Annotated in this window: 42 protein-coding genes; 16 read left to right on the forward strand and 26 right to left on the reverse strand. The window is 64.1% G+C overall.

What is annotated here, in order from left to right:
* Together KF886_24975 and KF886_24980 are read right to left on the reverse strand one after the other, a co-directional pair.
* Nucleotides 1-2,086, reverse strand: a 2,086-nt coding sequence (locus KF886_24975; protein ID MBX3180612.1) for a DUF4382 domain-containing protein, incomplete at its 3' end; no start/stop codon positions are given.
* A 125-nt stretch (nucleotides 2,087-2,211) separates the two neighbouring features.
* The gene (locus KF886_24980) at nucleotides 2,212-2,532 is read right to left on the reverse strand and encodes a hypothetical protein (protein ID MBX3180613.1); all 321 of its coding nucleotides are present in this window, start codon (nucleotides 2,530-2,532) and stop codon (nucleotides 2,212-2,214) included.
* Nucleotides 2,533-2,677: 145 nt separating this feature from the next.
* Here KF886_24980 and KF886_24985 point away from each other — a divergent pair, with 145 nt between their 5' ends.
* The 3 genes from KF886_24985 (at nucleotide 2,678) to KF886_24995 (ending at nucleotide 3,621) form a co-directional block, all read left to right on the forward strand.
* Nucleotides 2,678-2,869, forward strand: a complete 192-nt coding sequence (locus tag KF886_24985) for a transposase (protein ID MBX3180614.1) — start codon at nucleotides 2,678-2,680, stop codon at nucleotides 2,867-2,869.
* Between the two features lie 70 nt (nucleotides 2,870-2,939).
* Nucleotides 2,940-3,422: a type II toxin-antitoxin system VapC family toxin gene (locus KF886_24990; GenBank protein MBX3180615.1), complete on the forward strand. Its 483-nt coding sequence runs from the start codon at nucleotides 2,940-2,942 to the stop codon at nucleotides 3,420-3,422.
* On the forward strand, nucleotides 3,415-3,621 hold the full coding sequence (locus KF886_24995) for a hypothetical protein (protein MBX3180616.1): 207 nt from the start codon (nucleotides 3,415-3,417) through the stop codon (nucleotides 3,619-3,621). The genes KF886_24990 and KF886_24995 overlap by 8 nt, the downstream gene beginning before the upstream one ends.
* Here KF886_24995 and KF886_25000 read toward each other — a convergent pair.
* The 5 genes from KF886_25000 to KF886_25020 all read right to left on the reverse strand — a co-directional run bounded on the left by KF886_25000 (nucleotide 3,603) and on the right by KF886_25020 (nucleotide 8,524).
* A complete protein-coding gene (locus KF886_25000) occupies nucleotides 3,603-4,970 on the reverse strand; it encodes a DUF1446 domain-containing protein (GenBank protein ID MBX3180617.1) in 1,368 nt (455 codons plus the stop codon). The two genes, KF886_24995 and KF886_25000, sit on opposite strands and share 19 nt — an antisense overlap.
* 304 nt (nucleotides 4,971-5,274) lie before the next feature.
* A complete protein-coding gene (locus tag KF886_25005) occupies nucleotides 5,275-5,949 on the reverse strand; it encodes a hypothetical protein (GenBank protein MBX3180618.1) in 675 nt (224 codons plus the stop codon).
* Between the two features lie 13 nt (nucleotides 5,950-5,962).
* A complete protein-coding gene (locus KF886_25010; protein MBX3180619.1) occupies nucleotides 5,963-6,754 on the reverse strand; it encodes a TPM domain-containing protein in 792 nt (263 codons plus the stop codon).
* 115 nt (nucleotides 6,755-6,869) lie between these two features.
* The gene (locus tag KF886_25015; protein MBX3180620.1) at nucleotides 6,870-7,679 is read right to left on the reverse strand and encodes a TPM domain-containing protein; all 810 of its coding nucleotides are present in this window, start codon (nucleotides 7,677-7,679) and stop codon (nucleotides 6,870-6,872) included.
* A gap of 23 nt (nucleotides 7,680-7,702) precedes the next feature.
* Entirely contained in the window at nucleotides 7,703-8,524 is an 822-nt protein-coding gene (locus tag KF886_25020; GenBank protein ID MBX3180621.1) for a TPM domain-containing protein, read from the reverse strand.
* A 207-nt stretch (nucleotides 8,525-8,731) separates the two neighbouring features.
* Here KF886_25020 and KF886_25025 point away from each other — a divergent pair, with 207 nt between their 5' ends.
* A complete protein-coding gene (locus KF886_25025; protein ID MBX3180622.1) occupies nucleotides 8,732-9,865 on the forward strand; it encodes a hypothetical protein in 1,134 nt (377 codons plus the stop codon).
* Between the two features lie 4 nt (nucleotides 9,866-9,869).
* Nucleotides 9,870-10,430 (forward strand): hypothetical protein, encoded by a 561-nt coding sequence (locus KF886_25030; protein ID MBX3180623.1) that lies wholly within the window; start codon nucleotides 9,870-9,872, stop codon nucleotides 10,428-10,430.
* On the opposite strand, the gene KF886_25035 is transcribed toward KF886_25030, so the two are convergent.
* From KF886_25035 to cobA, 3 genes are all read right to left on the reverse strand, one after another.
* Complete coding sequence (locus KF886_25035; GenBank protein ID MBX3180624.1) at nucleotides 10,366-11,112, reverse strand: phosphoadenylyl-sulfate reductase; 747 nt, start codon at nucleotides 11,110-11,112, stop codon at nucleotides 10,366-10,368. The genes KF886_25030 and KF886_25035 overlap by 65 nt on opposite strands.
* A gap of 11 nt (nucleotides 11,113-11,123) precedes the next feature.
* Nucleotides 11,124-12,890 carry an NADPH-dependent assimilatory sulfite reductase hemoprotein subunit gene (locus KF886_25040; protein ID MBX3180625.1) on the reverse strand — a complete coding sequence of 589 codons (1,767 nt, stop codon included), beginning with the start codon at nucleotides 12,888-12,890 and terminating at the stop codon, nucleotides 11,124-11,126.
* A 595-nt stretch (nucleotides 12,891-13,485) separates the two neighbouring features.
* Nucleotides 13,486-14,997, reverse strand: a complete 1,512-nt coding sequence (cobA, locus tag KF886_25045) for a uroporphyrinogen-III C-methyltransferase (protein ID MBX3180626.1) — start codon at nucleotides 14,995-14,997, stop codon at nucleotides 13,486-13,488.
* A gap of 209 nt (nucleotides 14,998-15,206) precedes the next feature.
* Here cobA and KF886_25050 point away from each other — a divergent pair, with 209 nt between their 5' ends.
* Complete coding sequence (locus KF886_25050) at nucleotides 15,207-18,515, forward strand: carboxypeptidase regulatory-like domain-containing protein (GenBank protein MBX3180627.1); 3,309 nt, start codon at nucleotides 15,207-15,209, stop codon at nucleotides 18,513-18,515.
* A gap of 33 nt (nucleotides 18,516-18,548) precedes the next feature.
* Here KF886_25050 and KF886_25055 read toward each other — a convergent pair whose 3' ends face one another.
* Complete coding sequence (locus KF886_25055) at nucleotides 18,549-19,856, reverse strand: M48 family metallopeptidase (protein ID MBX3180628.1); 1,308 nt, start codon at nucleotides 19,854-19,856, stop codon at nucleotides 18,549-18,551.
* A 467-nt stretch (nucleotides 19,857-20,323) separates the two neighbouring features.
* Nucleotides 20,324-23,083 carry a hypothetical protein gene (locus KF886_25060; GenBank protein ID MBX3180629.1) on the reverse strand — a complete coding sequence of 920 codons (2,760 nt, stop codon included), beginning with the start codon at nucleotides 23,081-23,083 and terminating at the stop codon, nucleotides 20,324-20,326.
* A 187-nt stretch (nucleotides 23,084-23,270) separates the two neighbouring features.
* Here KF886_25060 and KF886_25065 point away from each other — a divergent pair, with 187 nt between their 5' ends.
* Nucleotides 23,271-23,972: a hypothetical protein gene (locus tag KF886_25065; protein ID MBX3180630.1), complete on the forward strand. Its 702-nt coding sequence runs from the start codon at nucleotides 23,271-23,273 to the stop codon at nucleotides 23,970-23,972.
* 579 nt (nucleotides 23,973-24,551) lie between these two features.
* Here KF886_25065 and KF886_25070 read toward each other — a convergent pair.
* The 8 genes from KF886_25070 to KF886_25105 form a co-directional block, all read right to left on the reverse strand.
* A complete protein-coding gene (locus KF886_25070; GenBank protein MBX3180631.1) occupies nucleotides 24,552-26,720 on the reverse strand; it encodes a hypothetical protein in 2,169 nt (722 codons plus the stop codon).
* 165 nt (nucleotides 26,721-26,885) lie between these two features.
* The gene (locus tag KF886_25075; protein MBX3180632.1) at nucleotides 26,886-27,614 is read right to left on the reverse strand and encodes a lysophospholipid acyltransferase family protein; all 729 of its coding nucleotides are present in this window, start codon (nucleotides 27,612-27,614) and stop codon (nucleotides 26,886-26,888) included.
* On the reverse strand, nucleotides 27,611-28,486 hold the full coding sequence (locus tag KF886_25080; GenBank protein ID MBX3180633.1) for a 2-dehydropantoate 2-reductase: 876 nt from the start codon (nucleotides 28,484-28,486) through the stop codon (nucleotides 27,611-27,613). The genes KF886_25075 and KF886_25080 overlap by 4 nt, the downstream gene beginning before the upstream one ends.
* A 75-nt stretch (nucleotides 28,487-28,561) precedes the next feature.
* On the reverse strand, nucleotides 28,562-29,482 hold the full coding sequence (locus KF886_25085) for an SPOR domain-containing protein (protein ID MBX3180634.1): 921 nt from the start codon (nucleotides 29,480-29,482) through the stop codon (nucleotides 28,562-28,564).
* Nucleotides 29,469-30,161 (reverse strand): hypothetical protein, encoded by a 693-nt coding sequence (locus KF886_25090; GenBank protein ID MBX3180635.1) that lies wholly within the window; start codon nucleotides 30,159-30,161, stop codon nucleotides 29,469-29,471. The genes KF886_25085 and KF886_25090 overlap by 14 nt, the downstream gene beginning before the upstream one ends.
* A 46-nt stretch (nucleotides 30,162-30,207) precedes the next feature.
* Nucleotides 30,208-33,258 carry a hypothetical protein gene (locus KF886_25095; GenBank protein MBX3180636.1) on the reverse strand — a complete coding sequence of 1,017 codons (3,051 nt, stop codon included), beginning with the start codon at nucleotides 33,256-33,258 and terminating at the stop codon, nucleotides 30,208-30,210.
* On the reverse strand, nucleotides 33,245-34,312 hold the full coding sequence (gene recA, locus KF886_25100) for a recombinase RecA (GenBank protein MBX3180637.1): 1,068 nt from the start codon (nucleotides 34,310-34,312) through the stop codon (nucleotides 33,245-33,247). The genes KF886_25095 and recA overlap by 14 nt, the downstream gene beginning before the upstream one ends.
* A gap of 193 nt (nucleotides 34,313-34,505) precedes the next feature.
* Nucleotides 34,506-35,798, reverse strand: coding sequence for a Gfo/Idh/MocA family oxidoreductase (locus tag KF886_25105; protein MBX3180638.1), 1,293 nt, complete (start codon nucleotides 35,796-35,798; stop codon nucleotides 34,506-34,508).
* Nucleotides 35,799-36,034: 236 nt separating this feature from the next.
* Here KF886_25105 and KF886_25110 point away from each other — a divergent pair, with 236 nt between their 5' ends.
* Both KF886_25110 and KF886_25115 read left to right on the forward strand, forming a co-directional pair.
* Nucleotides 36,035-37,153 (forward strand): hypothetical protein, encoded by a 1,119-nt coding sequence (locus KF886_25110; GenBank protein MBX3180639.1) that lies wholly within the window; start codon nucleotides 36,035-36,037, stop codon nucleotides 37,151-37,153.
* A 284-nt stretch (nucleotides 37,154-37,437) separates the two neighbouring features.
* Nucleotides 37,438-37,869 (forward strand): type II toxin-antitoxin system VapC family toxin, encoded by a 432-nt coding sequence (locus tag KF886_25115; protein ID MBX3180640.1) that lies wholly within the window; start codon nucleotides 37,438-37,440, stop codon nucleotides 37,867-37,869.
* Nucleotides 37,870-37,977: 108 nt separating this feature from the next.
* On the opposite strand, the gene KF886_25120 is transcribed toward KF886_25115, so the two are convergent.
* Both KF886_25120 and KF886_25125 read right to left on the reverse strand, forming a co-directional pair.
* Complete coding sequence (locus tag KF886_25120; GenBank protein MBX3180641.1) at nucleotides 37,978-40,713, reverse strand: hypothetical protein; 2,736 nt, start codon at nucleotides 40,711-40,713, stop codon at nucleotides 37,978-37,980.
* A gap of 117 nt (nucleotides 40,714-40,830) precedes the next feature.
* Entirely contained in the window at nucleotides 40,831-41,982 is a 1,152-nt protein-coding gene (locus tag KF886_25125; protein ID MBX3180642.1) for a class I SAM-dependent RNA methyltransferase, read from the reverse strand.
* 225 nt (nucleotides 41,983-42,207) lie between these two features.
* On the opposite strand from KF886_25125, the gene KF886_25130 reads away from it, so the two are divergent.
* The 5 genes from KF886_25130 to KF886_25150 all read left to right on the forward strand — a co-directional run bounded on the left by KF886_25130 (nucleotide 42,208) and on the right by KF886_25150 (nucleotide 48,276).
* The gene (locus KF886_25130; GenBank protein ID MBX3180643.1) at nucleotides 42,208-42,390 is read left to right on the forward strand and encodes a hypothetical protein; all 183 of its coding nucleotides are present in this window, start codon (nucleotides 42,208-42,210) and stop codon (nucleotides 42,388-42,390) included.
* Nucleotides 42,391-43,586: 1,196 nt separating this feature from the next.
* Nucleotides 43,587-44,768 (forward strand): peptidase M14, encoded by a 1,182-nt coding sequence (locus KF886_25135; protein ID MBX3180644.1) that lies wholly within the window; start codon nucleotides 43,587-43,589, stop codon nucleotides 44,766-44,768.
* Between the two features lie 593 nt (nucleotides 44,769-45,361).
* Nucleotides 45,362-47,548, forward strand: coding sequence for an acylase (locus KF886_25140; protein ID MBX3180645.1), 2,187 nt, complete (start codon nucleotides 45,362-45,364; stop codon nucleotides 47,546-47,548).
* A 99-nt stretch (nucleotides 47,549-47,647) separates the two neighbouring features.
* On the forward strand, nucleotides 47,648-47,884 hold the full coding sequence (locus KF886_25145) for a hypothetical protein (GenBank protein ID MBX3180646.1): 237 nt from the start codon (nucleotides 47,648-47,650) through the stop codon (nucleotides 47,882-47,884).
* Nucleotides 47,881-48,276 (forward strand): type II toxin-antitoxin system VapC family toxin, encoded by a 396-nt coding sequence (locus tag KF886_25150; GenBank protein MBX3180647.1) that lies wholly within the window; start codon nucleotides 47,881-47,883, stop codon nucleotides 48,274-48,276. The genes KF886_25145 and KF886_25150 overlap by 4 nt, the downstream gene beginning before the upstream one ends.
* A 23-nt stretch (nucleotides 48,277-48,299) precedes the next feature.
* Here the strand turns inward: KF886_25150 and KF886_25155 are convergent, their stop codons facing one another.
* Nucleotides 48,300-49,118, reverse strand: a complete 819-nt coding sequence (locus KF886_25155) for a M48 family metallopeptidase (GenBank protein ID MBX3180648.1) — start codon at nucleotides 49,116-49,118, stop codon at nucleotides 48,300-48,302.
* A 238-nt stretch (nucleotides 49,119-49,356) separates the two neighbouring features.
* Nucleotides 49,357-50,211, reverse strand: coding sequence for a formyltetrahydrofolate deformylase (gene purU, locus KF886_25160; protein ID MBX3180649.1), 855 nt, complete (start codon nucleotides 50,209-50,211; stop codon nucleotides 49,357-49,359).
* A gap of 457 nt (nucleotides 50,212-50,668) precedes the next feature.
* Between purU and KF886_25165 the strand changes: the two genes are divergently transcribed.
* Nucleotides 50,669-51,418, forward strand: a complete 750-nt coding sequence (locus tag KF886_25165) for a hypothetical protein (protein ID MBX3180650.1) — start codon at nucleotides 50,669-50,671, stop codon at nucleotides 51,416-51,418.
* A 187-nt stretch (nucleotides 51,419-51,605) separates the two neighbouring features.
* Entirely contained in the window at nucleotides 51,606-52,436 is an 831-nt protein-coding gene (locus tag KF886_25170) for an SDR family oxidoreductase (protein ID MBX3180651.1), read from the forward strand.
* Between the two features lie 54 nt (nucleotides 52,437-52,490).
* Here KF886_25170 and KF886_25175 read toward each other — a convergent pair whose 3' ends face one another.
* On the reverse strand, nucleotides 52,491-56,009 hold the full coding sequence (locus KF886_25175) for a c-type cytochrome (protein ID MBX3180652.1): 3,519 nt from the start codon (nucleotides 56,007-56,009) through the stop codon (nucleotides 52,491-52,493).
* 126 nt (nucleotides 56,010-56,135) lie between these two features.
* Nucleotides 56,136-57,314, reverse strand: a complete 1,179-nt coding sequence (locus KF886_25180; GenBank protein MBX3180653.1) for a hypothetical protein — start codon at nucleotides 57,312-57,314, stop codon at nucleotides 56,136-56,138.
* Nucleotides 57,315-57,671 lie beyond the last annotated feature (357 nt).

Genomic DNA, 57,671 nt, shown 5'->3' on the forward strand with positions numbered 1-57,671 from the left:
CACCTTCACCCTCGCCTTCGCCTTCGCCCTCGCCTTCGCCTTCGCCTTCGCCCTCGCCTTCACCCTCGCCCTCGCCACCCATATCGCTCAGTATCTGGATGGCCTGGGCGTCGACCGTTCCATCCACGGAGAGCAGGCCGAGAACCGAGATCATCTGCCCGACCATCAGGTCCGCTTCCGATCCCGTCGGCACCACGGGGTCGTCCGTCGGAAGCGCCACGGTCGTCTCATCGGTGTAGAAGACTTCGAGGCTGCCATCCTCCAACTGCATGAGCATCGCGTTGCTGTCGGTGTCCAGCGCCAGGATTGTGCCCAGGAATGTGACAAGCGCGTCGGAAATCGAGATATCAACACCCAACTGCGGGGTGAGCACAAAACCGCCGTTGCCCAGCTGGCGCAACGCGATGCCGCCGAGGTCGAGGACGATCAGACTCGTCTGCCCGCCCGGTATCTCAAATGTTTGTGAAACGAACAGGCGGCCATTCGCCGTGAGCTGCACGTCGGTAATGACCGTTTCCGGATCGCTCTTCAGCACGAGGCGCGGATTCTCTATGCTCAGACGAATCTTGGTGTACTCGCCGGCGGGAATCTCCATTTCCGAAAGGATTTCGGAAACTTCCAGCAGGTTGAGCAGATCGAGTTCCAAGCTTCCGGAGAATACGGTAATCTGCGCGCCCTTACCCTTCAACTCACCCTCGCCCTCACCCTCGCCCTCGCCTTCACCCTCACCCTCGCCCTCGCCTTCGCCTTCACCCTCTCCCTCGCCTTCACCCTCTCCCTCTCCTTCACCTTCGCCTTCACCCTCACCCTCGCCCTCGCCTTCGCCTTCACCCTCTCCTTCACCTTCACCTTCACCCTCACCTTCGCCTTCGCCTTCACCCTCACCCTCACCCTCGCCTTCACCCTCGGCGGGCAACATCCCGGAATAATCGAGCACGATTTCCGTTACGGTGATCTCCAGACGCTCGATCTCGCTGATATCCACGGGACCGCCGCCCTGTTTCACGATTTCACCCACGGTCAACAGGGTAAACGCCTTTGCCGTCAATTCACCCTCGCCTTCGCCTTCACCCTCACCCTCACCCTCACCCTCACCCTCACCCTCACCTTCACCTTCGCCTTCGCCTTCGCCTTCGCCCTCACCTTCTCCTTCTCCTTCTCCTTCTCCTTCGCCCTCACCTTCTCCTTCTCCTTCTCCTTCACCTTCACCCTCGCCTTCTCCTTCTCCTTCACCCGCGCTTGGCGGCATGATGAGTATCGCGTCGGCATGCAGCGAACCATCGACCGAGAGCAGGCCCATGATTGAGACCGTCAACCCGACCATCAAGTCGGATTCCATCCCGGTCGGCGCATCCAGCGGATCGCCGGGCAGGCCGATGGTGGTCTCATCGGTATACAAGACGTCGATGCTGCCTTCTTCCAGGGCGACGTTCATCTGATTGGCTTCGGTATCAAGCGTCGATATCGTGCCCATCAAGGTGGCGGCCGCGTCCGAAACGGAGATATCCACATCCAGTTGTGGCGTCAGCACAAATCCGCCGTTTCCAAGCCGCACCAGATGGATACCGCCCAGGTTCAGAATGATCAGATTGCTTTGATCAGCGGGAAGGTCGAATGTCTTTGAGACGAAAAGGCGGTTATTCGCGGTCAGTTGCACGTCCGTGATGACGGTTTCCGGGTCACTCGCGAGGACCAGGCGCGGGTTCGCGATACTCATCCGGATCTTCGTGTAGCGGCCCGCCGGGATCTCCGTCTCCGAAAGGATCTCGGAGACGTCAATGAGGTTCAGCAGGTCGACTTCCAACTCACCGGAGAAAACGGTAATCTTCTCCCCCTCAAAGTCCGCGTCTCCCCCACCCTCCCCGGAATTCCCAGCGTAATCGAGGCTGATTTCCGTGATGGTAAGTTCAAACCGCTCGATATCTCCGAGCGGCACCCCGCCGCCCCCCTGTTTGGCCCCATCCCCCACGGTAAACAGTGTGATGGCCTTGGTGCTCCCCGCGGGCGTGGGCCGCGGGCATCCCGTCTGGATGCTCAGTGCGGCAAGCACGGCGAGTGCGGAAACCGCGGTCAGGATTCTGGACATGGATCGTGTTCCTCGTTCGAACCCCTGGGTTGACGCTGCCCGCGCACACTGTCAACAGTATACCACACAAAAGCCGAATCACAAACCCAACTTTTCGAGTTTTTGGCGCGAACTATACGGACCGCCTACTCCGCAATCTCCAGCCGCATCTCCAGAAGCGCCTGCCCCAGCGCCTTCCCCTGCGCATCCACGCGAAGGCTCCGGCTACCCCCATCCCCCAGCACCGACGGCAACACAAAATTCAAAGCGTGCAGCTTCGGCAGCTCATAACGCTCCACCTCGCCCGGCTCCAGGGCCGCAAAAAAACGCGCCACGCGCTCCGCGGTAAGGTATTCGCGCAGGAACGCGTAGTCCGCCGCGCTATTCGCCAGCACGCCAATATTCGCGCCGCGCCCCTTGTCCCCCGACCGCGCCCGGGCAATGTCTCGCAGGTATCTTGTCGCCATCTTTGCTATCTCTCTTGGACAGGATGTACAGGATTAACGGGATTTCGACCGCGCGAATTCAATTCTAGTCGTTGGGACTGTTTTGTTCCAGTTGGAATCGGAGTCACGAGTCTGTAAGTCAGTCAAAACCTGCGGAGGATTCACAGTGAAACGGCAACGGAAACAGTTTAGCGGCGCGGAGAAAGTGACGGTACTTGGCCGTCACTTTTTGGAGGGGGTTGCGGTATCGGCGCTTTGCGGCGAGCTGGGCCTGGCGCCGGCGGTGCTCCACCGCTGGCGGAAGGAGTTTTTCGAGAACGGGGCGTTAAGAGCGGAAATCGACGCGTATAGTGATTAGAATACACGACCAACCATGCGTCAGCGATTGAGCGATGCAGGCGCATTCCGAAACAACCGAAGGGCCACCCATGAAACCCAAGGTATACCTGGAAACTTCGGTCATCAGCTATCTCGCCGCACGGCCCAGCCGGGATGTTATAATTGCAGGGAGACAGGCCGCGACCCTGGATTGGTGGGAGAACCACCGAAGTCGATTCGAAGTCTTCATTTCGGCACTCGTCGAGCTGGAGATTGATCGTGGCGATCCAGATCAGGCCCGAAGAAGACGGGAAATGGTCGAGAAAATCGAAAGCGTAGCGGTCTCCTCGACGGCGGCTGCCATCTCGGATTTGCTGCTCTCAAGTTCAGCTGTTCCGAGTCACTGCGAGGACGACGCGCTTCATATCGGCATTGCGACGGCGCAGGGCGCCGACTACCTGCTGACGTGGAATTTCAAACATATTAACAACCCCAGAAAAGTTGGGGAAATCACGCGGGTGGTTGAATCACTTGGGTACAGCGCACCGAAGATATGTACGCCGGACGGGCTGGGAGGCGACACAAATGATTGACGATCCCATCGTAGATGAGATACACCGCTTCCGAAAGGAACATGCGGCGAAGTACGGCAACGACCTGAAGAGGATCGTCGAGGCGCTGCAGGAATTTGAGCGCACCTCCGGGCGCGAATACGTCAATTTCGAGCCCAGGCGGATTCCGGTCCCGAAAGCGTCGGAATCAGAAGAACCGTATCAGGCGCGGGGTGACTGACGCGATAGGCATACATCGATTTCCAGCCTGTCCCGCGCTATGAGGCAGGGCCAGTAGGCGAAGACCGGCGTCGGTTTCGGGCGGCCACCGGCGTAGCCCGTCGTTCCCTGGGGGCCACTCGTCACCAGCGGCGCGATCTCGCGGGCGAACCGCTCCACGGCCGCCTTGTCCGGATGCGCGGCGCTCACGCGGAGCACGGTCTCCAGCAGTTCCGGCGCGGAGAGCACGTCGGGCGCGCACGCATTCGCGCCAAGGCACTCGATCTGCTTCCGGGGGTATTCATACCCCGCCTCGCGCAGGCGCTCGAAGATAATCTCCCCGCAGCGCCGGGCCTTCGCCACCGCGTCGCGACCGAAGATCGTCAGTGTGCCCGACGCCCGGTAACCGTCCCCATAGGTGGCGCTCACTTTGTAAAATTCCGTCGGGGCGGCGCCGCGCGCCCCGCTTACCCGAACGCGATCCCGGCCGATTTTCTCCACCGACAGCCCGCTGAAATCGGCCCGGCAATCGGGGCTGAGGTAGTTCTTCGGATCGCCGATCTCGTAGAGGAGTTGCTCCTTGACCGTCCACGTGCTGACCTCGCCCCCGGTCCCTGCGGGCTTGGTGACCACCAGGGACGCGTCGTCCCCCAGCTCGACGACGGGAAAGCCCATGTTCGCGGGGTCCGGCAGATCAAGCCAGTGCGTGGAGATACCGCCGCAGGCCTGCGTGCCGCATTCGAGGATGTGCCCCGCGACGGTGGCGGTGGCGAGCCGGTCGTAATCGGCGGCCTCCCAGCCGAATTCGTGCATGGCGATGCCCACGGCCAGGCTCGGGTCGGCCACCCGCCCGGTCACCACGATGTCCGCGCCCCGCGCGAGCGCCTCCGCGACGGGTCCCGCGCCGATGTAGGCGTTGGCCGTGACCAGGCGGTCCAGGACGCTGGGTAATGGCGCGCCGGTCTCCCCGTTCCGGAAGGTTTCGCAGTCCGGATCGGCCTGCAACAGGGGAAGCACATCGTCGCCCGTCACAATGCCAATGCGCTTCTCGACCCCCGCTTCGCGCAGCACCGCCGCGCACGTCGCCGCGCACCCCTCGGGATTCAGGCCGCCCGCGTTGCAGACCACGCGTGCCGGATGCCCCGCCCGCCACAACGGCGCCAACTGCCGCAAAACTTCCAGGAAATCCCGCGCATACCCCGCCTCCGGCTCCCGCGAACGCTGCAACGCCAGGATGCTCAGCGACACCTCCGCCAGATAGTCCAGCGTAAGGTAGTCCAGGTCCGGCTGTTGGCGCAACAACCGCGCCGGCGCATCCACACTATCCCCCCAGAACCCCTGGGCATTCCCAATACGAATCACGCGCGGCATATACGAGTCCTGGAGGCTGTAGGCTGTAGGCTGTAGATTGTAGGCTGTAGATTGTAGGCTGTAGATTGTAGGCTGGAGGCTGTAGGCTGGAGGCGTCACCGCCAGAGGTAACGCCGCGACGCCAACAACGGCAGAAGGCGTTGTCAACCATCAACTATCAACTGTCAACTGTCAACTGTCAACTGTCAACTGTCAACTGTCAACTGTCAACTGAGTTTTGCATTCCGTTCCGCTCAGCGGAACAACCCCCGCAAGCTCCAGCCAACCCTTCACCCTTTCCGCCTGCGGCGGACGCTCCGCGCCGTCAATCAATCAACACCACCGCATTCTCCAGCTCGTCCACGTCATCCTCTGCCCGCGGCAGCGGCCCGGACAAGATCTCCCCGAGCGATGCGATCGTCTCCACGAGCCCGTCCGCCGGGGCCGTCTTCATTTTCGCGGTCAACGCCGCGCAGAGCCGATCAACTTCGCCCTCGGGCAGCACCTTCATGACGGACGCATCCGCCAGAATACACACGGTGCGCTCGAAAAGCGACACATAGACGAGCACCCCCGTGGCGCCCGCCGTGTGGTGGATACGCTGGTCGAAGAAGGCCTCCCGCGCGCGGCGCCGCACCTCCTCCGTCATCTCGCGCTTCGGCGTGACGAGCCGGCGCAGCCAGCCAGTCCGCGACGCGATCACGGCGCCGCCCACGAAGCCCGCGATCAGCGCGACCAGCCAGAGGACATAGGCCAGGGGAAACAATCCTCCGCCCCAGTCACCCGGATCGCGCTCGGGCGCGGGCCAGATCTGCCACGCGACCACCATCAGCACGGCGCCCAGCCACAGCCCCACGAGATCCTCGGCGCGATCGTAGCGGCCGGACGCCGCCGCGATGACCGGCACGATCTCCACGGAGGTCTTTTTCTCCGCGTCCACCACCGCCGCCTCGACCCGCCCCAACGCCTCTTTGCTCAAATAGGTGCTTGCCTTCTGCATACCGTTCTCCTCCCTACCACGAACCCGTTGCGCCGCCGCCACCGCCAAAGCCGCCGCCAAAACTGCCGCCGCTGAAGCCGCCACCACCGCCGCTCGCGCTGGCCCGCAGGGCATTGATCAAGATAAAGCCGAGAATTCCGAAGATCACGGCCCACAGCAACCAGGCCCAGCCGCTCGCGCCGCTCCGGAAGAGCGAGACCGCGGTGAAGATCGCCAGCGCGACACCGCCGATCACCACGGGCCAGAACCAGGCCGGCCGCACCGGCGCGGGCAACGCCAGGCCGCGCGCCATCTTGTCCAGCGCCTCGACCCCCGCCAGGATACCCGTCGAGAACTGCCCCTGCTTGAAATTCGGGATAATCTGCCCGTCCATGATCTCCCGGCACGTCGCATCGTACTCCCCGGCCCAATCCGCGCCGAGTTCAATGCGCGCCTTCCGGTCGTCCCGCGACACCAGCAGCAGGATGCCCCGGTTCCACGGCTCGCCCTCGATGGTTTCGTATCCGATGCCCCACTGATCGAACAACACGCGCGCGAACGTCTCAATCCGCCAGTTCGCCCCACCGTGCTGCGCCATCGACTCGATCGTCACCACAATAATCGGGATGCGCATCTCCGTCAGAAGCGCGTCGCCAAGTTCACGGATCGCCAGCACATCATCCGGCGCCACCATTCGCGCCAGGTCCTGCACAAAGGCCCGCTCGCCCGGCGGTTCGATGTTGATTTGCTGCGCCGCCGCCGGCCAGGGCGCCCATAACGGTAACGCCACGATCAAAAGCGCGACCGCGCCATTCCTGTATCGCATGAATAAATTCTCCCTTCTCGTCGCCCCCAGTCTACCCCCTGGCGCCCTCAAATGCGAACCGCCGCAGCCTGTGCATTGCTACAGCGACGCCCCGCCGTTTATTCGTCCTGGCGCATCACCACGACCCCGTGGCGCCACCGCCGCCGCCAAAGCCCCCGCCGCCATGAGCCCCGTGTCTGTCAACAACGTCGCTTTTTCTTCCTCGGTGTTCGCGTCTTGCGGCGGCCTGGGTTCCTTGCAGCTGCGCTATCTTGCGCTCGGCATTGTCGACGGGATCGCGTCCCTTATCCAGCCATTTCTTGCCGTAAATGCCCACTACGACGATTGCGGGAAGTACGACCATGAACATAACAAGGGCCAGGAGGCTCTTCCAGAGGGGAATTGGCAATTCTACGCCCTGGCACATCCCCACCAGCCCCGCAACGCCCCTGTAAATACCGCTGGATAGGTGGTCCTCCTTAAACTCCGGGATCATGAACCGGTCCATGATGCGCTGGCATTGCTCGTCGTACCGCCCCTCCCAATCCGGGCCCAACTCGATGCGCGCCTTGCGGTCCCCGTTGGACACGACCAGCAAGATTCCCCGACGCCACGACGCCGAGTACGCAAAATCCGGCTCCCGCCCCCATTGTTCAAAGAGGGTTCTCGCGAAGGATTCAATGGAGCCCCGCGGCCAGCCCGAAGCGGCCATGGAATTGATGGTGACCACTACCAGCGGAATCTTCTTTTCCGCCCACAGGGTTTCACCCATTTCGCGGATGACTTGCTTATCCTTCTCCGTGATAAGTCCAGCGGAATCCTGGATGCAATCCCCCGGGGCCAGGGGCGAGAGGTGGATCCGGGCGGCGTTCGCCACATCAACCGTCGGCCCACCGAGAATACCGAGCATCAATATCAGCCCGAAAGTTGCCCGAAAACGTTTCATATGCTGCTCTCCCTGCCCACAGCCTACCACGATCCTGTGGCGCCACCGCCGCCGCCAAAGCCCCCGCCGCCGCCGCCGCCGCCGCCAAAACCGCCACCGACGTCGTAGTGGCCGGTCCAGCTCGTTCCGCCGCCGTACTCATTGGGACCCCAGTCGATGTGATCAAAACCGTCACCAATGTGCCGACGCTTCCGGGGGGGATTGAATCGCTCCAGCAGCCGCGCGATGCACCAGATGATAAGAAATGCGCCCGCAAGCCCGGCGCAAAAGAGCAGGATGAACTTCCAATCCTCCATGTCGCCGCTCTCCGGCGCCGCTCCACCCCGGGCCATGTCGTGCAGCGCCTCGACACCCGCCACGATGCCCGAGGAATATTCGCCATCCCGGAACGCCGGTACCATGATCTCGGACATGATCAGCTCAGAGTGGCCGTCGTAGGCGCCGCCCCAATCCGCGCCCAGTTCGATGCGGGCCTTTCGGTCGTTTCGCGAGACGACGATCAAGATTCCCTGCCGCCACAACGCCCGCGCGTCGAACGCGGGATGTTTCCCCCACTGCTCGAAAAGATTTCTGGCGAAGCCTTCGATCGAATCCCGCCGCCAGCCCACACCCGCCATGGACTCGATCGTCACCACGAAAATCGGGATGGGCGTCTCCGCCAGGAGCGCGTCGCCAATCTCCTGGATCGCCAGCGCATCATCCGGCGCCACCAGGTGCGCCAAGTCCACCACCACGGCCCGCCCGTCCGGCGGCGCGATGTTGATTTGCTGCGCTACCGCGATGCCGGAACACAGCACCGAAAGCGCCAGCCCCGCGCGGTATAGCGATGAGACTTTGATTCGCAAGAATCTCCCTCCGTACGGCGCCAGTGTAACAAAGCACGCTGCGGGCGCCAAACGCTATACAACCACCGTGCGGCGCCTATTCGATATGTCGAAGAAGTGCTGGGATGAAGGGGCCCGCGGCTATTACTTCGAGTCGCCGCAGTATGGTACGCTGCCATGGTAGACTGGTCGGGCGTTTCCGTTACCGGTCGCCATGAGGCATTTCACATGAATCACACATTTACGATCCGTTCACGTGTTTGGGCGCCGGAGGGGGCGTGGAATGGGGGGATAAGATTCTGCTGGCGACGGTGTTCGTGGAAAACGCATCTCATCCCCGTCGCGCTGTTGGCCCTACTGTTGGCGTTAACCGCCGCGACGGAAAACCTCGACCTGCCTTTTCCAGCGAATGTGCTGGCAATGACCTTTCCCGAGCCGCCCGCGTTGAGCCGGGAATTCCCGGAAAGCGGCCATCCCGATTTCCCGGAGTCGGACGCGAATGAAGTCACCCGTTTCTGGAAGCTGCTGCGGGACGATTTCAGCGCCATGTACCGAGCGGGTGACCCGGGCGCTTCCGTGGAACGGCTGGAGGGCTACCTTCAAGTGCGGGATGCCTGGCTCGAAAGCGGGAGCCTGACGAAGTGTATCCTGGCGGCAACGATTACCATGGCCATCGACGAGTATCTGACCATCCTCATCCAGCCAGGACGTGGACTTTCCGAGCCGGACTTCGACGCATTGAATTCTATCGCCACGCGAAATGACCTGCCGCCGGCAACCTTGCTCGCAGCCTTCGACGCCGCATGGCCGCCTGATGACGAAGACCGATTGAGCTTTGCGGATGTGTGCGCTCAGACCGGCGACAGGGACTTCTATATCTGTTGGGAGAAGTATTTGGAGGGGCTCGGGTATCAGTACCAGCTTCTGGATTGGTCGGAGGGTGTATCTGCGCGTTTCATTATTCGAAAGCCTGATCTTACGGATCGAGAGAGGGCAGGCAAGGCCATCATCGAGCAATTTGTGGCCGGCGGAATGAACGGATGGCGACCCGTGTACGCACTTCACTCGAACGACGACTTCTGGATGCTACTATTCTTGGCCTACGTGCTGGACGAGCAGCAAGTGAGGCAGTCGTTTTGGAGCGTCGCAGTGCCTGTTGTCGAAAAGGGTAGGATTTTGCGAATTGGGAATGAGAAGAGCGCTGTGGCGGCGTTCAACGAAACGGGGCGGCGGTGGCTCTCCATACAGAGTTTACATGATGAAACAAAAGATGACGGCCAGTATTTTAACCGACAGACGAATTACGAGTCGCGGCGGGGAGGTTTTTTCGACGCGAGCGATAGCGCGACCTTGAATCAGTAAGAGCGTGAGCCCGTTTCTGTCGTGGCTGGCGCCGGGGACCCTGATCGACGGGAGCGGGGAGCCGGAGGAGACGTTCACGGTGACGGGGGCGGTGACGGTAGCGGCGAACGAGAAGCCGGCGCTGGCGCTGTATATCCACGACGGGATCGGGACGCCGTCGGTGTTGGCCGCGCGGATGAACGAGCCGGTGATGCTCGCGGGGGGGGCGAGCTGGCAGGGGAACTGGGGGCCGGGGCTGGGCGGCGGAACGCACGAGACGCTGGCGTCGCCGGCGCGGGTGTGGCCGAGCCATTCGGGGCCGCTGCTCCGGGGCTCGGGCGCGGCCTATTTCCCGCAGGGGCGCCTGCGGCACGTGGACAGGTCGAGCGGGGGCGGGCACGTGGCGATGGGGCACGAATGTCCGCGATCCTTTTTGGGCACCCATTCAATCTCGTCGGCTACTGCCACTTTCACCCGCGTGTGCAGCCAGCATCAATGCCCTTTCGGGCCATTTCAGCCCGCTAGATCCCGCTACCGCCGATGTGGATCCCGCATTCCTTGTTCTCGCCATCCCCGAGCGCGTTGAACCAGCGCCAGCGGCCCGCGCGTTTATCCTCGTGCGGCAGGGTGGGGGTCGAGCAGATAATGCAGCCGATACTCGTGTAGCCCTGGTCGTACAGCGCGTTCTTCGGCACGTCGTTCTCTTCAAGATACGCGTCCACCTGCGCCTGGCTCCAGTCGGCGAGGGGCGCGATCTTCAGGATCTCGCGCCCGCCCCGGTCCACGAACTGGGCCTTTGGCGTGTCCACGCGGAACTCCGAATGATCCCGCCGCAGGCCAGTAAACCACACATCCACCGTCTCCAGCGCGCGCTGGTTCGGCTCGGTCTTGCGGATGGTGCAGCAGTACTCCTGCTTCGGCTTGCTGTCGAAAAACAGGTATTCGCCGTGCTGCGCGATCATCTTCTTCAGGCGCGCGGGATCCGGCGTGAACCGCTCGATCGCTCCGTAGCGCGCTTCCATCGCGTCCATGTGCGCGTAGGTCTCCGGGTGCAGCCGCAGCGTATCCACGGTAACGATCCGCATGCCCGGCGCGGCCTTCGCCATGATATCGATCATGGCGCAGCCCGTGTCCTGGAAACTGGTGATGATCGCCGCGCGATCCCCGTGCGTCTCCAGCGCCCACTGGAACAATTCCTCGGGCGGCATCGCGTTCAGCCGCGCCAGCAGCGCTTCCCGCGTTTCTTCCAGGACCGTCGAACTACCCATGCAATCACCTGTTACGCTTTCGCGCCCAGTTGCGTTTCCAGCATTTCGCGCAGTGAATCCACGCCCACCTTTTTGGACCAGTCGCCGAAGCGCTCGCCCTCGGCGCGCTGCGCCTTCCACAGGTCCAGCAGCCCGGCCAGGTTCGGGATCACGTCCTCCTCCTTCACCACGGGAAGGAGAATTTCATTGATCCGCGTGCCGTTGTAGCAGCCGCCCGTGTGAATCACGTAGCGGCCCGGGCCCTTGCCCACGAGCCCGATCTCGGAACTCGTCGATCGCGCGCAGCCGTTCGGGCAGCCGGTCATGCGGATGATCACGTCCGCGTCGCCGTGGCCCGCCGCTTCCAGGCCTTCCATGACCTTGGGGAAATACCGCTCCGCCTCCGAAAGCGCCAGCCCGCAGAGCGGCAGCGCCGGGCACGCCATCTCCAGCCGCCGCACCGTCGAGATGCCCTGGTCCGTCGGCAGCATGTACTCATCCAGCATCGCCTGCACCGCGTCCACGTCGGCATCCGGGATATTCGCCAGCACCAGGTTGTGGTGCGCCGTTACCCGGACCGCCGTCTTGAATCGCTCCACCACCGCGCGCAGCCCGGACTTGAACTGGAAGCTGCCGGGAAAATCCTTCACGCGCCCATTCTCCACCCAGACGCCCACGTAGTTCAGGCCGGGCTGGATCTGCTTGTGCCAGCCCAGATAGTCCGGCTGGTCCCAGGGCTTCACGTTGCGCGCCGGCGCAAAAGTCTTGCCAGCGTATTCGTATATCTTCTCGATGAACGCGTCCACCCCCATCCGGTCGATCGTGTACTTCAGGCGCGCCTGCTTCCGGTCCGTGCGGTCGCCGTAATCCCGCTGGACCTTCACGATCGCCAGCACAATGTCGAGCACCTCGTCCTGCGACACAAACGCCACGTGCGAGCCTGCGCGCGCGTAGGTGTTCGCCTTGGTGTGCGAATAGCCCAGGCCGCCGCCCGCCAGAATCTCGTAGCCGGCGATGCGCCCGTTTTCCGTGACGCCCATAATGCCTACGTCCTGCGTGTACAGGTCCGAGCTGTTGTCGAAGTCCACGCCGACGCCGATCTTGAACTTCCGCGGCAGGTACTGCTTGCCATAAAGCTCGTCCGGGACTTCCTCGCGCAGGTTCTCCACAAACTGCACCGTGCCGTCCGGCATCACCGTCGCCTTTTCATCGTTGAGCCACAGGTCGTAATACGCCTTGCTCTTTGGCAGCGTCGCCGTCGCAATGTCGTGCGCCATCTTGATCAGGTCCGCGCCGCAGTCCTTGTAGCGCAGGTCGATGTCCGCCACCGGATTCGCCATCGTATTGCGCACCACATCGCCGCATCCGCCGACCGTCGTGATCTTCGCCAGCTTGTTCAGATCGGCAATCAGCGGACGGAAATTCTTCTTGATCACCCCGTGGAACTGGAAGTCCTGGCGCGACGTCACGCGGAAGTCGTCCTGGCCATATTTCGCGGCCATGTCCAGGCAGAAGAGGAACTGCTCCGCCGTCAGGTCGCCCCCGGGAAACTTGGTGCGGAGCATCATGTAATACTCCTTATCCAAACCTTCCTTCTGCCGCGCCTTGCGCGTGTCCCGGTTGTCCTGCTGGTACGACCCATGGTGCTTGAGGATCTGCACGCTCTCTTCGGAAAAGTGGTCCGCGGGCGACGCCAGGTCCTCCGCAATGGGGCCGTACAGGCCGCCGCTGCGCGCCTTGAAGGTCTCGGTGCCGGACAATTGCTCCAGGTCGCCCTGGCTTTCGATAAGATTGGCCATTGGTCGGAAATTCCTCTACTACGGGGGGATCTGCGGGGGCCGCTGCACGGCCAGCCCGGAAATGGGCCGGTGGCGCGGGAGGCGGGATTGTACACCATTTCGCCCGCCGCACACGAATACAGCACGCCCGCGCGACGTCCACCACACCAATTATTACATACCTTATCAATTAAGTCAAGTATGCGCATCCTGCCCCCCACCATGCCGCCCGATCACCATCGGATGGCCGTCTACCCGGGCCGCCAGGCACACGCAATTCCGCCGAAGCGGAAGTGTTGCGTTACCACAGAGGACCGTGGTAAAGAGGCAATTTCACCCCCGGACTCGTTCCCACGGTCCCCCGTGGGAATGCAGATCCTGCCGCTCCCGCGGCAACGCCCAAGCCACGTAAACGAAGTGACAAAGCGTGATGGTCTCCCCGTATTCCCTTCCCCCTTCACCCTTCACCCTTCACCCTTCACCCCCGGACTCGTTCCCACGGTCCCCCGTGGGAATGCAGATTCCGCCGCTCCCGCAGCAACGCCCCAGCCGCGTAAACGAAGTGACAAAGAGCGACCGACTCCCCCTTCACCCTTCACCCTTCACCCTTCACCCTTCACCCTTCCTTCCCACTCCACCAACCACAAACCGCCTCGACCAAATGCGCCACATCATGCAGCCCCGGCTCCACCGCCACGCGGAACCCCGCCGCCTCCGCCGCGCGGCTCGTCACCGGCCCGATCGACGCCACCGCGGCCTCCCGCGTTAGCGCCGCCATCTCTTCCGCCGAAAGCAGCTCACTCAAATTCCGCACGGCCGCCGCGTTCGTAAAGACCACCAGTCCCGGCTTGAATTCCACCAGCCCCGACATCGCCCCCGCCGCGCCAGCCGGTAGCTCCATGTGGTACGCCACCGTCTCCGTCACCGCCGCGCCCCGGGCTTCCAGCGCGCCCGCCAGCGACGCCCGCGCGACGTCCGCCCGGGGAATCAGCACCCGCGACCCCGCCAGCGAGCCCAGCGCCTCCATCGCAGCCACTGCGGCTTCGGGCGTATAATTCCCGGGCGTCGCATCGGCCCGCAGATACCGCTGTTCCAATGCCGCGAGCGTCGAGGCCCCCACCGCGCAAATCTTCACCCCGCCAAGATATCGCGCGTCGCGCCCCGCCGCGTCCAGCGCCGCGAACACGCTCCGCGCGGCGTTCGCGCTCGCCAGCACGATCCAGTCATATCCCCCCAGTTCCTCGATCCCCTCGGGCCTCGACTCCTGCTGCACCTCCACCGTCGGACACACAAACACATCCGCCCCCAGCGCCCGCAGGCGCCCCTCCAGCGATTCGTTCCCGCGCGAGGAGTGCGTCACCGCCACGCGAAGCTCAAACAGCGGCCGCGACTCGAACCACGCGAGCTTTTCGCGCAGGCCCGCCACCGCCCCCGCGATAATCACAGCCGGCGCCTCGATCCCGGCCTCCGCGACCCGGCGCTCGATGTCCGCCAGTGTCCCGGAAACGGTGCGCTGCCGCGCGTACGTGCCCCACTCCACCACCGCGCAGGGCGTGTCATCCCGCCAGCCATTCGCCCGCAGCCCCTCGCGGATGCGCGGCAGCGCCGCCACGCCCATGTAAAAAACCAGTGTGTTTCCGGGACTCAGCCGCGCGAAATCAATATCCAGCGCCTTCTCCTCGCCGGACAGGTGGCCTGTAACCAGCGTCACGCCCGCCGCCAGCCCGCGATGGGTCACCGGAATGCCCGCATAGGCCGCCGCCGCCAGCCCCGCCGTGATGCCTGGAACCACTTCGAAGGGAATTCCCGCCGCCACCAAGGCCAGCGCCTCCTCCCCGCCCCGCCCGAACACAAACGGATCCCCGCCCTTCAGGCGCACCACGTTGAGCCCGCGGCGCGCGTAATCCACCAGTATCCGCTGGATTTCCGCCTGCGGCAGGCTGTGCCGGTCGGATTTCTTCCCCACATACACCCGCTCCGCCCGGGGAGCATGATCCAGCAGAACCGGATTCACCAGCGCGTCATACACGACCGCGTCGGCCACGTCCAGGCACTGGCGGCCGCGCAGGGTCAACAATCCGGGATCGCCGGGACCGGCGCCCACAAGATACACTTTTCCAGAAGACATGGGATGGGGTTCCATCGGATACGAAGGGGTTTTGCCCCATTATACGCCCCGAGGACCCGCCGCGCGCACGCCGGCGAAAAGAATTGAACCCCGGGGCGGGTTCCGGCGTAACACCATTGGCGCCCGCTTGCGCCACGGGTAGACAGATCGCCGATGATTTGGCAGAATAGCGACAGGAAGCAGCGGTAACAACAAAAAGGGGATGCCTCATGACACTCGTCACATTCTCCGGCCTTTCATTTACGCTCGCGTTTGTGTTCGCGGCAACGGCGCCAGAAAACGGCGCGATCGAAATCCATCGCGCGCCACTCGTGCTGGATTCCGCCGCGGAGCCGGTCACCCTCTCCGGCGTCGTGGCCGACGGCTCTGGCGCCCCCCTGGCGGGCGCGGCGGTGCGCTGGTGGGAGTACGAGCGCCCGGAAGGCCTCCGCAACCTCGATCAGCGCCCGGCAGCGGAAGCGCGGGAGGATGGGAGCTTCTCCGTGACTCTCCCGCGCGCCGATATCCGCTACATGGTGCAGTTCGACGCGCCCGGCTTCGAAACGGCCACGGTTTCCCACTTCGGGCCGCCCGCGACCGTTCGCGCGACGCTGCAACCACGGCCGGGGGATCCTGAACGTGTCTCTCGCGTCACGGGCCAAATCAGTCTGGATGGCGCACCGACCGCCGGGACAGTAATCCTCCGAACGCGGGCAGATGCGCACGATCGCTCGATTGCATCCGATTCTACGGGTTCTTTCCAGTTCGACGTTCCCTTCCAACGAGATCCGCGCGCCGTGGTTCACGCGGCCGCGGCAGGCCTGGTATCGGCCTACCGCAATCCAATGCCCGGCGCAAAGCCTATGGCGCTGGAACTTGGGGACCCGGGCGTCCTCCAAGGCCAGGTGGTGGACGTTGGTGAAGATGCACCGATCCCGGGATGCCAGGTTCTTTTGATCACGGGCTACGCGGGCGTCCCGTTTCGCACCACCGAAAGTGATGGCGAAGGCCGTTTCCGCGTGGAAGGGCTGCCCCCGGGGCCGTATCGCGTACGCATCACCCATCCGCGATACTACGATTCTACCAGCAATGGCAAGACCCGTCTCGAGCCTTCGCTTGACGTGGAGGCTGGTAAGAGCACGGCCTACCGCGCCACGCTGACGCCCAAGACGGAAATCTCCGGCGTCGTGCTGGACGCCAGCGGACGCCCGGTCGCCGGCGCCTGGGTGGGGATGGAACCGCGCATTTCGATCCGTTCGGACGGGCACAATCCGCTAGAACGCGTGGTCGAGTTGCCCGCGGCCGTCGTGAAATCGGATGAGGCGGGGCGCTTCTCGCTCTACACCCACCGAAACGCCATCACCAGCGCGATCGAGGCCTACCATCCGCTCGCGGGTATCGCGCGGGAGTCCATCCAGATCCCCGGCGCCGGCGGGAGCATCCAGAATGCCGAAGTACAGCTCTCCGGCGTCTTCCGGCTCCGCGGATTCGTGGCGGGTGATTCTGGCGAACCGATTCCGGGCGTCCGAATGGGCGCGATGACGTCCGGCGAAGACGGCCAGTTCGATTCCGGCATAGTCGCCGTGCCGGATCTGGAGGATGGCGCGTTGCCGCTCAACGTGGTCGCGCCGCGACCGGCGCCCGATCAGTCGACCGGCGCGCGAACCGCTTCAACCGAGACGTACTACCTGCACCGCACTCTGTCGCTCCAGCCGGCGCCTGGCGAACAGCTCGCCATTGAAGTCGCCTTGCGACCGACCCGTACCCTGGCGTTGCATGGCGTTGTCACCGACGCCGACGGCAACCCCGTAACGGATGCGGAGCTCTCCGTGAAGCCCTGGGATACCCACTCGTATGGCTGGATACCCCGGGACGGCGCGAGCCGCTCAATCCTCACGGGATCCGCGCCCCACGGCTTCCCGGATCCCACACCGAGCCTCGGCTACCGGACGCGCTCGGACCGCGACGGCGCATGGCGTCTGCTGTTTCCGCTGGAGACCCCAATCAGCCTTCTGGCATCGCACGCGCGGCAGGGAGGCGGGCCGGAAGGGCGCGCTAACATGTCCCTGCTGCTTGCACAACGGGGCGTGGAAGCCACGCTCCGCGCGGCGCACCGGGAACGCGGGCTGGAAATCACCACCTACCTGCGCGACCTGGCCACCGTGCCCGACAAGTACGAAATCGCGCTGAATTTCGATGCTCCGCAGGCCCAGCCGGAGTCATTCATCCGAGCGCGGGTCGTTGACGACAAAAACGACCCGATAGAGGGCGTCGAATGGTCCACGCCTGCCCGCGGAGGCACGGAAACCGTTCGAACCGGTCCAGACGGAATGCTGGTCCTGGAACGCCAGCGGCAAAACCGCATTACATTGCAAACCGAAGGCTGGACGATCATCTCGCCCGAACCCGCCCCCCCCGCAATGATCGACTTCAAGTTCGTGGAGGGGCCGCAGCCTCACACCATCGTCCTCGCGCGGCTGGGCGGCGTCGAGTTTCATTTCCACCACCCGGGCGGAGCGCCGGCGGACGCGTATGTGACGCTGGGCGGGGAACGCGCGGATAGCGACCGCGACAGGGATACGGGTGTTGTACGCGCCCGCGGGTTGCACGCGGGCCAGCACAAGTTCACCATCACCACCCGGGAGGGATTCCGCATAGACCACACCACCGTCGTACCTCCGGGCAAGACGGTGACGGAGCGTATCGAGATTCCAGAGGCTGACTGCACGGTCGTCTGCCAACTCCGCGGGCCGGACGGCGCGCCACAGCCCGGTCTGAGCGTCGAACTGACGGGGCCAGACTACGTGACGAGCGAGCGCAGCGACGCCGATGGCCGCGTCACGTTTCACGCGCCGCCGGGCATCTACGCGCTGACCGCCATGCGCGACGGGATCCCGTGCGTCGCCAGTGGCCACGGCGTGGCCGTCGAAGTGGCGCGCGGCCAGCGCGAACTGTCGGTGGAACTGCCCGTCACCCCGCCACCGCCCGGCGACGCGAACTCCGATCACGGCCGTCCCGCGTGCCTCACGGTTCAACTTGCCGCACAGAACACCGCTATGGCCGCGGGCATCCTGCTTACGCTCAAATCGCGGGCGGAGGCCCAGGTCAAATGGACCGGCGTCACCGACCAAACGGGATACCACACCTTCGAAAACATCCTGCCGGGGACCTACGAACTCAGCTTCGAACCTGGCGGAGCATTGATCGAGGAGTGGGTATATACCCTCCCCGTGGAGCCGGAGTCCAGACGCATCCACCGCATTCCCCTCAACGAGGGCCACACGGTCCAGGGTTACGCGCGCGGCATTATTCCCGACAATGACACATCCATTATGCTTGTTTCCCACGTGGCCGGCTTGACCGTGCGCGCGAAACCCGGGGCGGACGGCGGCTTCTGGTTCGACCACGTCCCGGCGGGCCCCGCGACCCTCTTCGTGCACCACAATGCAACCAGCCAGCGGCTGACCCGCGCGATCAACGTGGGGCCGGCTCTGCCGCCGCTCCACATCGATCGCCCGGAAATCGCGCGACGCGAGTAGCCAGCCGTATCGCGAACATTACCGACAGCCCACCTACTCCTCGCGGTCGAAATACGCCCCGTACCGCAACGGCGCGCCCGTCTCCCAGGGCCGGTAGGTGTTGAAGAACTCAATCCGCTGCGCGATGCTCGGGTGGCTGCTCCGCCACAGCATGAAGAACCAGCCGGGGTTCGGGTTGGCCAGGTTTTCCTTTTGCAAGGTCACGAAACCGGTCGCGGCGGGCCGGTTCAGGCGGGTCAGCTCGATGCCGAAGCGATCGGCCTCGCGTTCGTGGTAGCGCGTGATGCCGAAGAGCACCGGCATCACCACCAACGTGAACGCGGTCATCATGAACAGTATCAGCGGCAGCGACGCGATGTCGGAGAGCTCGTGCACGCCCCAGCGATCACCGAAGCGGCGCAAGAGCGCGCCCGACAGCCGGTGTATCAGGTAGAGCGCGGCGAACGTGGCGAAAAAAGCGAGCACGATGAAACGCGCCACGTGGTTCAGCACGTAGTGCCCCATCTCGTGGCCCATGACAAAGAGCAGCTCGTCTTCCGCAAGCTTTTCGATCGCGGTGTCCCACAGCACGATGCGCTTACTCCCCATGAACCCGGTCACGTACGCGTTCACCGCCTTGGTGTCCTCGCTCTTCTCCACCTCAAACACGTTCGCCCCGTCTATGCCCGCGCGCGACGCCAGCGCGAGAATCTTCTCTTCCAGCGCCTGATCCTTCATCGGGCCGAAGGTGTTGAACAGCGGCGCGATCCAGATCGGCGTAATGAACACCTGGAAGATTAGAAAGGGAAGCAGCAGCAGCCCCGTATACAACCACCAGCGCTTCGGGCTTTTCTTCAACAGCAAGAAAGGAATCCAGATAAACGCAAGACCGGTAACGCTCCCAAGCCCAATCGAGATGGCCGTGTCCTTGATCCATTTACCAAGGGTCTGATTCGAGAGCCCATACGCGTGCTCACGCACATACTCTACATAGAAAGACCACGGCAAGCACAGAATTGAAATCGCCAAGTTGAACAGGACGAAATAGATGACAACGATAAAGAACCACTTCCGCCCCCAGCGCGCCGCTACATTCCGCAGCCCCATCGACCACCCCGCAAACAAAAACAACAGCGGCAGCCCCAAGCCAATCGCCTGGTTCACGGCCCACACCACATTGCCCGATCGGTAGCGCCGCATCGTGAGTTCGTCGGCCTCCGGAACGGGCACGGGCTCGTGCGCCCCCGCCTCGGCGGCAACGCCCTCCACCGCCGGCGCGGCCTCCTGCGCGGCGGAAGGCAAACCGGCCAGCACGCCAACGGCAACGCATAGAAACAATACCCAGTTTTTCATCGTGTTCATCCTGTGTATTTCTTTAGCCGTGTGAAGTAGTCACCCTCGTCCCACCCAACGGTGGCGGCTTTCGGTGATCGAACACCGTCATCCCCACGAAAGTGGCTGTCGATTGACTTAACTCACCCTACACTATGGAAGAAATGAGCAGATCCGTCATCCCCGCGAACGCGGGGATCCAGCAACGCGATCGCACAAACCTCCGAATTCCACTGGATTCCCGCGTGCGCGGGAATGACGCCTCAGGTCAATAACACAGAATTGTAGGTTCTGAGGCGTCCTCACCAGTTAAACCGGCAGCCCCGAATGTGGGGATCCAGAGACCATACAACGTTAACCTCGCATACCCTCTGGATTCCCGCCTTCGCGGGAATGACGAATACTTTCAATGTAAGTGAGGCATCTCATATCGGGGAACGCCTTACTTCATACAGCTAAAGTATTACCTTCCTGTTATGGCCCCGCGCGGCGCGCGCCTACTCCGCCGCCCTCGGCGCGTGGCCCTTTTTCCCGGAATGGCCGTATTCATCCGTATCCAGAAACTCCTGGTGGTCCATCGGCACAAAATCATTCAGCGCTTCCCAGTTGAACTCGCGATCAAAGGGGTCGAAGGCCTTTTGCGGGTCGAAAATCTCCGTGTTCACCGGAAGCGCATTGTACGGCTCGGCGTTGCGCGGCGCCATCGTAAACATGTCGCCCAAATCCGACGCAAAGGCGTCGTACTGGTTCAGCGGCGGCAGCCCGAAAACCGCGAAGGCGGTCTTCAGCATGCTCCCGATGCTCGTGTGCGTGTGGGAGACATAGCCCGCGCGCGCGTAGGGGCTGATCACCATGCAGATCGACCGGTGCGCGTCCACCGAGTCCACATAGCCCTGCGCGTCGTCCTCCGTCACCATAATCACCGTCTCCGACCAGAAGGGGCTGTGGCTAATCAGTTCCACCAGCCGCCCCAGCGCCAGGTCGTTGTCGCTCATGTACGATCCCCAGAAGGGGTAGCCGTCGTCCGGGCGCTCGCCCGCGCCATGATCGTTCGGCAACATCACGCTGACGAACTGCGGGAACGGCTCCTTCCCCGACAGCCACTTCTCCTTGAATTCCTCCTCGAACATATCCATGCGGAACTGGTCGGGGATGTTGGTGTTGTACGTCGCAAACTTGCGCGAGGTCCGCTCGAAGAGCGACTGCGGCATCGGATAGTTAATCGGCAGCCGGATCCCCGTGTACCGGTACTCCTGCTCTTCGTCCTGCGGCTTGAACTCGAAGCCCAGCCCGAAGTTGTAGAAACTCACGCCGTTCCGTTCGAAATGCTCCCAGATCGCGCCGCCCTCGTTGTAATCCTCGGGGTAGATTGCCCCGGACGACCCGATAAACGCGAAATTGCCCGGCCCATCGCCCTGCGACGACTCCCCAATGCGCGCTTCCATGAATTCGTTGGGGTAGGTCCCCACGAGCCAGCGGTGCCCGTCCACGCTGTGATCGGAATCGCAGTAGAAGTTGTCGTTCACCGCAAATCGCTTCGCCAGCGCCACGTGATTCGGCATCAGCAGCACGTCCTTGACCGTGCGCGACCCGTCCTTGTTGCTGACGTCGATCGGCTTGCCCAGCCGGCAGAACTCGGGATTGCCCCGGCCGCCCGGCAGCGCGCCGAACACCTCGTCGTAGGTCCGGTTCTCCTTGCAGACGTAGATCACGTGCTTGATGGGGCTCTTCCACGCCCCGGACGGCGCCGGAACCGGGTGGCCCGGCTCGCGCGTCATCTCGGGCGCGTCAAACCGGACATTGTTCCGCACGACCCGCGCCGTCGCCTCGGCGAGCGCGTCCTCGCCCTGGGGAATCGGGATCACGTTGATGTAGCCGCGCATCAGCGCGCCGATCCCCGTGGGATCGCCCGGCGTGTGGCCGGGACCCGCGTTCGGGCCGGATCCGATCCCTTTCGCGCACGCCACATACAGCCGTTTCCCGTCCGGCGACACCGCCAGCTTGCTCGGGAACCACGCCGTGGGGATATGTCCCAGCACCTTTCGGTCGGAAAGCCGGATCACGCCAATCGCGTTGATCCCGGCCTCCGCCACATACAGGATTTCCTGATCGGGCGACAGCGCCACGCCAAACGGGATCATCCCGCGGAATTTGTCCGCCCGCGGATCGAGGGCGAGGTCGATATCCGGCTCGCGCTCGCCCGTCGCCGTGTTGATAACGGTGATGCTGTCGTTGCTCCCGTTCGAAACATACACATGATCGCCCGTCGCCGCCATGCTGTTCGGGCTGCTGCCGCCCACCGCCGGAAAGTCCTCCAGCTGCTCGCCCACCAGATGGCCCGTCTTGTGCTTCGCCGTCACCATGGGCGTCGCGCCGTCCAGCGCCACGGTCCACACCGACATGGCGCGGATATCATTCGGATCGCCCAGCGCCGGCGCGATCACGCCATCGACAGTCACCCCTTCCTCGGCCTCCTTCGACGGCACGCCAAAGGGCGGGAAGGGCAGCTTCGCCGGATTGCCCGCCTCATCCTTCATATAGGCGTACTCGAACATCCCCACGTTCGCGACATACGCCGACGACTCATCGGGCGAAAGCGCGATCCCGAAGGGATAGCGCCCCACCGCCACGGACGCCGCCACCGCGCGCGCCTCCACATCGATGGCGAGCATCCGGAAATTCGACTGATCCACGCCGTACAGATATTTTCCGTCCGATCGCAGCCGGATATCCCCGATATACCCGTGCGTGAAGTCGCCATCGTCGGTCTGGTGCGCGCAGTCAATTTCGAACAGCTTCTCCCGCGACGCCAGATCAAACGCGTACACCTTCCACGCCCGGCCGCCGGCCACATACAGCGTCTTGCTGTCCGCGCTGATCGCCAGCCCCATAAACGCCGCGTCCAGCACCCCCTCCCCCTCCGAGACATCCTCCGGAATATAAGACACCACCGGCGCCGCCGGATCCGCCAGATCCAGAATCGAAAGCTGCGGCCCGTCGCTGCTCGCCGCCACCGCCCAGCGCCCGTCCGGGCTCATCGTCAGCCCGTAGGGATGCGGACGCACCCGGTGCATCTGCCCCGACGGCGTAATCAGACGCCCGTTCGGCAGCACCGTCTCCCCCGTCTCGTTCCGCTCCACATAGCGCATTCCGGAAGGCGAAGACATGATGGGTTGTGCGTGGGCCGCGCCCGCCGCAAGAGCACAGGCCAGCAGCACGCCGGGCCGGAATCGAAAAAAAACACGGAAGCAATACATCAAAACATCCTTCAAGGCTAACGCGCGCGAGACAATTGGAAGCATGCGCGTTATTCTACAGCGAACCGGCAGCCGATCACACGCCCCCGGGCAAGCTGCAAAGCCCTCTTTCCGAAAACGTTGACGCCGACCCCTTTTGAGGGTACACTGTCTCAGTGCAGTCGTGAGTCGGTGAAGGGAGCGGATCATGGCATGGGATAAAGAACACCCACCCGAAGAGTTCTGGGGATCGGACCTACACTTCGGCTGGGGACAATGGTTACTCTCTCAACGAATTTGGTTCGCCTGCGTAGCGGCCTTCGTGCTGTTAATCATCAGCCTTCTTACAGCGTTGTTACTTCTTGGAGCGAACGAGTTTTTTCCGGGATTACTTTTCGCGGGCGTCATGGCATTCGCCTTCGGTCAGCTCTATGCCCTTTCCAACGTTATTCAGCACTGTCACCAGCTCTACTACCTCTTCAAAGACAATTCCTTCCAAGTGCGCGTGGACTTTGCGGGACCAATTGCGTTTTGGAGGGTTCTTCTGAGACGCAAATCGGAAGGCACTACGCGATTTACTCAGGATGAAATCAGAATGGTGTCGATTTCGCAAGAGCAGAAGCTCTTTCCGCGCGAAAGGACGTCTGCGCGAGCGATTCGGCTCAAGTTCACCCTGTTCAACGGGGAAGAGTACCTCCACACCCAAATGCTCAACGTGGAACCCCACTTCGAACTTGTCGAAGACCTGCGCCAGTTCCACCGGTTGCTTGATCGGCTTGAGTCCGTACTTGGCCCGGATCGAATCGAGTCGCCCGAAAGTCTCGCAAGCGCGAGGTGTTCAATACAGCAAAGCCTGCGAGACGCTGGACTTCCATCGGAAAACAACGTCCCGCCTGTCCAAACGCCGTAAGGCGCAAATGTAGGATAGGCGTCCCGCCTGTCCACCGCGCCGAAAGGCGCCAGAGTAGGCTGAAAGTCCGCCGCAGGCGGAATAGCCGTCCCGCCTGTCCACCGCGCCAACGGCGCACAAGGATCCCGGACATTTACGCCGCGGCAGGACAAGCGCAAGACTTCATGTGATCGTTGCGCTTGTGAAATGGCCCCGGTCCCCATTGCGCTCCGGTGTTGTGGCAGGCAAACACGCCTGCGCTCCCAGCCTGGCGCACTCTCGTCGTAGTATCGCGGCAAGCCAACAAAAAGTCTGACTCAACTTCATACGGCTAAAGAATTCCATGTGATGTTGGTCGCGGTCATTGCGTCAAACTCGACCCTTAATCGGCCTCCGGCGGACTTCCAGCCCACGCCGGCGACCGACGGCGGACCGGGGCTACCCCGACCGGAGGACGCACCCCCGCTTTGGGCCGCGTGCCGATTGAAAAGCGTGGCCTGTCTTGCGTGGAGATGGATTCTCCAGGATCGGGCGTATGTGCGCGGGTACGTCTTTTGCCTGCGCTGGCGATTGCTTCAGCATGCTGGCCTTTTGGCCGGATTATTGCCCCCCATCTTCGATGAAGCCATGGTATTTGCCCATGTAATAGGCGAGGAGGTAGTGAAATCCCGGGCGCAGGTTGGTCCCGTCGCCGCCGGCCGCGAGTTTCCAGGGGTCCCAGTCCCAGTAATTCTCCTGGCGCTCGTCGATGGGGAAGGCGTAGCCGTCGATTCCGCCGCCGATCGTGGGTTCGTCGCCGCCGTGGGAAACGAAGGGGACCATGTCGGTGCGGTGGGCGTTGGAGATGGGCCATTCGACGAGATCGAGGGGGTACCGCTGGAGGGTGTCGACGGCGTCCGTGTAACACGCGGGTGGCGGCGATAGGTCGGTCGTGCGCCATTGATCCGTTCGGAACTGGCCGCGGGCGCAGGCGCCATAGATGAAATTGGTGAAGGCGTTTTTCTCGAGTTGCTCATATTCCCAGTGGATCCGGATGGCGTACTGGTACATGCTGAGCAGGGTCAGATCGGTCTCGTAGCGGATGAGGTGGTAGTAATTCATGAAGGCCATGTTGTCGTCGGGCTGGTGGCCGGGGTAGTTGGGGCCGGGGAGCATCCTGGGCTGGGTCATGCCGTTCATGCCGTAGCCGTGGTCGAAGGCGAGCTTGCGGTATTCCTCCCGGTATTTGGGATCGCCGGTGATATGGTGGGCGATGGCGAGGTAGGTGAGGATGCTGTAGGAGTTAAGCCCGCGCTCGGCGTGCCAGTGGGGGTTTCGGTTGAGGTCGTCGGGCGAGAAGTGGCCCCAGCGGGTGGGCTTGCCGTCATAGTCGACGATGTTGTAGTCGTGGATGAGAACGTGGTCCATGATGCGGCGGACGACCGCGCGCACCGCCTCTTTTTCAGCCTCGCTCTCGCAGACACGGTCGTAGTAGATGGCGTATCCGAAGAAGTGGCCATCGAGTTCGTCGGAACTCGCGTCGCACTTCCAATACCACTGTCCCGTCTTATCGGTGGGGACGCGGCGCTCCAGGATTTTCCAGAGCGCGTCGCGCTGATTCCGCCGGATGTCGTAGTCGCGGTCGTAGATTTCGTTGGGATCGGGATCGGTAATGGGAACGACGTTGCGGGCGATGAGGCCCTCGGGCCCGCCGTAGGGGCCCCCCTGCGTGACCTCGCTGAGGAAGGCCAGGGCGCGGAAGGCGTTGTGGGCGTACTGGCGGTATTTCTCCTCTTTTTCGGCGGCCCAGGCAAAGCTGACCGCGCCGAGGTAGAGCCCGGTGTTGAAGCCGTCGTTGTCGGAATAGCGAGGCGTGGCCGTGCTCTTATCGCCGGGCGTCGCCAGGGTGGCGGGGTTTACATAGCCGAATTCGGTGCGGCGGTGATACTTCTCAATCTCATCTTCGTAGAAGGCGGCTTTCTCGGCGAGCGTCATGGGCTCCTGGCGAATGCAGGAGACGCCGCGCGCGGTGGCGAACCAGGCGTTGCCCTCCTGGTCGATGGCGACGTCATTCACATGGTTGTCCACCAGCCAGCGGCCTCCGTGGCGGAAGCGCCACTGCCCGTCGCGGTATTGGATGGCGCCGTTGGCGGTTCCGAACCATACCCCGCTCGCGCCGGCGGCGATGCGGGTGAAGTCGTTGTAGGGCAGGCCGTCCGCGCCGGTAAAGAGCCGCCAATCACCCTCCGCGATCCGGAACCCGACCCCCTGCGGCGCGGCGAACCAGAGGCGTCCTTCGGCGTCATAGGTCACGTCGCGCACATCGACCGGCGCCCAGCGCGTGTCGCCCTGGCGGGGCAGCACGTGCGCCCAGGACGCGCCGTCGAAGCGGAAGAGGCCGGCTTCCGCGGCCACCGCGATTTCGTCGCCGCGCCGGGCCACGCCGCGTATGCGGGAAATGTCCACGCCCAAGTCCTGGAGGCCGTCCCCGGCGGGGAGCGGGGCAATTCCAGGACCGAAAGAGGGAGCGTCTTCGTCAATGCCCCAGCGGTCGCCGCCGAGCAGGTAGATGGCGCCCGATTCGTCCATGGCGCGCACCGCGCCACCGGCGTCGATCTGGATCCGCGCGATGTGCGCGCCGGGCAGCCCGCTTTCCGCGCCATAGGCGACGTGGCGCTGTTGAATGTACGGGTGGTCGGTCAGCGGTAGTTCGGCCGCGGCCGCGGCCGCCAGGATGGCGACGGAAAATGCACGCAGGAACGGAGTGATCGGGGAGATTGAACGGAACATGACTGCATTCCTTTACTTCGCAGGGCGTACTGCGCGTTACGATTCAGCGGTGAACGGTCACCCGCTCGCGCGCGGGTGCGCGGGTGCGCGCCGCCGGCCGGACACGGGCCGGTTGGACTCCGTTGAGCCAACCCGATGCCCCGGGATTAACGTCGTGGCAAGGGGTCAGCTTTCGACGGTTCCGGAGAATCCTGGCTGCGGATCACCCAATTCGGCTTCAATCTTCGCGTGTAACTCGTTCAGCGCGTCCTGTATACGCTGACGCCGGTCTTCGATCACCTCGCGGTCCATGGATTCGGCGGGCGGTATCGGCGGCGCGTAGGCGTGGATGACCCGCGAGAAGGGCCTGGGCACGGCCATGCGATCCCAGGTGCGCAAGCGCCAGCTACGGCTGACGGCGGCGGCCAGGGGCACGACGGGGACGCCGGTGCGCGCGGAGAGGATGGCGAGGCCGGGCTGCGCCTGGCGGCGTGGTCCCCGGGGGCCGTCCATGGTGAGGCCGACGCATTCCACGAGTTCGAGGGCCTTTTCGAGCTGGCGCAGCAGGCCGGCGCCGCCCCGGGAAGTGGAACCGCGGAGGCACTCGATGTCGAAGCCGGCGGTGAGGCGCGCGGCGAGTTCGCCGTCGAAGCTGAAGCTGGATGCGGAGTGAAAGTTGGAACCGCGGTGGAGATACAGCGCGTAGGTGGCGGTCTCGTGCCAGATGCCGACGATGGCGCGGCCGCGGGGCTCGCGGGTCTGGAGGAGGTATTGTTCACCACGGACTTCGTGGCGGCAGGTGTGGAGGATACCCTTCAGAAGATTGACAACGATGGGCGGGATGACGGCAAGCTGGGCCCGCTGCTTGCGGGAATACGCCACCGGCGAGCTGTATTGGAGGTCCGGCAGTTTCACCGCTGCTCGAGCGCCTTGATGATCTGGTAAATAACGCGCGTGCGCGGGGTGGGGAGCGAGGCCAGCTGGGCCCGGCGCAACACTTCGCCGCTGATGGCCTCGATCTCGGTACGCTTTCCGGCGCGTACATCCTGCAACATACTGGAAATGTTCTCTCGCGTCGCTTCACAGACGGATTCGGCCGTTTCCACGATACTGTGCTCGAATCGATACCCCTCCGTGGCGGCCACCTTGACGGCCTCGACGACGAGATCGCGCATGAGCTGGCGCGTATCCTTGAGATCGAGCAGGCGTCCGTTGGGGAGATCGAGTATGGCGGTAAGCGGATTGATTCCGGCGCAAATCGCAAGCTTCTCCCAGAGCAGCTGCCCGGGCGACTCGGTGACCCGGGTGTTGAAACCGGCGGAATTGAGCAACAGCGCGGCGGCATGCGGGTCGCACGAGGTCCAGGCCCCGATACTGGTGAGACCCTCGGCGACGTGGCGCGTGTGGCCCTCGGCGATGAGCGTGGCGGCTTCCGAGGTGGCGCCGGCGAGCACACGGGCGCTGCCCGCGAGCGCGCAGAGCATCTCCACATTGCCGAGGCCGTTTTGCAGGGTGAGCACGGGCCCGTCGGGCGGAAGCTTGAGCTGGCCCGTACAGTGGGACTTGGTCAACACAACGATCAAATCCTGGCCGGCGGGGATCCGGGCCGTCACGGCGACGTTCACCGCGCGCGGCTCGCCGGCATGCTCGATCACGATCCCGTTTCGCGCGAGGCGGTCCGCGCGTCTCGGGTCGTGATCGACGAGCACGGTCCGGACACCGCTCTCCGCCAGTCGCCCGGCAAAGAGACAGCCCAGCGCACCCGGTCCTACGACGGCTACCTTCATTACTCAGCTCCACACCGTGTCCGTCGTTCGCAACACGGCAACGAAATTCAGATTAACCCCCCCGCGCCACGCACTTCACGGAAGGCGAATGACCCACGCGCCGTCGTAGCCCGGCTTCGCCTTGACCTTATCACATTGGGCGCGGGCCGCGTCTCGCGTGGCGAAGCCCGTGATTACAACCTTCTCGAAGGCGCCATCGGGCGAAGTCACGATGTCGGCATCCAGCCCGGTGGCGGACTTCAGTTTGCGGCGGGCCTCCTGGGCCTGGGCGGCGCGCTGCGGGCCGTTGAACGCCGCGACCTGCACGCCATAGGAGCCGCGGGTGACCGTGGGCGCCTGCGGCGCCGGCGAAGGGCTCGCGGCCGCCGTTGTGGTCGTGGTGGTGGTTGTGGTGGTTGCCGCAGGCGTGGCGGGAGCCGGAGCCGGAACAGGCCGGGGCGCTGGAGCGCTCGCGGTCGTGTCCGCGGGCTTCTGGGGCGCCGCGGGCGGCGTACTGACGGTTTCGGCCGGCGGCGTGATATCCGGAAGGCTGGCGCCGGCGGTCGGGGTCGCCGCATCCTGGGACCCCTGGGCCGGGAGCGTATTGATGTCAATGGGGGTCTTGACCATGGTGGTCGGGCGGCCGGGATCGGGCAGGGGCGCGACATCCGGCTTTCGCGCCGGATCGGCGGCGCGGGACGGGCTCACCGGCGTACCGGCGGGCGGATTGGCCGCCGTGCGCGGCGCGCCTGCCGCGGGCGCGGACGGCGGCGTATTGGCGGGCGGGGTCACTGCCGCGTTGGCGCCGCTCGGGGAGGGGCGGGGACTATCCGAAGCAATGGTGATCTGGGCCGGGTCAATCGGGCGGTCCACGTTGGCCACGACATAGCCAAGCATAAAACACACGATCCCGAAGATGAGCGCGACGGCAATTCCGATACCGAGCTGGCCCGAACTCCACTCCACACTGGCGGATTCGACGGCGCCCCGGCTGCGGTAAGTGCTATGCCTGGGCATGGAGCACCTCCCCGACGGGTTCCACGCCCGGTTCATCGCCCGTTTCGATCTCTTCGTCCACGCCGGTTTCGGACTCGCCCTCCGCCACAACCACCTCGGCCGGTTTGGCCTCCTCGCCCCGGGCATCCCGGGCAGGCTGGGGCGCGGCCCCGCCGCCGTCGCTCTCGGACGCCTCCGCGGCCGCCTCCAACTCCTGCAGGCGTTCCAAAAGGCGGACGCGCGCGGTCTCGAGCTCCGCATAGGTGAAATCGGGATCCGGCACTTCGATGAGCCGGTTCCCGATTCGGTCCGTATACAGGGTGACGCGGACGCTTCCGTCGGCTTCGTCGGACTCCTTGATGAGCCGGAAAACCTTCTGGCGCCGGAGCAGGCCGGCGGCCAGGAATGCGCGCGCCATGTCCACGCGCGACTCTTCCTCCACGGCCTCGTAAAACAACTGGCGGAGCGGCGAAAAGACCTCCGGAGCCGCTTCGGATTCGTGCTTCGGATCGTGGTAGATCATATTCCAAACGGAATAGGCGGCCCGGTTGCGCTCGCTATCCCAGCACGCCCCGCAGAAGTCCTCGCGGTGCAGGGCGCCCTCCCACTTCTTGACCGTGGACGTAATATTGGCGCCGTGCTGAAAATCGTTGCCGCAGGCGGCGCACGCGTGGGCGTTCTTGCTGATCTTGATGTTCATTATCGAAGGTACTGCTCAAATCAGGGTTGGGACACAACTGCCCGCATTACTCACCGGCGGAACGCTTTCCCCCGGCGCCGACTATTCCGCCCCCAATCTTAAACAGATCGAGGAGGATTTGTCTAGGCAGATCGACCACTTTCATGACATCGGCGGTCACTTCGACCGCGCCGCTGAGAATGGTATCGCCGACGGAAGGCATCCCATCGAGCGCGACCGTTGGATTGTGGCGCGATCCATGCACGCGAAACGCCAGCTTGAGGTTGTTCTGGCTGTGGCGGAGACCTTCGAGATTGAAATAGGTGCGGAGCGCGGGAATGCCCTGCGCGGTGGCGGGTGGCAACTCAATCCGCAGATGATAGTCAATATCGCCATCGACGACGAACCGCCCTTCGCCATTAATCGTGACGGCGTCGGAAACGAGTCTCATATTATTGGTGCGGACGACATCGCCTTGAAGCTCGACGTCGGATGTAAAATGTTCGAATTTCAAGGAAGGCGGGAGCGTGATCGCGCCCCCCTCAATCTGGCGGGCAAACTGAGCGAATAGGAAGTCGGCGCTGAACTGGCCGTCGGCTACGTCAAAATAACCGTTTCCCCGAAGCGTGCCGCGATCATCCCGATCAATGATGTACTTGATGCCGCCGGTCATCGTCCCGGTGAAGACGGGCGGTAGCTTCAGATGATCGAGCAGGAAGCGGGCGGGAACCCGCTCCCAGTGGAAGTCCGATTCCTGGAGGTTTTCCGGCTTGGCGAGGCTGTACATCCCGCCGATATTGCCGCCGCCCACCTGGGCCGAAAACGACTCAAAGCCGCTTTCCCCGTCGTGCTGAAAAGCGGTTCCGGTGAATTCGGCGCCCTCCCACGGGGGATAAGTCAATTCATCGGCCTTCAGGGTGTAGGTCCAGCGGCGGTCCAGCGGCGGAAATCGATCCATACTGGGATCATCATCCTCGCGCAGCGGGAGCATCCAGGGCGATCCGACGGGTGGCAAATCGGCGCTGGCGACGTCGAGCGTGAGCTCGCCGGTTCTTTCGTCGCCCCGCTTTCGAACGGTGGTGTCCACCCGGATGTCTTTCCCGGAGATCCGGTCGCGGAGGCCGGCCGGTTGCAGGGTCAGGTCGTCGATATGGCCGCCAATCCGCATTTCGGAGTTGCCGGAATCGCCCGGGAGCCGGGTCCATTGGAGCGTGGCGCCGGTCCCGGTTCCGCCACCGATCGCGTAGGGAATGTTCAGAAGCTTGTTCGCCGTGGCCATGGAGACCTTGGACGAGCTTGCGGCTGCTTCGAGCGGCAGCCACTTGTCCGCACGCCGCGCGAAGCTGATTTCCGCGGCGATTTCGGTGGTGTCAATGGCGGCGGAGAACGCGAGGCTGGCGGTCTTTCCGGTCGCAATCTCGGCGCGGACGTCCTCCAGCCGGGCGCCGATGCCGGGGGCCTTCGCAATCCACCATTCCCATTCGATGCCGGCCCGGGTCAGATCGATGGTGGCGTCCAGGGTCAGCGTGCCGGGTACGTAGCTCCCGGACATGCGCTCGATGGACGCTGCCCCGTACATCGCCAGTGCTGGGTTGTCTTTCACGAAGGCAAGTTCCTCAAGCGCGCCTATCGATCCGGAAAGGTCAAACTTCACGGCTTTCCTCGCCAGATCGTAGCGAAGGCTTCCCATGATTGTATTGCCCGCAACCTGAGCCACAGCCGGGTCGATTACGATCCCGTCGCCGGAAAAGGTCAGATTGCCGGACAGATTCTCCGCGACGATTGCGGTGGCCGGATGACGAACCGCGCCCCCGGCAAGGGCGAGGCTGCCGCGCGGGAACTCCGCGTCGGAATCCCAGGATAGGCTGAGCAGGCTGAACTTGAGATCCGCGCTGGGATTGGCGGCGGCGGCGGGGGCGAAGCGCAGCCCCCCATTGGCCATTTGCACCTCGACGCCCACGCGGGGTTCCTCGGCGTTGCCGCGCAAGGTGACGAAAAACTTGTACGGTTCCGGCGTTTCAATTTCGAGGCTGCCATACTCCGCCAGCCATTTTCCGGATACCATTTCCATCACCCGAGCGACGGGAAGCTGCTGCACTTCGAGACGCAGGTCGAATTCGGGTAGGGGCTGGGCCATGTCAATGGTCCCCTCCACGCGTCCTTCAAACTCGGGGGCGATGGTCCTCGCGCTATTGAGCGTGAACAGGCGGCTGGCCAGGTCGTAGCTTGCAAGCCCCGTCAACACACCTTCCGGCGGAACGGGGTAGGTTGCGGCGTCCTGAAATTGCAGGCCCTTGAACGGCAGCTCAAGGGCGACAACCATCGCGCGGCGCGGATAGCCCGAAAGGCGAATGCTCGGCGCCAGCCGCCCCGCGGCGAGGATGTCCGACGCCTGGGGGAAGAAGACGGCAATGTCCGATGGGGACAGGCCGTCGCTCTGGAAGCGGAGATCGAAGTCCTCAAGCGTTGCATAGCGGGCGAATACGGCGAACGCCTGCCCCTCGTCTCCGCCGAGTCTCCCGGTGATGTTCGCGATGATGTGGGGAGAGCCGGAGAGGCGATTCAGGTCGAAGTCGAGACCGCCGATTTCGAGCCGGCTGTTGCCGACGGCGCCCTCGATCTCCAGGGTGCAATCCTCCCCGACCACCCTAAAGGACGCACCCCCGCCAAGCCCCGATGGGAGGGCGACATCGCTGGCAAGCCAGGCGTTTTCAGGCGGCCTGGCGAGACGGATCCGGGCGTGGTCAAGTTCGAGGCGGTCCAGCGCAATGCGGCCCTGGATAAGCTCGATCAGGCTCACATGGAGGAAGGCCCGGGGGACAAACAAATCCGCCTTCGGGCCGGATTCGGTATCCACCTCGACGTGCAACTGGTCGAGGCGGATCCCGGTTAACCCGTGCACCTGGAGACGCTCCACGCGAATCAGAAGCCCAGTGCGCGCCTGAATCTCGGCGTAAATGGACCCCCGGAGGCGTTCAAGCTGGTATTTCACGAGCAGCATGCCCGCGGCCGCGGCCGCGGCAAGCACAAGCAGGGCCAGAAGCCACATGCGCGCCATGCGGCTCGGGCCCGTGCCTGAATGCCGTTGTTCTATGTCCAGGGTGCTACTCGGCGCCACTCGCTTCCTGCATTACGTCCGCGCTGTCCTGCGAGGCGCCCGCCCACGGAAGGCCCTTGATCTGGATAATCTGCTGGCGGATCGACTCGGTCACGTCGGGGTTGTCTTTGAGAAACTGCCGGGTCGCTTCGCGGCCCTGGCCCAGATTTTCGCCGTTCATGGAGAACCAGGCGCCGCTCTTGCGTATGATCTTCTCCTCCACCGCCAGATCGAGGATGTTGCCTTCCTTCGAAATGCCCTCGTTGAACAGGATCTCGAACTCCGCTGTGCGGAACGGGGCGCCCAGCTTGTTTTTGACCACCTTCACCTTCACGCGGTTGCCGACGTTCTCCTCTTTTTCCTTGAGGGAGGCTATCCGGCGAATATCGAGGCGGATACTCGAGTAGAACTTGAGCGCGCGGCCGCCGGTCGTGGTCTCGGGGCTGCCAAACATGACGCCGATCTTCTCGCGGATCTGGTTGATAAAAATCACCAGGGTGTTGGAGCGGCTGATAATGGCCGTGAGCTTGCGCAGGGCCTGGGACATCAGGCGCGCCTGGAGGCCCATGTGGCTATCGCCCATCTCGCCCTCCACTTCGGCCTTGGGAACGAGCGCGGCGACGGAGTCGATCACGATCACATTGACGGCGTTGCTGCGCACGAGGCTTTCGCAGATTTCGAGCGCCTGTTCCGCCGTATCCGGCTGGGAAACCAGCAGATTATCAATATCCACGCCGATCTTGGACGCGAACTGCGGGTCGAGGGCGTGTTCCGCGTCGATGAAGCACGCGATGCCGCCCGCCCGCTGGGCATTGGCCACCACGTGGAGCGCGAGCGTGGTTTTACCGGAGGATTCCGGGCCGAAGATTTCGACCACGCGGCCGACGGGCAAGCCGCCGATACCGGTGGCGATATCCAGGGTCAGGCTGCCCGTGGAAATGGCCTCCACCCGCTGATTCATGCTGTCATCGCCCAGGCGCACCAGCGTGCCCCGCCCAAATTGTTTCTCAAGCTGGGCCAGCGCAATATCCAGCGCCTTGCCCTTTTCACTGTCCGCTGTCGGTTTGGCAGCCATCGTCTTTCCTCCGGTTTTACTGAACAAACATTCACCTGAGGCCTATCTTGCCAAAACACTGAACGAATGTCAAGTAAAAAATCGCCTCGCACGGATTACCACGCAAGTTTACGACTTTCCAACACGGATTGCACATCTTCCCGGGGCGCCGGCCCGACCACACAGGCGTGGACGGCGTTTCCCCGGCCGCGCGTCACAGGGACCATCCGTTGTGCATGGGGCGCTCAAGCATGGCGTTGGCGGCGTCGTTGCCGGTAAATCGTTCCGCCTTCGGGTCCCAGTGCAGGGTTTGCCCGAGGCGTGCGGCGATGTCCGCCAGCATGCCCTGGTACGATGCGACGTGCGCGGCGTCGACGTTGGACACGGGGTCGGTGCGCGTCCGGATACAGTCGGCCAGATTTCGACCGTGGTGGGTCGAGTCCGTAAGCCGTTCGTCCGTATCCTTGAACTGGACCGTCAACAGGGATCCCGGTTCCGCCCAGATGCCGGCCCGGTCCACGTGCACCCAGCCCTCGTCGCCGATGAAACGGCAGCCGAGTTTCTGTCCTGTCTCGTCGGTAAAACGCATGATCAGGCCGTCTTCATACGTAAACGTGGCGTCCCACGAGTCGATGTTGTTGGTGAAGCCCTCATTCCGGTAGGTCGCCTTGCAGGCCACCGCGAAGGGCGTGGTTCCCACCCGCGGACAGCCCCAATTGGCGATGTCCAGGTGGTGCACGCCCCAATTGCAGATGAAGCCCGCGCAGTAGTCCCAAATCAGATACCAGTCTGGCCAGGCGACGCGGCCGGGGTTGTAGGGTTCATCGGGGGCCGGACCGCGCCACATGGCCCAGTCGAACCCTTCGGGGACGGGCTGCGGATCGAGGGATCCGGCGTATTTGGGACGGTAGCGGGGGCCCTCCGCCGCCACTTCCACCCGCGTGATAGTCCCCAGGTAGCCGTTTCGGGCCAGGGTGCATGCGTGCTGGAAATCGGCCAGCGACCGCTGCCACGTGCCGGTCTGGAAAACGCGTTTGGTTTCGCGCACGGTGTCGCGAATGATCCGCGACTCTTGAACAGAAACGCCCAGGGGCTTCTCGCAATAGAGGTCCTTGCCGGCTTTTGCGGCTTCCGTGGCCATGAGGGCGTGCCAGTGATCCTGCGCGGCGATCATGACCGCGTCAATATCCTCGCGGGCAAGCAGTTCCCGGTAATCGCCGTACATGGCGCAACCGGCGTCGCCATACTTCGCGTCGACAATGGATTTCGCATTCTCGCGGCGATCGGCGTAGGCGTCGCACACGGCGACCACCCGCACCTCCTCCAGATCGAGGAAGTTCTTCATGTTGCTGACGCCCATGCTGCCGACGCCGACGCAGCCCAGGGCGATCTTGTTGTTGGCGGAGGTATCGCCGGCGGCGGCCCGTCCTCCGGGCGTCAGCCCGAGCGCGGCGCCGGTAACAAGCGAACGGTGCAGGAATTGACGGCGGTTCAGGTGGGCGCGCATGGAAACATTCTCCCCGAAATCAGCCGCATATAGCGGCGCCGCCCCCGTATGAAGTCTAATCCATTCTCGCACAACGCGCGCGCGGTAGCAACGTTCCCGGCGCTCTCCGCGGAGTTCTCACGCCTGCCGACCGCAATTTCGCCGGGCGGCTTCTATCACCTCGACGGTTTTTGCTACTGTGCCCGTATAACACACGATAGCCAGTTCATTTTTCAGCACACCCCGAGGAGCCCGTGATGCCGTACTATGCCACCCTGCTAATCCTGCTTGCCCTTCCACTCCACGCCGCGGCCGGGCCCCAGGGCGCGCCGGTTGACGCCGACAGCGAAAGCGGGGCCGAGATCTATCGCCTGGGCGCGGACCCGCGTCCGGCGGACAACATCTACGGCGAGCAGCCCTATGGCGATGCCTCGGGGACGCGGATCGCGGTTCGTTACTATTCAACCGACGCGCACCCGGGCGGCATCAACATCCTCGATTTGGAAGACGGGAGCAACCACGAGATTCTCTCCGGCAGCCCGCCCTTCCCCGCGTTCCACGGCTGGGGCGAGTGGCTGTATTACGCGGAGACCGTGGACGGCGTGAAAATGCTGCGGCGCTGCAATTACCAGACGCTCGCCGTGGAGAACGTGGCCGAACTCCCGGAAGATCGCGGCCTCTACAGCTACGGGACGGTGTCGCGCGACCACCGGTACTACGCCGTGGCCGTGCGGCCGCTGGAGGGCGGGCCCGCGAAGGTACACCTGCTGGACATCGCGGCGAACACGTGGAGCATGCTGCTGGACAAGCCGGGATACCACGCGAAGCACGAGCAGTTCTCGAGCGACGGGCGGAACCGGGTGCTGATCCAGCTGAACCAGGAACCCGATGTGAAGATGGTGTTGCTCAGCGAACTGGAGATCGGCGGCGGCGAAACGCGCTTTCCGGCGGACCAGCCGTATACCCTTCGCCCGACGGGCCACGAGGCCTGGATCGGCACGACCAGCGAGATCCTTTTTTCGACGGCGACGGACGACAGGACCCCGGGCAACCTGTGGCGCGGGAAAGTGGGCGACGCCTCCCCCACGCTGGTTTATGAAGGCAAGCGCTTTAACCATGTGAGCGTGTCGAAGGATGGCCGGTACTGGATTGGCGACACGAGCGAGGAGGGGGTGCCGATCTACATCGGCAACTTCGAGACCGGCGAGGCCCGGCGGGCGGTCTTTTCCCGAACGGAAAGCGATGGCAAACAATGGAGCCACACCCACCCGTACCTGACGGCGGACAACCAATGGCTCATCTTCGGCGCGCGGCGCGACGGGCATCCCCAGGTCTACGGCGCGAAGCTGAAGGCGGGGTGGCTGGGGTCGTTTTGATCGGGTTGCGCGGCGGCGATTGACTGCGGCAACCTCCCGTGGGATAATTGCGCCATGAGTACGTCACGCGTGGATCACAAACATCGAATCGAGCTCCCTGGTAGCCAGCCGGGGGACGTGTTCGAGGTGCAACGGCAGGCAGATGGAGGGTATGTCCTGGTACACCTTCATGAGCCTCCAACCGAGAGGCGAAAAACCCGCGACGAAATCCTCGAGGCCATCGATGCCAATCCGCTCAAGTTGTCGATGACCTGGGAAGAGATTCGAAAGGCTACGCGGGACCTGTGATTCTGCTGGATACCAACGTATTGGTCTACGCGGACGATCGCCATTCAACCTTCTTCAACTGGTCGAGACAGATCATTGCCGACGCATCATCAGTTGAGTCCGCTGTGACCAATCCTATCGTGATCGCCGAGCTTTGTGTTGGAGAAACGGACCCTGCCCCTATCCCCGCGCGTATTGAGGCGTGGGGTGTGATTCTCATCGATCTTCCGGTCGCCGCGTCGCTGTTGTGCGCGAACGCGTACAGGCTTTACCGTCAACGAAGACTGGCGGACTCCGGCAGGCCGGCCCCCGATGTGCCCCTTCCAGATTTTTTCATCGGAGCGCATGCCGCCATCATGGGGTGGGAATTGGCCACGGCTGATCCCGGGCGTTTCAAGACGTACTTCCCCGAAGTAACGCTTCTGCTGCCAGAGCAAACGGGCACGTAACGGAGCCTCCGTAGGCCGGCAGATCCCAGAACCTATCGCGGCGCCGCCCGCGCTCCCAGCCTTGATCACGCTTGTCGCTGTGCCAGGCGCCCGGGGGCGCCCCGCTTGTCAGGGCTCCGCGGGGGCGGAGGGGTTGAGCGGCGCCGTATCCCCTTCCCCGCCGGGTACATCCCGGTAGCGCGGGACGAGCGGGGTCAGGTCGTCGTCAACGATCAGATCGCGCTCGAGCTCCATGGCGAGGTCCATCACGGCGGTCACCCGGGCCTCGGGCGCGCGGGGATGGCGCCGAAGCACAACGCGGACCTGCGCGGGCGCCTCGGTGAAGAGGCCGCGCAAATCGTCAAGGCTCGCCCGCTCTCCCCCGGCGTGAATATCGCCGCTCTGCCCGACGGCGACCGCGATTTCGTTCTTGCCGGCGGATACGGTGTTCGCCAGCCGGCCCCAGAGCGATTTCTGGTTGTGGCGGTGCGCGCTGGAAATCGATTCCTCGGCGCGCGCGAGCATGGCGGCGTGCGGGTCGGTGAACTCATCAACGATGGTGGGGGTAATGAAAATCAGCAGCGAGCTCTTCTGGGACTGCTTGTTCGGGTAACGGAACAGGCGGCCGATACCCGGCAGATCGCCCAGGAACGGGGTGCGGGTCTCCGTGGTCCCGGCGCGGTCGCGGCGGAGGCCGCCGAGGACCACCGTGTCACCGGACTGGATCCGGAGCTGGGTTTCGGCGCGGCGGACGGTCTTCTGCGGAACGGTGGAGGCCTGATCGCTGGCGAGGACGCGCACTTCCACGAAGGTGCTGTCCTCGGCGCTGATGTCGAGGAGAATGTTTTCCTTCGACGTGATGCGCGGGAGGACCTTGAGAATCGTCCCCACGTCAATGAACTCGACGCGGTTGGTGTTGTTCACGGCGCCGAGGTTGTTGAAGCTGGTGTTGAAGAAGGTGGTCGCGGAAACGAAGGGCACCTGGGTGGCGTTCTCGAAGATGGCCTCCTCCCCATCCTGCACGGCGACCCGCGGCGAGGAGAGAACCGTCGCCTTATTCTTGCGATCAAGGTATTCGAGTGTCACGGCAAGGTTGGCGCCCTCAATGCGGTCCACCACGTTTTCGCCGTCGATATTGGTCACGATCGGGCGCACGATACGACCGGCGCCGTCCAATTGAAGCGCGCCGTAGAGCGGCACGGCGTAGGGCAACTGGCCGACGTTGAGGTTGCCTTCCTCCGGATTGAAGCCGCTGCCGCCGTCGAAAAAGATGGGCGAGCGCCCGCTGGAACCGAAGTAGGACCAGTTGATGTTGAATTCCCGCTCCACATCGGATCCGACTTCAACAATAAAGGCCTCGATCTGCACCTGCTTGCGCTGCACGTCGGAGGTGGCGATAAATCGGTCGATTTCCTCGAGCTTGGCCGCGATGGCGGTGACGGTGATCTGGTGCACGTCCTTGTTCACCACGATCTCGCCCATCTCCGGGGGCACCCGGGCCTCGATGGCGTCCGCCAGGAAATCGAGGTCGGCGTAATCGACGATCCACGTGCGCGATTCCAGGGCACGATCGAGCACCGCGATCAGATCCGCGATCTCCTCGACCCGCCCGGGCACGTCCTTTACCGTCACCGAATTGTTGCGCGGGTCGACATGCATGACGCCGCGATCGGAGAGGGCGACTTCGAGGTAGTCGAGGGTGTCGAGCGCGAAAACATGATCCAGATGAAAAGTCCGCGCGTCCAGCGGCGTATCCACGGCGCGCAGGGCCTCGGCCATGCGATCGAGCACAGCGGGCTGGTCCCAGGCGATGAGGGTATTGGTCCGGCTGTCGGGCAGGAGGCTGCCGGCGGGGCTGAGCATGCCGGCAAGCGCGGCCTGCACATCGGCAAAGGCGGCGTGGGCGACCCGGAATTCACGGCTCTTCATCGGCGCGTCCAGATCGGCGAGCAATTCCTCAACAATCCGGAGGTTGTCCGGCGTATCCCAGACGTGCAGCTGGCGCGACGGCGCGTCGGCGACCAGCCGCCCCTTACTGGAAAGAAGCCGGGCGACGACGGGCTCGACAGCGCGGGTATCCGTGTGCTGGAGGGCGAAGCGGCGCGACTCCAGCTTGCCGAACTCGCGGCGCTGCCACTCTGCAACCGTCATGACGTAGAGATACCCTTTTCCCGCGTCATACTCGTAGTAAATGTCATGGAACTTCAGGATTTCCATGGCCTGCTGCGGCGTGGCTTCGGTAATCCAGAATTCCAGCGTCTTGCCGCGGGCCTCCTCCGAGACGAGGATATTCCAAAGCGTGGCCAGCCGGATATCGTCGAGGAATTCGGCGACCGTTCGGGGGCCCATCAGGTCGATGAGAACCTCGCCTCCTTCCGGGAGCGGGCCGTATTCGACCTCGCGGTCGAGTATTACCTCAAAAGGCTGTGCGGCGGCCCCCGATTGGGCGGGCGGCGCCGCGCTCCATTCCGGCAATACGCCGGTTGCGGACTGCGGCGGCGCGGCGGCGCCGGTGATCAGCCCGGGTTGCATCGCCGCGCCGTCGCCGCGGCCCGTTACGGTCCGCACCGGCGGGCCCGCACTGGCGGGAGGCTGCTCGCCCGCTTCCTGGCGCTGGCGGGAATCGGCGTCCCCGGTCGCGGCGCGGTCCGGTTCGGCGGCGGGCTGTGCGAAACGCCCGTTTCCGGAAAAGCGCGTGGGCGTTTCGCGTCCGGGATCGCCGCCCGTGCCGAGGCCGGGGTCGATGAGATCGGGAATGCCGGGACGCGGGCGCGGCGAGGTGGGCGACTGCCCCTGCGCCATGGCGAGGGCGGCGACGGCCATGGCGGCCAGCACGGCGGCAATTAGTGCACGAGCATTGCGCATACGCTTCCCAACCCGAGACGGGGCGCGGGGATAAGGGCCCGACCGCTGGTCTCCGGTTCCCGTTTGACTCCGGGCGCTATGATACCCGCCCGCGCATGGCGAATAGCAAACTGGCGTTCATCGCGGGGGCCGGCGCTTGAGGAGGGCGAGCGCTTCGACGTGCGGCGTGTGCGGGAACAGGTCGAAGGCTTCGAGCGCGGCGAGGTCGTAGGCCTCCGCGAGAACGGCCATTTCGCGGGCGAGCAGCTTGGGATTGCAGGAAACGTAGAGGATGTGTTCCGGCAGAAACTCCAACAGGCGCTTGATGACCTTGGGATGCAACGCCGAGCGCGGCGGATCGAGAATGACCATGGCGCCCGCCGCGAAGCTTCCGGCTTCGCGCTGCGCGTTCAGGTAGCGCTCGGTCCGCGCGGTGATAAAGGCAACGTTATCGATGCCGTTTACCCGCGCGTTGTGGCGCCCGTCCTCGGAGGCGGGTTCCACCTCCTCCACGGACCACACGTGACTGACCAGATCGCTGCACGCGAAGGCGATGCCGCCGGCCCCGCCGTAGAGGTCGTAAAGCGAGTCCGGGGCCACGGCGCGAACGTGGTTGCGGATGGCCGCGTAGAGGTTCTCGGTCGCCAGGGGATTCGTCTGGAAAAAGCTGAGGGGCGAAATCCGGAAGTCCAGCCGCCGCGTCGCTTCGCCATCCGGCAGCAGGAGCGTCTCGGTAATGTGCGGCGCGCCCGCCAGCAGCTCCAGGCGTTCCGCCGTGGCCACATCGCTCCGGCCCGTGAAATAGCCGCGGTATACACTCGTGGCGCCGTAGACCGACTGCGCAAGGTCCACGAAGGGGCCGCAATCCAATTCGCCTTCGTGCGTGATGAGCACCACCATTTTCTCGCCGGAGCGCTTGCCGTCACGCACCAGGAGATAGCGCAGGACGCCGTCCGTCGTGCGGTTGTCCCACGCGCGGATGTCCTTCTCGCGGTACCACTGGCGGGTGGCCCGGAGCAGCGCGCCGGCGCCCTCGGGGCCGATGTGGCACGCGTCGATGTCCAGCGGCCAGTACCACTGCCCCTTCTTCTTGAAACCCAGAACGGTCTCGCGCACAAAATCTTTCGGGGGCGGCTCGGGGTAGCGCATGCGATCAAACGCGGGATCGATCTTATTGCGGTAGTGCCAGATCACGGGCGAGGGCGTGACCGGGACCGGCGCGGTCCAGTAATCCTGGAAGAGGGCGCCGAGCATTTCGGATTTCTCGGCCACCTGACGCGCATAGGGCACATCCTGGCTCTTGCATCCACCACACTCCCCGAAATGAGGACAGCGTACGTCGGTCGAGGCGGCTGGGGTGGTGTCTGACATGCGAAATGGACCTGGTGGGGTTGCGGGGGGAGGCGCCGAGGGGAAACGGCGCGAAGGCATAGGATACCGTCTGTTCGCGCGCGGCGCAAACCGGTCAGGCGGTAGCGGGTGCGGACCTGATATTACTGATGAATTGCGAGCGGCATGAAGCGGGCTTTCAGCCCTCATCGCCTTTTGGATCCCTTTGCCTGGACCGATGGCTCAGATTTGAAGCAGGCCTTCGGCGCTGAATACCTGAATATCGTTGCTTCAGCGCCGAAGGCGCCGGATCATATCAGCCTGGGCCGCAGGCCCAGGAAAAATGACGACGATTTCGGACAGGGCTGAAAGCCCGTATCATACTGGGTTGCCGTCGAACCCAAAAAACGGTAACACTTTAGCGGTCTGAAGTGCGGATCAGTATGTGTTTTTGTTTATGGAGCCGGTGTGCATGGAGCGCCGGCGGCGCAATCTGCCGGCGGGCCGCCGGCGCTCCATGGTTGCGCGTAGCCTTTATTCAGCAAGTCGCTCTGGTTTGGCCACTGTACTTCGATCGGCTAAAGTGATACCAAAAATCGAGACTTTTCTGGTTCATCCGGTTTTGGCGTACTTGGAACGACGATTAACGTCTGGCCGAACGAAGATAACCCCAGTCTCTACATGGGCGGCCAACGTGGGTTAGCCTTCCAGGCTGACGCAGCGCGAGCGGCGCCTTCGAACGGCCCATCAACGCCACAAAACGCAGCCCCGGACTCCCAAGGCGATACGATACTTCCCTCATTCGTGACCAATCGCGGTTGAACTCATCGAATTCCTTCTTTATCCGTGCAATCCGTGTTATCCGTGGTCAAGAATCCAGATCGCGGCCAAACGCCGCGCTGAGTCCATTCGCGCTCACTTCCAGTTCAAACAAATCTTTTGTGTTCTCTGTGCCCTTTGTGGCTCCTGATCCAATCCCCCCGCGCATCAACCCCGCATCCCGACCCGGATCCATTCCATACACTTTGGCGTGGCCCCCTTCAAAGACTTCTTCTCTTCGCGCCCTTGTGGTGATCCCTTCTTCGGTCGCGGCCAGCGGTTGCTCAAAGGAATCCGCGCCACGCTCCATTAACGTCCCGACCGCCGGACAACAATTCCCGGTCACTTTCGACAGAGCCGCCGTGGATCCAAAATCTCCGCAATCCTTCAACGCCCGCCGACGTGGCTTGGCCTTCCAGGCGGACGCGGGGCGCCGCCCGGATCCGGCGAGGCTCGTCGGGCCTGAAATCGCTCGCCGTGAATTTCCCCTGCGCCACCCGTTAAGGATGAAAGGCCGGCTGCTTCGCAACCGGTACACAGCCGGGACGGCTGTGCCACGTTCTTTGCACGCTTCACCTGGGTTTCTAAGAGTACCTTTCAAGGAATGTGGCACAGGTCGACGACGCGCCGTGGTGGGCGTCCCGCCTGTGTGTATTTTCGGCGCAGCCTGGAGGCTGGTCTGGCGGGCGGCGGGGGTGCTATAAGTGGCGGTATCGACTGAACATCATTTACTGGAGCGCGAATCCATGCTGAACGGGCTGCTTTCGTTACTTTTACTCGCCCCATTCTCCGGGGCGGGAATCGAGATTCATGCGGACTATCCGGGAGCGAATATTGCCGTGGCGCGCCACGAGGACGATACCGTTTACCTGTCCCAGGAATTGCGGGACACGTCCGGGTGGTGGTTCTACTGGAATTTCGGCGCGGATGGCGCGCCGGGCGAGACCGTAACGTTCCGCTTCACCGACGGGAACGTCATCGGGACCCGGGGGCCGGCGATCAGCACGGACGCGGGGGCCACGTGGCGCTGGCTCGGCACGGACACGGTGGAAAAGACCGAGGACGGCGTGTTGTTCCGCTACACGTTCGATGGGACCGCGCCGTCCGTCCGGTTCGCGTTTGCGCCGCCCTACCAGGCCGCCGATCTCGATCGCTTTCTCGCGCGGCAGGCGGCGGGCGCGCATCTCGCGGTGGAGACGCTGTGTGAAAGCGAGAAGGGGCGTCCCGTACCCCGGGTGCGCATCGGGCGCCTGGACGGCGGGGCCGAACACCGGCTCCTGCTGACGGCGCGGCACCACAGCTGCGAATCGATGGCGAGCTACGTGCTGGAAGGCCTGATGGCGGCCCTGCTCGGGGACGGCGAGGACGCGGCCTGGTTCCGGGCGAACGCCGAGGCCCTGGTAATACCGATGGTGGATATGGACGGCGTAGAGGACGGCGACCAAGGGAAGAACCGCATTCCCCGGGATCACGGGCGCGACTACCAGGGCGATAGCATCTACAAAAGCACGCGCGCGATCCGCGAGACGGCCCCGGGGTGGTCCGAGGGAAGGCTTCGACTCGTGATGGACTTCCATTGTCCGCATATCCGCGGGGGCGATAACGAGCGGATCTACCAGGTGGGGCGTTCGGATCCGGCGCATTGGGCGGAACAGCAGCGTTTCGCGGGTCTTTTGGCCGGACAACCGAACCTGCCGCTCCCCTATGCGGCGTCCAACGACCTGCCGTTCGGGGAAAGCTGGAACCAACCGAGTAATTATACGGCGGGCGCGGGGATCTTTCAGTGGGCGGCGGGCCTGGACGGGGTACGCTGCGCGACGGCGTTCGAGATCCCGTATGCAAACGCGGGCGAGGCCACGATCACGCCGGACAATGCGCGGGCCTTCGGCGCGGCGATGATCCCGGCGATTCGCGCGTGGCTGGAGTGAGTTGGCTTCAGGCTGTAGGCTTTAGGGTGGAGACTATGGGTTGGCGATTGTTTGGGGGTTGGGGCGATTGTGGCGTGTGGATGCGGTATACTCTCGGCTTGTGATTGTCGTTTCAGAAAACGCAATACTTCAGCCGTCTGAAGTAAGGCGTTCGCCGATACGAGATGCCTTCATTACACCGGATGTATTCGTCATTCCCGCGAAGGCGGGAATCCAGAGGGTTTGCGAGGGTAGCGTTGCAAGGTCTCTGGATCCCCACTTTCGGGGCTGTCGGTTTAACTGATGCGGACGCCTCAAAACCTACAAGTTTGTGCTACTGTCTTACAGCGTCATTCCCGCGAAAGCGGGAATCCAGTGGAATTCGGAGGTTTGTGCGATCGCGTTGCTGGATCCCCGCGTTCGCGGGGATGACGGATCGGCTCATTCCTTCCATAGTGTAGGGTGAGTTAAGTAAACCGACAGCCCCTTTCGTGGGGATGACGGTTTTCGAGCACGGAGAGCCGCCACCGTCGGGTGCGACGAGGGTGACTACTTCAGACGGCTAAAGAATTACCAGAAAACCAACCTGTTGAGGCTCCATGAAATTCCGCTGGATGCATATACTGATCGGCGCGGTAGCCGCCGCGTTGCTGGTGGCGATCGCCACGCAGCTCCCGTATATCGAGTTCAATCCGCCGACGCGCTCGCTGATTCCGCCGAAGGGCAAATACGATGTCCGCATTCTGCGCGACACCTACGGCGTGCCGCATATCTACGGTAAGACGGACGCGGATTGCGCGTACGGGCTGGCGTACGCGCACGCGGAAGACGATTTCGCAACGATCCAGGAGGCCCTCTACCTGTCGCGGGGGAAACTCGCCCTCTTGCAGGGCCGGGAGTCCGCGCCGATGGATTACCTGGTGCAGTTGTTCCGCCACCGCGAAATCGTGGCGGAAAAGTATGCGACCGACCTGAGCCCAGAGGTGCGGGCGCTTTGCGAGGCCTACGCGGACGGTTTCAACCACTACGCGGCGCTGCACCCGGAGGAGGTCGTTCCAGGCATCCTCCCGGCCACCGGGCTGGATATCGTGGCGGGCTTCGTGATCAAGGTTCCGTTCTTCTTCGGTCTCGACCGCGAGTTGGAACGTATCTACGAGACCCGGCGCCATTCGCCGGTTTCGGAGCGTGTGGCGCGCGCGGAAGATGCGGATTTCAGCCTGACGAACGGGCTCCCCACGGGTTCGAACGCCTTTGCCATCGCGCCGGGCCGGACACCGGACGGAAAGACGCACCTGGCGATCAACTCACACCAGCCGTGGACCGGCCCGGTGTCCTGGTACGAGGCGCGCCTGAAGAGCGAGGAGGGCCTGGACATCACCGGCGGCGTGTTTCCCGGCACCCCGGTCATCCTGCACGGGCACAACCGCGATCTGGGCTGGGCGCACACCGTGAACAGCCCGGACCTTGTGGACGTGTACGTGCTGGAGATGAATCCGGACAATCCGAACGAATACCGCTTCGATGGCGAATGGCGGGAACTGGAAGCAGCCACCGCCGTGCTGCCCGTGAATCTGTTCGGCGGCTTCGTGTGGAAGGTGACACGCGAGATGCTCTATTCCGTGCACGGGCCGGTGGTGCGGCGTCCGCACGGGGTATACGCGGTGCGCTACGCGGGCCACGGCGACATCCGCCAGGTGGAGCAGTGGTTCCGGATGGGCAAGGCGCGCAATCTGGAGGAATTCGAATCGGCCATGGCGATGCAGGCGCTCCCGTCGTTCAACGTGGCGTACGCGGATCGCGCGGGAAACATCCAGTACCGCTACAACGCGCGTATACCGAAGCGAACGCCGGGCTACGATTACCAACAGTACCTGCCCGGGAATACGTCCGAGACGCTCTGGGAGGACTACCTGCCCTTCGAACAATTGCCGGTGGTGTTGAATCCGGCGGCGGGCTTCGTGGCGAATGCAAACGGGACGCCGTTCCGCGCAACCCTCGATCCGGACAACCCGGACCCCGCGAGCGTCCCGGAGACGGCGGGCATCGAGGGCGTGGATGAGATTACCCACCGCCAGATCCGGCTGCTGGAACTGCTGGGCGGCGACGATTCAATCACGGAAGAGGAGTTTTTCGCGTACAAGTTCGACCAGGCCTACCCGCGGGATTCCCGGGTGAGCGCCATCCTCGGCCAGGTGTTTGCCGAACCCGAGCCCTCGGATCCGCTCCTTAAGGAGGCGGTGGCCGTGCTGAAGCGCTGGGACTACAACACGAACGCCGAAAACACCAGCGCGGCGATCGCCTGTCTCTTTCTGCGGGACACGGCGGGCCTCCAGGCGCCGGAACGAAGCGGTGCGGAGTTGCTGGAAATCCTCGGCGAAAAGGCCGCGATGCTGCACGGGGCTTTCGGTCGGCTCGACCCGGCGTGGTCGGAGGTGAACCGCCTCGTGCGCGGGGAGGTCAACCTGGGGCTTGGCGGCGGTCCCGACGTGCTCAACGCGGTGGAGGGCCGCTGGAATGGCCGGCGCCTGGAAGGCCGAGCGGGCGATTGCTACCTGCTGATGGTCACGTGGGACCCGGATGGCCAGGTGCGATCGCGCAGCCTGCACCAGTTCGGCACGGCCAGCACGCGCCCGGACTCGCCGCACTACGCGGACCAGGCGCCGCTCTTCGCCGCGCGCGAGACCAAGCCGGTGTGGCTGGACGAAGCGGAGCTGCGGCGGAACCTGTCGCGCGAGTACGCGCCCGGCTACGAGCCGCGTCAGATTGAAGGGAGCGCGCCGCGGATGGAGGATTTTGAGTAGTGACCGGTTCAAGTCCACGAACGCGGTCATCCCGATGGGGATTTGTGAGGCGCGCAGTTGCTATACTGGGATTGCAGGTTGCGAATCGGAGCGAATACGATGGGCTATAGCGGACATGTGGAATCCGGCAAGGTGGTTTTTGACGAGCCAACCGAGCTTGCCGACGGAACCCGCGTGCGGATCGAGATCGTTGCGGGCTCCACGAGCGAGGCGTTCGGGGATGCCTGCCCGTCACTCGCGGATCAGTTGAGCGCATTCATCGGTCGGGCCGAGAATCTACCCGAGGATTGGGCCGAAAACCACGATGCCTACCTCAGGAACGAGCATTCCTCGTGAATCCTGTCTTCGTGGACACGTCGTTCTATCAGGCCATTCTAAACCCGCGCGACCACTGGCACGCGCTCGCGCTTGAGCGGTCCAGACAATACAAGGGACCCACGATTACGTCGGAATACGTTCTCTGTGAACTCGGCGCCCTCATGTCAGCGCCCCCACTCCGCCGCCTGTTCGCCGAGTTCGTTCAAGCGCTCCATTCATCAGAGCACGTCGAGATCGTTCCGGCTTCCTCGCGGGAATTCAGCGCCGGATTTGCCCTGTTTTCGTCGCGCCTGGACAAGCACTGGTCCCTGACGGACTGCATCTCGTTCGCCATCATGGAGGAACGAAAGATACACGCGGCACTGACATTTGACCGCCATTTCGAGCAGGCCGGATTTCGCCTCGCCTGACCCATCAGCCGATTGCCGAACGATCATCTCACGCGGTACCCGCCGGTGTAATGCTGCATGGCTTCCGGAATGTGGCGCTGGATGTCCGCGATGCGGGTTTCGCCGGAGGGGTGGGTCGACAGGAATTCCGGCGCCTTCTTGCCCGCCCCGCTGAAGCGCTCCCAGAACTCCACCGCCTTGCGCGGGTCGTAGCCGGCTTTGGCCATCAGCGTAAGCCCGATGCGATCCGCCTCGGATTCGCGGGCGCGGTTGAACGGCAGGGCGACGCCCAGGTTCGTCGTGAGCCCGAAGGCCTGGCCCGCGAGCTCCCGCGTTCGCGCGGGCTGGGTCGCCATGGCTTCCGACAACGTGGCCGCGCCCAGTTCCAGCAGCAACATCTGGCTCACCCGCTCATTCGAGTGGCGCGCGATGGCGTGGGCAATTTCGTGGCCCATTACCGTCGCGATGCCGTCCTCGTCCTTCGTGTACTCGAAAATCCCGCTGTAAAAAACGATCTTCCCCCCCGGGAGGCAGGTCGCGTTCGCGATCTCGTCGTTGTCGATGACGCTGAACTCCCACTGGTACACGTCGGTGGGCAAGTTATTGGCCCGGAGGAAATCCATCGTCGCCGCGGCCAGCCGCTCGCCAACACGGCGCACCGGCTCCACATCGCCGGGCTTCGTGCTGAGGGGGTATTCCTTCAACTGCTCCTGGTAGGCCTGCTGGCCCAGCTGCACCATCTGCGATTCCGGCAGGAAATTGATCTGCGTGCGGTTCGTCAGCGGGACGGTGGCGCAGGAGGCGAGACCAAGACCAGACGCCGCCAGGCATAACCCGATCGCGAGACGCCGAAGTGAATTCATGTGAAACATGCCTTAAGACTCCATATCGGTGTGGCCGGCGCCCCGGAGCGGGCCGATCCGCAATTCATCACCGTGACGCCGCCTGGTTGCGCGGCAACAGTCCGCCCGGGCGGACACGATACTGGACGTTATATTGCGCGCCCTTATTCTACCGGGTTTCACCCGAGTTGTCATGCCGGGCCGCCGAACGCCCAAACGCGCTCCCGCCAATCAGCGTGGATCGCGCGGTTTGTCCGCTTCAGTCGAACACGATGGTGCGCTCGCGGTAGACCATGATCCGGGAATCGAGGTGGGCCTTTACGGCGGCGGCGAGGACCTGCTTCTCGATGTCCCGGCCCATGGTGACGAGGTCGGCGACGCTGTGGCTGTGGTTCACGGGGATGCTGGCCTGTTCGATGATGGGGCCCATGTCGAGGTCGGCGGTGACGTAGTGGCTCGTGGCGCCGATGAGCTTCACGCCGCGCGCGTAGGCCTGGTGGTAGGGGCGCGCGCCCTGGAAGGCCGGTAGGAAGCCGTGGTGCACGTTGATGATGCGGTTCTTGAACGGGTCCACCAGGGCCGGCGTCAGGACTTGCATGTAGCGCGCGAGCACCACCAGGTCGATACCGCGATCGCGGAAGATGTCCAGGATATTCGCTTCAGCTTCGGCCTTGCGGTCCTTTTCGACGGGGACGTGGGCAAAGGGGACGCCGAAATGTTCCGCGGCGCCCTGTAGATCGGGATGGTTGCTGATGACGATTTCGATATCCCCGGCGAGCTCACTGTACTGGTTGCGCAGGAGGAGGTCGTAGAGGCAATGATCGTAGCGGGAAACGAGGATGGCGACCTTTGCGCGCTCGGTTGCATAGCGGACGGCGCAGGTCATGTCGAAGGGTTTCGCGAGGTCGTTCAGGCGCGCGCGGAGATCCGATGGCGAGAGGGAGAGGTCCGCCGTATCGAAGTGGACCCGCATGAAAAAGCGGTTATCGATCTCCTCCCGGTGTTGCTGCGCGTCGATAATGTTGCCGCCGTTTTCGTAGATGAACCGGGAGACTTCATACACGATGCCCTTGGTGTCGGGGCAATGCAGCAGCAGGGTGGCGGTGACGTCCATGGGTACGGCTCCGAGTTCAGGCGCGAGTCTATACGAAAATCTCGAAAAAATCCGCTGTTTTGCAAACCAATTACCGGCGGCGCGGCGGACGGAACTACCGGTAGAAAAGTCATTGACAGATCGCCGCCCCTCCTCTATTCTAAAGCATCTTGCGCAGCGGATTGGGCCGCGGCGCGGGCAGTGGTCGGCTTTTCGATATCATATCGCAATGGAGAGGCATCTTTATATGAAGCGCAAGGGATTCACATTGATTGAACTGCTGGTGGTCATCGCCATCATTGGCATCCTGGCGGCCATCCTGCTTCCGGCGCTCGCGCGGGCGCGCGAGGCGGCGCGGAGGGCGACCTGCCAGAACAACCTGAAGCAGATGGGGCTCATGTGCAAAATGTACGCAAATGAGTCCCGGGGCGAAACCTTTCCTCCGAAATCGGTGGACTTCGGGAACTTCTTCTTCTCGATGGAAGCGATGTACCCGGAGTACCTGACCGATCTGAGCGTCATCTTCTGCCCTTCGGACACCGAGAGCAATACGGACCGCTTCATCGGTCAAGGCGGGGAGTGGCGCGACCCGGCGGGCAACCTGGCGACGGAATTGATGGACGGGGATTGGTCAACGGGCATCTACACGCCCGGTATTCCCGGGGTGCAGCCCGCCTCGAACAGCACGTCGGACCGCTCCTATATCTACCTGGGCTACGCGATCAAGGACAACGCGGTCATCTCGCCGTTTACCGATGGGGGCGCGCGCGGCATCTTCGCATTCTTCACCACGGTAAACATCACCCCGTACATCACGGCGTATCTTTCGGCGAATGTGGCGGGCTTGCAGGCGGTGAAGGATTCGCTCGAGCGGAACCACACGTTCCAGCACGTGGGCAACAGCAAGTATGCGCCGGGCGAAATAGTGAACCTGTACCGCTTCCGCGAGGGCATCGAACGGTTCTTCATTACCGATATCAACAACCCGGGCGCCTCGGCAAAGGCGCAGTCGGAGCTGGCCACGATCTGGGACGTCGTGGGCGAGTCGGTCTCGATCTACAACCACGTGCCCGGCGGCGCCAATGTGCTGTTTATGGACGGACACGTAGAATTTCAGTTGTACCGGGCGAACGGCGCGACGATCGCGAGCCCGATTGGCGCGGGCGGCGAGAATGACCAGTTCCCGACGAGCACGGCCTGGGCCAAGCTGACGACCGCGGGCCAGTAAGAGCCGCAATTGATCCTCAAGGTAACCACGCCCCCCGGCGAAATTGGCGGGGGGCGTTTCTTTTTGCCCGCGAATACGGCGAAATGCCGATTCTGACGTGGGCCGCGCAGTACGGGTTTCCATCTTCCGCGCCGGGCGTGGAATAATACCGCCCTCTCGGCAATTCCCCCACCTTGAAAGGGCGATCATGTCACGGCTGCTTCAGAATCAGGTTGCAATCATTACGGGCGCGGGCCGGGGCATTGGCGCGGCGGCCGCGCGGCTCCTGGCGGAACAGGGCGCCGCCGTGATCGCCAGCGATCGGGACGCGGGCCCGCTGGCGGAAACCGTGGCCGCTATCGAGGCGGCGGGCGGCGCGGCGCGTGCCGTCGCGGGCGACATCACGGATCCCGCCTTTCCCGAGGCGCTGATCGGGGCGGCGCTGGAGGCGTTCGGCGGGCTGCACATTCTGGTGAACAACGCCGGATACACCTGGGACGGCATGCTGCACAAAATGTCGGACAAGCAGTGGGAGGCCATGCTCGCGGTGCACAACACGGCGCCGTTTCGCCTCGTGCGCGCCGCCGCCCCGTTCATGCGGGACGCCGCAAAACAGGAACAAGCCGCCGGGGAACGCCCTGCCCCCCGCTGTATCATCAATGTCTCATCCACCTCCGGGCTGCACGGCAACGTGGGGCAACTCAACTACGCCACGGCGAAGATGGGCCTGGTGGGGTTCACCAAGACGGTCGCGAAGGAATGGGGGCCGTTCAACATCCGGTGCAACGCGGTGGCGTTTGGCTATATCGAGACCCGGCTCACGCAGGCGAAGGAGTCGGGCGACTCCATTACGGTCGATGGCGAGGCAATCCAACTCGGCGTGCCGGGGCACATGCACGATCTGGTCAAGATGCTGATTCCGATGGGGCGCACGGGGACGGTGGAGGAGGCGGCGGGCGGGATTCTCCTGCTGGCGTCACCGTGGGCCGGGTATATCAATGGACACACGCTGGAAGTAACGGGCGGCATGGGCATATAGAGGCGCATGGGACGGCAGGCGCGGGATTTCCTGGGAATTTTTCCGCGCGCAAAATCACCGCCCGGCGGCGAGGCGCAGGGTCACCCCGGTATCGGCGCCGCCGGCCAATTCCACGCGCAGCGGGCCGCTCGCCTCGTCATGGCGCACGAGAATCGCAATGGTCGACGGGCCCTGCGGGAGTTCGAGCGCGCCCAGGGCGTCGGAAGAAACCAGCGCGCCATTGAGATAAACTTCGAGGCCCTCGGCGGACGGCAGGGTCAAACTGAGGGATCCGGCGCGGGTGGCCTCCAGGTGAAACCGAGCGGCGCTGTAGCCCTCGTTGTGCCAGTAGCGGTGGTTCAGGACGGGCATCTCCGATTCGGGCAGGTCGCCGGCGACCGTGCTGTAGGCGGGCATCCAGGTCAGGTCCTGGTGGTCCTTCGCGACGATCTCCGGGCCATCCTGATACAGGCGCTCGAGGCCCTCGGGCGTCAATTGGAGCACGTCCCACGCGCGGACGACCCGCCCGGCGCCGAGCGACCACTCGGGGACCCGGCCGAGCGCGGACATGAAGCTGACGAGGTCCGCGATCTCGCTTTCGAGGAGGCCATCGACAAGCCCGCCCGGCATCAGGGACTGACCCTCGGAAATGGAATCAATGTTGTCGCGGTAGATGGTGCGTTCGCCGGATACGTCGCGCAGCACGAGGGTGGTGTCGTTTTCGCTTACCTTCACGCCGCTGAACGTCTCGAAGTCGGCGGTCTCGACCACAATGGAGTGGTACCCCTCCTTGACGGCCTTGCCGGGAAACAGCAGCGACTCCACGAGGTAATCGGCCTGGGCGCTGCCGCCGATGCTGGAGAGGTCGGGGCCGAGGAGGCCGCCCGCGCCGCCGATCGCGTGGCATTGGGCGCAGGCCAGGTTGCGGTAGAGCGTTTCGCCCCGCGCGGGATCGCCGCTCTGCCGGGTGAGCTCCACCAGGCGCGCGACAGCGGCGGCGTCCCACGCTTCGGTCAGCGCGTCCAAATCACCGGCGGTGCGCACCGCCGCAATGAGTTCCTGCACCTGGCGCTGGGCGTCGGTGAGTTTTGCGGCATCCGGCGAGGCTTCATCGCCGCGCCAGGCGCTTTCGGATCCCGCGCGCCCGGAACCGCGAATGACGCGTTCGGCCTGCTTGGCGGTGTCTACGGTGAGGGTCTTGCCTTCGAGCGCGGCGGCCAGCGCGGGCACGGCCGGCTGCTGCTTCAACACCGCGTCGATGAGCGTATTCACTTCGTCGAGATCGGTGCTGGAGACAAGAATGGCCGCCAGGGGCGCGGCGGCATCCGCGGGCGCCAGGGCGACCAGCGCACGGAGCGCCTCCACGCGTGTGGCCCGGTTCGGGTGCGTTTCCGCGAGGGCGCGCAGGCGCGCCTGGCTCGCTTCCCCGCCGAGCCCACGCAGGGCGTTGATGGCCGCACTTCGTAGCGCCGGGGCGGTGTCCCCATTGCCCAGCAGGCCGTCCAGCACGGGGCGGGCCTCCTCCACGCCCCAGGCGCCGGCCGCTTCGATGGCGCGCAGCTGAATATCACCGGTGGCCGACTGGGCAAGCGCCGCGACGCGATCGAGGCCGCTGGCGGGCTTCAGGCCCCGCGCGCGGCTTCCCTCGACGAGGGCCTGCCAGTGCGGCAGCGCGCCCGCATCGCCCTTTTCGAGGCGCGCGCACAGTTGCAGGGCCAGCGTGGCCGCCTGGGCGGCATCGCCGTGGGCGGCAACGAGGGCAACCGCCTGACCGGCCTGCTTTTCATCGAACTGGCCGCGCGCGAGCGCGTGGAGCAGCGGCGGAACGACTTCCGGACTCGCCACGGCGTCGAGCGCAAAGAGCAGGCGATCGGCGTTTTGCGTGAAGGCCGGATTCTCGCGGGCGACCTCGGGCAGCCAGTGGGCTTTCAACTCGCGCAAGGTCACCAGGAGCGCGTAGTCGAGGTAGCGGTCGCGCTCCAGGTCCCAGATGCCCAGGGCGGACAGCGCGGCGGCGCCGTCCGGGATGGATCCCAGCAGACGAACGGCCTCCAGGCGCACGCGCGGGTGCGGGTCCTGTGCGAGGGCCAGCGCGCGGTCCCGCCAGGCGTCGGCGGGCTGAAGCCGGGAAAACCAATGCGCCATGACGCGCACGGCGGCGGCGCGTATGCGGCCATCCTCCGCGGTGAGGGCGGCCTCCAGAACATCGGGGCGGACGGTGTTGAGCGTCTGCCAGGTCCACAAGGCCTCGAGGAGGCGCGTTTCGCGATCGGCGTCGCCGACGGCGGCCAACCACGCGTCGACGCGCGGCGCCACGGCGTCAAGGGGATACTGCTTGAGTTGCTGGCGCGCGTTCAGCCTGGTCCACTCTTCTTCCTTCAGCAGCAGGCTCAGGAGCCCGTCGATGGACGCGCCAACGATCTGCGGGCGCGGCACGAGGGGGCGTCCCTTGGCGGTCACGCGCCAGATGCGGCCGTGCTCGTGGTCGCGGCGGGGGTCGCGAAAGGCGACTTCGCCGTGCTGAATGATGGGGTTGTACCAGTCGGCGATATAGATTGCGCCGTCGGGGCCCATTTTCACATCCACCGGGCGGAAGGAGACATGCTGCGTCTTGATCAACTCGGGCTTTTCCTCGGCGGCGTAGGTCGAGCCGCTCTCGCTCACGACGAAGCGGCAGACGCGGTGGGCGCGGAAGTCATTGGTGATGTAGTTGCCGCGCAAGTCCTCGGGGAGGTGCTCACCGCTGAGGATTTCGAGGCCGCAGTGCTTGGGGCTGCCGGGGTTCATCCCGCTGAGGAAAGGCGTGATCCCGGAGATGAGAAAGGCGCTGCCGGGGAAAACGTGGTTGACGCCTTCGTGGTAGGCGCCGTCCGTGGCGAAGGACTGGCCCCAGCGGTCCTGGTGGTGGCCCCAGGGATTGACGAAGCCGCGCGCGAATACATTCAGCTCCAGGGTCTGGGGGTTCCATTGCCAGATCCCGCCGCCACCGAGGCGCTTGACGCCATAGGGCGTCTCAACGTGGCTGTGGATGTAGATCGACTGATTGATGTAGAGGAAGCCATCGACCCCCCAGCGCATGCTGTGGATGGTCTGGTGCGTGTCTTCCGTGCCGAAGCCGGAGAGGACCTGGCGGCGCTGATCGGCCCGGCCATCGCCGTCGGTGTCGGCGAGGTGCAGGACCTCCGTGCTGTTGCAAACATAGACCCCGCCATCGCCGGGCAGAATGCCGGTCGGGATGAAGAGGCCCTCCGCGAAGACGGTCGAGGTGTCCGCGACGCCGTCGCCATCCACATCTTCGAGGACGGTGATGGTGTCGGCCGGTTTCTCGCCCGGCGCGATGTGCGGATAGATGGAGCTGCCGGCGACCCAAAGGCGTCCCTGGGCGTCCCAGCTGATGGCGATCGGGTTGGCGACCATCGGCTCGGCGGCGAAGAGGTTCACTTCGAAGCCGTCGGCCACTTCGAATTGCGCGAGCTCTTCCTGGACGTTGGGCGCGGGAATGTCGTAGAGCGCGTCCTGGTTCTGCGCGCCGGCGGGCATGGCGGCGGCGGCGAGCGCGGCAATGGCGAATCGGCTAAGCGTGCGAAATGGCATGGCGGCGCATGCTCCTGACTTGGTGATTTTGGCGGGGACAGGCATGGTTCCTGGACTCGGACTTTCGTTATTCGGGACGATCCGCCCCGGGTGGATTTGCGGTAGCATACGCGTGATCGGTTCGGCTCACGGGGTCTCCACAATGCGCACCATGGTGTACTGCGCGGTCGGGAGCTGGCTGAGCTCGGCGATCTTCTTCTCCTCGGCTTCGATGAGCGGGTCGTACTGCGGAATTTCCGCGGCGTACTGGCCCTGCTCGTGCTTGCGGAACCCGAAGATGTAGGTCTCGTTCTGCGGGCGCCAACGGTTAAAGAAGAGCCGGTTCTTTTCCTTCACGACCGCGCGGAGTTCCTCGAAGCGGGCGACCTCCGGCAGACCGGCGAGCGGCACGCCGCGCTCCCACTGCTCCCGGGTGGCTTCGGCGACGATCTTCTCCCCCATCGCGAGACGGTAGCTCCCCACCTCCTGCGGGAAATAGCGGAGGACATGAAGGGATTCGGTGGCGGCAACCTCGGGTGCAATATCCGCCGGCAGCGGCGCGGTGAAAAAGACCTTCGGGTTCAACGTGAAGCCGGGCAGGCCTTCGGCCATGAAACGCGGCGCGTGATTTCCCAGGCCTTCGAGCACGGCCTGGGCGAAGATCCAGTAGCCGTACGGCGTGAGGTGCATGCCGTTGAACGTAATCGGGGCCACCGGGCGGACACCCGCAATGGCGGCGTCGAGATCGATATACCACCCCCCGCGATCGCCCGCGATCTCGGCGGCGGCGGCGGCGTAGCGCGCGATGTTGCGGTTCTGTTCGGCGGGATCCGGCAGCGGCGCGCCGAGCGCCTCGAGCTTCGCCGGCCCGAGGAAGACCAGCCGCGCCTCTGTATCCGCGATGGCGTCGAGGAGGCGGTTGTAGCCCGCCACGAAATCCGCCAGCCCGGCATCGCCCGCGAAGGACTCGTTCCGGCCGAATTCGAGCACGATGACGCCGGGTTTGGCGTCGCGCACCTGCTTCACGAGGCGCTCGAATCCCTCTTTCGCGGTGTCGAAGCCGGCGCGGGAATCGCCCCAGACCGTGTCGCCGCTCCAGGCCAGGTTGCGGAAGGTCAGGTTTTTGTCCGCAAAACGCGCGGTCAGCAGGGTTTCGAGGTAGCCGTCGTCCTGCTCCCTTTCGAGGAGCGTGGCGCCCAGGAACACCACGCGATCCCCGGCGCGGAATTCGAAGGGCGCGACGCCCGCCTGGGCATCGAATGGCCCGTATACCAGCCCCAGAAAAACCAGCCAGGCGGCTGCGGGGAAATGTCGGCTTGAAAACATGGTAATTGCGTCCCTACTGAGGTGAATTGCGTGAAATGGGCACGGCGCGACCGCGGTCCGTAGGAGGAGAAATGGCCGCGGCGGGGCTGCTCAACCCGAAAGAGGTTATAGTGTGCGGGCCGCCCGGGATGCAAGTTTTCAAGCCCTTCGGCGCCTGGGGGTGCAAAAACTGATGTGGCATCGCCGCAACCAAAGAATCGCGAACCGCAAATGGACACGAATGGACATAGTGCAGTCTCTGGCCGCAACCGAATAAACTTGAACCGCCAATGAACACGAATGAACGCGAATTGCGTGGTGGTTCAAGGCGCGGCGATGATGAATGTAGTGGGCTCGGGATTCCCGCTCTTCCGGCCC

It is taken from the genome of Candidatus Hydrogenedentota bacterium (assembly GCA_019637335.1).
Classification (GTDB): Bacteria; Hydrogenedentota; Hydrogenedentia; order Hydrogenedentales; family JAEUWI01; genus JAEUWI01.

Bases quoted from the DNA above. Each gene is read 5' to 3' on its own strand.
- KF886_24980 (MBX3180613.1), bottom strand. From the start codon at position 2,532: ATGGCGACAAGATACCTGCGAGACATTGCCCGGGCGCGGTCGGGGGAC.
- KF886_24990 (MBX3180615.1), top strand. From the start codon at position 2,940: ATGAAACCCAAGGTATACCTGGAAACTTCGGTCATCAGCTATCTCGCC.
- KF886_24995 (MBX3180616.1), top strand. From the start codon at position 3,415: ATGATTGACGATCCCATCGTAGATGAGATACACCGCTTCCGAAAGGAA.
- KF886_25000 (MBX3180617.1), bottom strand. From the start codon at position 4,970: ATGCCGCGCGTGATTCGTATTGGGAATGCCCAGGGGTTCTGGGGGGAT.
- KF886_25005 (MBX3180618.1), bottom strand. From the start codon at position 5,949: ATGCAGAAGGCAAGCACCTATTTGAGCAAAGAGGCGTTGGGGCGGGTC.
- KF886_25010 (MBX3180619.1), bottom strand. From the start codon at position 6,754: ATGCGATACAGGAATGGCGCGGTCGCGCTTTTGATCGTGGCGTTACCG.
- KF886_25015 (MBX3180620.1), bottom strand. From the start codon at position 7,679: ATGAAACGTTTTCGGGCAACTTTCGGGCTGATATTGATGCTCGGTATT.
- KF886_25025 (MBX3180622.1), top strand. From the start codon at position 8,732: ATGAATCACACATTTACGATCCGTTCACGTGTTTGGGCGCCGGAGGGG.
- KF886_25035 (MBX3180624.1), bottom strand. From the start codon at position 11,112: ATGGGTAGTTCGACGGTCCTGGAAGAAACGCGGGAAGCGCTGCTGGCG.
- KF886_25040 (MBX3180625.1), bottom strand. From the start codon at position 12,890: ATGGCCAATCTTATCGAAAGCCAGGGCGACCTGGAGCAATTGTCCGGC.
- cobA (MBX3180626.1), bottom strand. From the start codon at position 14,997: ATGTCTTCTGGAAAAGTGTATCTTGTGGGCGCCGGTCCCGGCGATCCC.
- KF886_25050 (MBX3180627.1), top strand. From the start codon at position 15,207: ATGACACTCGTCACATTCTCCGGCCTTTCATTTACGCTCGCGTTTGTG.
- KF886_25055 (MBX3180628.1), bottom strand. From the start codon at position 19,856: ATGAACACGATGAAAAACTGGGTATTGTTTCTATGCGTTGCCGTTGGC.
- KF886_25060 (MBX3180629.1), bottom strand. From the start codon at position 23,083: ATGTATTGCTTCCGTGTTTTTTTTCGATTCCGGCCCGGCGTGCTGCTG.
- KF886_25065 (MBX3180630.1), top strand. From the start codon at position 23,271: ATGGCATGGGATAAAGAACACCCACCCGAAGAGTTCTGGGGATCGGAC.
- KF886_25070 (MBX3180631.1), bottom strand. From the start codon at position 26,720: ATGTTCCGTTCAATCTCCCCGATCACTCCGTTCCTGCGTGCATTTTCC.
- KF886_25080 (MBX3180633.1), bottom strand. From the start codon at position 28,486: ATGAAGGTAGCCGTCGTAGGACCGGGTGCGCTGGGCTGTCTCTTTGCC.
- KF886_25085 (MBX3180634.1), bottom strand. From the start codon at position 29,482: ATGCCCAGGCATAGCACTTACCGCAGCCGGGGCGCCGTCGAATCCGCC.
- KF886_25090 (MBX3180635.1), bottom strand. From the start codon at position 30,161: ATGAACATCAAGATCAGCAAGAACGCCCACGCGTGCGCCGCCTGCGGC.
- recA (MBX3180637.1), bottom strand. From the start codon at position 34,312: ATGGCTGCCAAACCGACAGCGGACAGTGAAAAGGGCAAGGCGCTGGAT.
- KF886_25105 (MBX3180638.1), bottom strand. From the start codon at position 35,798: ATGCGCGCCCACCTGAACCGCCGTCAATTCCTGCACCGTTCGCTTGTT.
- KF886_25110 (MBX3180639.1), top strand. From the start codon at position 36,035: ATGCCGTACTATGCCACCCTGCTAATCCTGCTTGCCCTTCCACTCCAC.
- KF886_25120 (MBX3180641.1), bottom strand. From the start codon at position 40,713: ATGCGCAATGCTCGTGCACTAATTGCCGCCGTGCTGGCCGCCATGGCC.
- KF886_25130 (MBX3180643.1), top strand. From the start codon at position 42,208: ATGAAGCGGGCTTTCAGCCCTCATCGCCTTTTGGATCCCTTTGCCTGG.
- KF886_25135 (MBX3180644.1), top strand. From the start codon at position 43,587: ATGCTGAACGGGCTGCTTTCGTTACTTTTACTCGCCCCATTCTCCGGG.
- KF886_25140 (MBX3180645.1), top strand. From the start codon at position 45,362: ATGCATATACTGATCGGCGCGGTAGCCGCCGCGTTGCTGGTGGCGATC.
- KF886_25145 (MBX3180646.1), top strand. From the start codon at position 47,648: ATGGGCTATAGCGGACATGTGGAATCCGGCAAGGTGGTTTTTGACGAG.
- KF886_25155 (MBX3180648.1), bottom strand. From the start codon at position 49,118: ATGAATTCACTTCGGCGTCTCGCGATCGGGTTATGCCTGGCGGCGTCT.
- purU (MBX3180649.1), bottom strand. From the start codon at position 50,211: ATGGACGTCACCGCCACCCTGCTGCTGCATTGCCCCGACACCAAGGGC.
- KF886_25165 (MBX3180650.1), top strand. From the start codon at position 50,669: ATGGAAGCGATGTACCCGGAGTACCTGACCGATCTGAGCGTCATCTTC.
- KF886_25170 (MBX3180651.1), top strand. From the start codon at position 51,606: ATGTCACGGCTGCTTCAGAATCAGGTTGCAATCATTACGGGCGCGGGC.
- KF886_25175 (MBX3180652.1), bottom strand. From the start codon at position 56,009: ATGCCATTTCGCACGCTTAGCCGATTCGCCATTGCCGCGCTCGCCGCC.
- KF886_25180 (MBX3180653.1), bottom strand. From the start codon at position 57,314: ATGTTTTCAAGCCGACATTTCCCCGCAGCCGCCTGGCTGGTTTTTCTG.